At 32.2% G+C, this 57,671-nt stretch carries 65 protein-coding genes, 2 pseudogenes, 1 riboswitch and 1 other annotated feature (2 of these 69 cut by a window edge); of the genes and pseudogenes, 10 read left to right on the forward strand and 57 right to left on the reverse strand.

Annotated features, from left to right (window positions below; translation table 11 throughout):
* From pyrH to trmFO, 8 genes and pseudogenes are all read right to left on the reverse strand, one after another.
* On the reverse strand, positions 1-687 hold the 5' portion of the coding sequence (gene pyrH, locus ACL_RS05715) for a UMP kinase (protein ID WP_012243085.1). Its footprint begins 33 nt before the window's first position; 687 of the gene's 720 nt are visible here — the first part of the coding sequence; the start codon lies at positions 685-687; its stop codon lies off the left edge, out of view.
* A gap of 27 nt (positions 688-714) precedes the next feature.
* A complete protein-coding gene (gene tsf / locus ACL_RS05720; RefSeq protein WP_012243086.1) occupies positions 715-1,605 on the reverse strand; it encodes a translation elongation factor Ts in 891 nt (296 codons plus the stop codon).
* A gap of 99 nt (positions 1,606-1,704) precedes the next feature.
* A complete protein-coding gene (locus tag ACL_RS07535) occupies positions 1,705-1,803 on the reverse strand; it encodes a Rho termination factor N-terminal domain-containing protein (RefSeq protein ID WP_230852608.1) in 99 nt (32 codons plus the stop codon).
* 168 nt (positions 1,804-1,971) lie between these two features.
* Positions 1,972-2,733 (reverse strand): annotated as a pseudogene (gene rpsB / locus ACL_RS05725) (30S ribosomal protein S2); the annotation flags it as partial.
* A gap of 208 nt (positions 2,734-2,941) precedes the next feature.
* On the reverse strand, positions 2,942-3,382 hold the full coding sequence (gene dut, locus ACL_RS05730) for a dUTP diphosphatase (protein ID WP_012243088.1): 441 nt from the start codon (positions 3,380-3,382) through the stop codon (positions 2,942-2,944).
* An 11-nt stretch (positions 3,383-3,393) separates the two neighbouring features.
* Complete coding sequence (locus ACL_RS05735) at positions 3,394-3,909, reverse strand: NUDIX domain-containing protein (protein WP_012243089.1); 516 nt, start codon at positions 3,907-3,909, stop codon at positions 3,394-3,396.
* Positions 3,893-4,813 (reverse strand): tyrosine-type recombinase/integrase, encoded by a 921-nt coding sequence (locus tag ACL_RS05740; RefSeq protein ID WP_012243090.1) that lies wholly within the window; start codon positions 4,811-4,813, stop codon positions 3,893-3,895. Before ACL_RS05740 ends, ACL_RS05735 begins: the two co-directional genes overlap by 17 nt.
* Position 4,814: 1 nt before the next feature.
* Positions 4,815-6,098 carry a methylenetetrahydrofolate--tRNA-(uracil(54)-C(5))-methyltransferase (FADH(2)-oxidizing) TrmFO gene (gene trmFO / locus ACL_RS05745; protein WP_012243091.1) on the reverse strand — a complete coding sequence of 428 codons (1,284 nt, stop codon included), beginning with the start codon at positions 6,096-6,098 and terminating at the stop codon, positions 4,815-4,817.
* Positions 6,099-6,194: 96 nt separating this feature from the next.
* On the opposite strand from trmFO, the gene ACL_RS05750 reads away from it, so the two are divergent.
* Both ACL_RS05750 and ACL_RS05755 read left to right on the forward strand, forming a co-directional pair.
* On the forward strand, positions 6,195-6,869 hold the full coding sequence (locus ACL_RS05750; RefSeq protein WP_041634261.1) for an MIP/aquaporin family protein: 675 nt from the start codon (positions 6,195-6,197) through the stop codon (positions 6,867-6,869).
* A 6-nt stretch (positions 6,870-6,875) separates the two neighbouring features.
* Positions 6,876-7,253, forward strand: a complete 378-nt coding sequence (locus tag ACL_RS05755; protein WP_012243093.1) for a hypothetical protein — start codon at positions 6,876-6,878, stop codon at positions 7,251-7,253.
* A gap of 59 nt (positions 7,254-7,312) precedes the next feature.
* On the opposite strand, the gene ACL_RS07325 is transcribed toward ACL_RS05755, so the two are convergent.
* The 13 genes from ACL_RS07325 to gap form a co-directional block, all read right to left on the reverse strand.
* Entirely contained in the window at positions 7,313-7,879 is a 567-nt protein-coding gene (locus ACL_RS07325) for a folate family ECF transporter S component (protein ID WP_012243094.1), read from the reverse strand.
* Between the two features lie 43 nt (positions 7,880-7,922).
* Positions 7,923-8,010, reverse strand: a riboswitch (THF riboswitch).
* Between the two features lie 23 nt (positions 8,011-8,033).
* Complete coding sequence (locus tag ACL_RS05765; protein ID WP_012243095.1) at positions 8,034-8,699, reverse strand: uracil-DNA glycosylase; 666 nt, start codon at positions 8,697-8,699, stop codon at positions 8,034-8,036.
* The gene (locus tag ACL_RS05770; RefSeq protein ID WP_012243096.1) at positions 8,659-9,324 is read right to left on the reverse strand and encodes a S26 family signal peptidase; all 666 of its coding nucleotides are present in this window, start codon (positions 9,322-9,324) and stop codon (positions 8,659-8,661) included. Before ACL_RS05770 ends, ACL_RS05765 begins: the two co-directional genes overlap by 41 nt.
* Positions 9,308-9,940: a V-type ATP synthase subunit D gene (locus ACL_RS05775; protein WP_012243097.1), complete on the reverse strand. Its 633-nt coding sequence runs from the start codon at positions 9,938-9,940 to the stop codon at positions 9,308-9,310. The genes ACL_RS05770 and ACL_RS05775 overlap by 17 nt, the downstream gene beginning before the upstream one ends.
* A 6-nt stretch (positions 9,941-9,946) precedes the next feature.
* Positions 9,947-11,383: a V-type ATP synthase subunit B gene (locus ACL_RS05780; protein ID WP_012243098.1), complete on the reverse strand. Its 1,437-nt coding sequence runs from the start codon at positions 11,381-11,383 to the stop codon at positions 9,947-9,949.
* A 17-nt stretch (positions 11,384-11,400) separates the two neighbouring features.
* The gene (locus tag ACL_RS05785; protein ID WP_012243099.1) at positions 11,401-13,152 is read right to left on the reverse strand and encodes a V-type ATP synthase subunit A; all 1,752 of its coding nucleotides are present in this window, start codon (positions 13,150-13,152) and stop codon (positions 11,401-11,403) included.
* Positions 13,153-13,722 (reverse strand): hypothetical protein, encoded by a 570-nt coding sequence (locus ACL_RS05790; RefSeq protein ID WP_012243100.1) that lies wholly within the window; start codon positions 13,720-13,722, stop codon positions 13,153-13,155. It abuts the gene before it with no gap.
* A 7-nt stretch (positions 13,723-13,729) separates the two neighbouring features.
* The gene (locus tag ACL_RS05795) at positions 13,730-14,044 is read right to left on the reverse strand and encodes a V-type ATP synthase subunit F (RefSeq protein WP_012243101.1); all 315 of its coding nucleotides are present in this window, start codon (positions 14,042-14,044) and stop codon (positions 13,730-13,732) included.
* A gap of 16 nt (positions 14,045-14,060) precedes the next feature.
* The gene (locus ACL_RS05800; RefSeq protein ID WP_012243102.1) at positions 14,061-14,513 is read right to left on the reverse strand and encodes an ATP synthase subunit C; all 453 of its coding nucleotides are present in this window, start codon (positions 14,511-14,513) and stop codon (positions 14,061-14,063) included.
* Positions 14,514-14,525: 12 nt separating this feature from the next.
* Positions 14,526-16,439 (reverse strand): V-type ATP synthase subunit I, encoded by a 1,914-nt coding sequence (locus ACL_RS05805; protein WP_012243103.1) that lies wholly within the window; start codon positions 16,437-16,439, stop codon positions 14,526-14,528.
* 8 nt (positions 16,440-16,447) lie between these two features.
* Positions 16,448-17,479, reverse strand: coding sequence for a V-type ATPase subunit (locus tag ACL_RS05810; protein WP_012243104.1), 1,032 nt, complete (start codon positions 17,477-17,479; stop codon positions 16,448-16,450).
* On the reverse strand, positions 17,476-17,793 hold the full coding sequence (locus ACL_RS05815; RefSeq protein WP_012243105.1) for a hypothetical protein: 318 nt from the start codon (positions 17,791-17,793) through the stop codon (positions 17,476-17,478). Before ACL_RS05815 ends, ACL_RS05810 begins: the two co-directional genes overlap by 4 nt.
* Before the next feature lie 178 nt (positions 17,794-17,971).
* Positions 17,972-18,985 carry a type I glyceraldehyde-3-phosphate dehydrogenase gene (gap, locus tag ACL_RS05820; RefSeq protein ID WP_012243106.1) on the reverse strand — a complete coding sequence of 338 codons (1,014 nt, stop codon included), beginning with the start codon at positions 18,983-18,985 and terminating at the stop codon, positions 17,972-17,974.
* 170 nt (positions 18,986-19,155) lie between these two features.
* On the opposite strand from gap, the gene ACL_RS05825 reads away from it, so the two are divergent.
* Positions 19,156-19,713 (forward strand): CYTH domain-containing protein, encoded by a 558-nt coding sequence (locus ACL_RS05825; RefSeq protein WP_012243107.1) that lies wholly within the window; start codon positions 19,156-19,158, stop codon positions 19,711-19,713.
* A 117-nt stretch (positions 19,714-19,830) separates the two neighbouring features.
* Here ACL_RS05825 and ACL_RS05830 read toward each other — a convergent pair whose 3' ends face one another.
* The 3 genes from ACL_RS05830 to spx form a co-directional block, all read right to left on the reverse strand.
* Complete coding sequence (locus ACL_RS05830) at positions 19,831-20,586, reverse strand: nuclease-related domain-containing protein (RefSeq protein WP_012243108.1); 756 nt, start codon at positions 20,584-20,586, stop codon at positions 19,831-19,833.
* 122 nt (positions 20,587-20,708) lie between these two features.
* The gene (locus tag ACL_RS05835) at positions 20,709-21,689 is read right to left on the reverse strand and encodes a helix-turn-helix domain-containing protein (RefSeq protein WP_012243109.1); all 981 of its coding nucleotides are present in this window, start codon (positions 21,687-21,689) and stop codon (positions 20,709-20,711) included.
* A gap of 71 nt (positions 21,690-21,760) precedes the next feature.
* Positions 21,761-22,222, reverse strand: a complete 462-nt coding sequence (gene spx, locus ACL_RS05840; protein WP_012243110.1) for a transcriptional regulator Spx — start codon at positions 22,220-22,222, stop codon at positions 21,761-21,763.
* A gap of 235 nt (positions 22,223-22,457) precedes the next feature.
* On the opposite strand from spx, the gene pepF reads away from it, so the two are divergent.
* Together pepF and trpS are read left to right on the forward strand one after the other, a co-directional pair.
* On the forward strand, positions 22,458-24,221 hold the full coding sequence (gene pepF, locus ACL_RS05845) for an oligoendopeptidase F (protein WP_012243111.1): 1,764 nt from the start codon (positions 22,458-22,460) through the stop codon (positions 24,219-24,221).
* A 40-nt stretch (positions 24,222-24,261) separates the two neighbouring features.
* Positions 24,262-24,438 (forward strand) — a binding site (T-box leader).
* 49 nt (positions 24,439-24,487) lie between these two features.
* On the forward strand, positions 24,488-25,492 hold the full coding sequence (trpS, locus tag ACL_RS05850; RefSeq protein WP_012243112.1) for a tryptophan--tRNA ligase: 1,005 nt from the start codon (positions 24,488-24,490) through the stop codon (positions 25,490-25,492).
* 18 nt (positions 25,493-25,510) lie between these two features.
* On the opposite strand, the gene ACL_RS05855 is transcribed toward trpS, so the two are convergent.
* The 11 genes from ACL_RS05855 to ACL_RS05905 all read right to left on the reverse strand — a co-directional run bounded on the left by ACL_RS05855 (position 25,511) and on the right by ACL_RS05905 (position 33,971).
* The gene (locus tag ACL_RS05855) at positions 25,511-27,136 is read right to left on the reverse strand and encodes a putative bifunctional diguanylate cyclase/phosphodiesterase (RefSeq protein ID WP_012243113.1); all 1,626 of its coding nucleotides are present in this window, start codon (positions 27,134-27,136) and stop codon (positions 25,511-25,513) included.
* A 147-nt stretch (positions 27,137-27,283) separates the two neighbouring features.
* Positions 27,284-28,126, reverse strand: coding sequence for a diacylglycerol/lipid kinase family protein (locus ACL_RS05860; protein ID WP_012243114.1), 843 nt, complete (start codon positions 28,124-28,126; stop codon positions 27,284-27,286).
* Positions 28,127-28,134: 8 nt separating this feature from the next.
* Positions 28,135-29,367, reverse strand: a complete 1,233-nt coding sequence (gene tyrS, locus ACL_RS05865) for a tyrosine--tRNA ligase (RefSeq protein ID WP_012243115.1) — start codon at positions 29,365-29,367, stop codon at positions 28,135-28,137.
* 254 nt (positions 29,368-29,621) lie between these two features.
* The gene (locus ACL_RS05870; protein WP_012243116.1) at positions 29,622-30,614 is read right to left on the reverse strand and encodes a LacI family DNA-binding transcriptional regulator; all 993 of its coding nucleotides are present in this window, start codon (positions 30,612-30,614) and stop codon (positions 29,622-29,624) included.
* Positions 30,615-30,785: 171 nt separating this feature from the next.
* Positions 30,786-31,148 (reverse strand): 50S ribosomal protein L19, encoded by a 363-nt coding sequence (gene rplS / locus ACL_RS05875; RefSeq protein WP_012243117.1) that lies wholly within the window; start codon positions 31,146-31,148, stop codon positions 30,786-30,788.
* A gap of 84 nt (positions 31,149-31,232) precedes the next feature.
* Positions 31,233-31,964 carry a tRNA (guanosine(37)-N1)-methyltransferase TrmD gene (gene trmD / locus ACL_RS05880; RefSeq protein WP_012243118.1) on the reverse strand — a complete coding sequence of 244 codons (732 nt, stop codon included), beginning with the start codon at positions 31,962-31,964 and terminating at the stop codon, positions 31,233-31,235.
* Entirely contained in the window at positions 31,961-32,440 is a 480-nt protein-coding gene (gene rimM / locus ACL_RS05885; protein WP_012243119.1) for a ribosome maturation factor RimM, read from the reverse strand. The genes trmD and rimM overlap by 4 nt, the downstream gene beginning before the upstream one ends.
* Positions 32,441-32,443: 3 nt before the next feature.
* On the reverse strand, positions 32,444-32,692 hold the full coding sequence (locus ACL_RS05890) for a KH domain-containing protein (protein WP_012243120.1): 249 nt from the start codon (positions 32,690-32,692) through the stop codon (positions 32,444-32,446).
* Positions 32,693-32,713: 21 nt separating this feature from the next.
* Complete coding sequence (rpsP, locus tag ACL_RS05895) at positions 32,714-32,956, reverse strand: 30S ribosomal protein S16 (protein WP_012243121.1); 243 nt, start codon at positions 32,954-32,956, stop codon at positions 32,714-32,716.
* 84 nt (positions 32,957-33,040) lie between these two features.
* Complete coding sequence (locus tag ACL_RS05900; protein ID WP_012243122.1) at positions 33,041-33,271, reverse strand: YlbG family protein; 231 nt, start codon at positions 33,269-33,271, stop codon at positions 33,041-33,043.
* Positions 33,272-33,275: 4 nt separating this feature from the next.
* Positions 33,276-33,971: a pseudouridine synthase gene (locus tag ACL_RS05905; protein ID WP_012243123.1), complete on the reverse strand. Its 696-nt coding sequence runs from the start codon at positions 33,969-33,971 to the stop codon at positions 33,276-33,278.
* 43 nt (positions 33,972-34,014) lie between these two features.
* Here ACL_RS05905 and def point away from each other — a divergent pair, with 43 nt between their 5' ends.
* The gene (def, locus tag ACL_RS05910; RefSeq protein WP_041634280.1) at positions 34,015-34,602 is read left to right on the forward strand and encodes a peptide deformylase; all 588 of its coding nucleotides are present in this window, start codon (positions 34,015-34,017) and stop codon (positions 34,600-34,602) included.
* 65 nt (positions 34,603-34,667) lie between these two features.
* Here def and ACL_RS05915 read toward each other — a convergent pair whose 3' ends face one another.
* The 4 genes from ACL_RS05915 to thiI are packed head-to-tail and all read right to left on the reverse strand — an operon-like array spanning position 34,668 to position 39,386.
* Complete coding sequence (locus ACL_RS05915) at positions 34,668-36,527, reverse strand: beta-N-acetylhexosaminidase (protein WP_012243125.1); 1,860 nt, start codon at positions 36,525-36,527, stop codon at positions 34,668-34,670.
* Positions 36,528-36,541: 14 nt separating this feature from the next.
* Complete coding sequence (locus ACL_RS05920; RefSeq protein ID WP_012243126.1) at positions 36,542-37,438, reverse strand: TIM barrel protein; 897 nt, start codon at positions 37,436-37,438, stop codon at positions 36,542-36,544.
* Positions 37,438-38,139, reverse strand: a complete 702-nt coding sequence (locus ACL_RS05925) for a TrmH family RNA methyltransferase (protein WP_012243127.1) — start codon at positions 38,137-38,139, stop codon at positions 37,438-37,440. The genes ACL_RS05920 and ACL_RS05925 overlap by 1 nt, the downstream gene beginning before the upstream one ends.
* 8 nt (positions 38,140-38,147) lie before the next feature.
* Positions 38,148-39,386 (reverse strand): tRNA uracil 4-sulfurtransferase ThiI, encoded by a 1,239-nt coding sequence (gene thiI, locus ACL_RS05930; protein WP_012243128.1) that lies wholly within the window; start codon positions 39,384-39,386, stop codon positions 38,148-38,150.
* A 128-nt stretch (positions 39,387-39,514) separates the two neighbouring features.
* Between thiI and ACL_RS05935 the strand changes: the two genes are divergently transcribed.
* Positions 39,515-39,979: a GAF domain-containing protein gene (locus ACL_RS05935; protein WP_012243129.1), complete on the forward strand. Its 465-nt coding sequence runs from the start codon at positions 39,515-39,517 to the stop codon at positions 39,977-39,979.
* Positions 39,980-40,143: 164 nt separating this feature from the next.
* On the forward strand, positions 40,144-40,740 hold the full coding sequence (rpsD, locus tag ACL_RS05940; protein WP_012243130.1) for a 30S ribosomal protein S4: 597 nt from the start codon (positions 40,144-40,146) through the stop codon (positions 40,738-40,740).
* 54 nt (positions 40,741-40,794) lie between these two features.
* On the opposite strand, the gene ACL_RS05945 is transcribed toward rpsD, so the two are convergent.
* The 10 genes from ACL_RS05945 to ACL_RS05990 all read right to left on the reverse strand — a co-directional run bounded on the left by ACL_RS05945 (position 40,795) and on the right by ACL_RS05990 (position 48,220).
* The gene (locus tag ACL_RS05945) at positions 40,795-41,487 is read right to left on the reverse strand and encodes a PIG-L deacetylase family protein (RefSeq protein WP_012243131.1); all 693 of its coding nucleotides are present in this window, start codon (positions 41,485-41,487) and stop codon (positions 40,795-40,797) included.
* Positions 41,488-42,465, reverse strand: a complete 978-nt coding sequence (locus tag ACL_RS05950) for a GNAT family N-acetyltransferase (protein ID WP_012243132.1) — start codon at positions 42,463-42,465, stop codon at positions 41,488-41,490. It abuts the gene before it with no gap.
* Between the two features lie 135 nt (positions 42,466-42,600).
* Positions 42,601-43,242 carry a protein disulfide oxidoreductase gene (pdo, locus tag ACL_RS05955; RefSeq protein ID WP_012243133.1) on the reverse strand — a complete coding sequence of 214 codons (642 nt, stop codon included), beginning with the start codon at positions 43,240-43,242 and terminating at the stop codon, positions 42,601-42,603.
* A 4-nt stretch (positions 43,243-43,246) separates the two neighbouring features.
* Positions 43,247-44,215 carry an NAD(P)/FAD-dependent oxidoreductase gene (locus ACL_RS05960; RefSeq protein ID WP_012243134.1) on the reverse strand — a complete coding sequence of 323 codons (969 nt, stop codon included), beginning with the start codon at positions 44,213-44,215 and terminating at the stop codon, positions 43,247-43,249.
* Between the two features lie 22 nt (positions 44,216-44,237).
* Positions 44,238-44,714, reverse strand: coding sequence for a hypothetical protein (locus ACL_RS05965; RefSeq protein ID WP_012243135.1), 477 nt, complete (start codon positions 44,712-44,714; stop codon positions 44,238-44,240).
* 230 nt (positions 44,715-44,944) lie between these two features.
* Positions 44,945-45,709 (reverse strand): triose-phosphate isomerase, encoded by a 765-nt coding sequence (gene tpiA / locus ACL_RS05970; protein ID WP_012243136.1) that lies wholly within the window; start codon positions 45,707-45,709, stop codon positions 44,945-44,947.
* 5 nt (positions 45,710-45,714) lie between these two features.
* Positions 45,715-45,960, reverse strand: coding sequence for an HPr family phosphocarrier protein (locus tag ACL_RS05975; protein ID WP_012243137.1), 246 nt, complete (start codon positions 45,958-45,960; stop codon positions 45,715-45,717).
* Between the two features lie 20 nt (positions 45,961-45,980).
* Entirely contained in the window at positions 45,981-46,529 is a 549-nt protein-coding gene (locus ACL_RS05980) for a helix-turn-helix domain-containing protein (RefSeq protein ID WP_012243138.1), read from the reverse strand.
* Positions 46,529-47,728 carry a phosphoglycerate kinase gene (locus ACL_RS05985; protein ID WP_012243139.1) on the reverse strand — a complete coding sequence of 400 codons (1,200 nt, stop codon included), beginning with the start codon at positions 47,726-47,728 and terminating at the stop codon, positions 46,529-46,531. Before ACL_RS05985 ends, ACL_RS05980 begins: the two co-directional genes overlap by 1 nt.
* A 90-nt stretch (positions 47,729-47,818) precedes the next feature.
* Positions 47,819-48,220, reverse strand: coding sequence for a competence protein ComK (locus ACL_RS05990; RefSeq protein WP_041634292.1), 402 nt, complete (start codon positions 48,218-48,220; stop codon positions 47,819-47,821).
* 76 nt (positions 48,221-48,296) lie between these two features.
* Here ACL_RS05990 and ACL_RS05995 point away from each other — a divergent pair, with 76 nt between their 5' ends.
* On the forward strand, positions 48,297-49,007 hold the full coding sequence (locus tag ACL_RS05995) for a hypothetical protein (protein ID WP_012243141.1): 711 nt from the start codon (positions 48,297-48,299) through the stop codon (positions 49,005-49,007).
* Between the two features lie 36 nt (positions 49,008-49,043).
* Here ACL_RS05995 and ACL_RS06000 read toward each other — a convergent pair whose 3' ends face one another.
* The 6 genes from ACL_RS06000 to sufC all read right to left on the reverse strand — a co-directional run bounded on the left by ACL_RS06000 (position 49,044) and on the right by sufC (position 55,078).
* On the reverse strand, positions 49,044-50,270 hold the full coding sequence (locus tag ACL_RS06000; RefSeq protein WP_041634295.1) for an Ig-like domain-containing protein: 1,227 nt from the start codon (positions 50,268-50,270) through the stop codon (positions 49,044-49,046).
* A 96-nt stretch (positions 50,271-50,366) separates the two neighbouring features.
* Positions 50,367-51,776 (reverse strand): Fe-S cluster assembly protein SufB, encoded by a 1,410-nt coding sequence (sufB, locus tag ACL_RS06005; protein ID WP_012243143.1) that lies wholly within the window; start codon positions 51,774-51,776, stop codon positions 50,367-50,369.
* Positions 51,769-52,215, reverse strand: coding sequence for a Fe-S cluster assembly sulfur transfer protein SufU (gene sufU, locus ACL_RS06010; protein ID WP_012243144.1), 447 nt, complete (start codon positions 52,213-52,215; stop codon positions 51,769-51,771). The genes sufB and sufU overlap by 8 nt, the downstream gene beginning before the upstream one ends.
* Positions 52,216-52,228: 13 nt before the next feature.
* Positions 52,229-53,431: an aminotransferase class V-fold PLP-dependent enzyme gene (locus tag ACL_RS06015; RefSeq protein ID WP_012243145.1), complete on the reverse strand. Its 1,203-nt coding sequence runs from the start codon at positions 53,429-53,431 to the stop codon at positions 52,229-52,231.
* Between the two features lie 4 nt (positions 53,432-53,435).
* On the reverse strand, positions 53,436-54,308 hold the full coding sequence (locus tag ACL_RS06020) for a SufD family Fe-S cluster assembly protein (RefSeq protein ID WP_012243146.1): 873 nt from the start codon (positions 54,306-54,308) through the stop codon (positions 53,436-53,438).
* Between the two features lie 2 nt (positions 54,309-54,310).
* Positions 54,311-55,078 carry a Fe-S cluster assembly ATPase SufC gene (gene sufC / locus ACL_RS06025; RefSeq protein ID WP_012243147.1) on the reverse strand — a complete coding sequence of 256 codons (768 nt, stop codon included), beginning with the start codon at positions 55,076-55,078 and terminating at the stop codon, positions 54,311-54,313.
* 247 nt (positions 55,079-55,325) lie between these two features.
* On the opposite strand from sufC, the gene ACL_RS06030 reads away from it, so the two are divergent.
* Positions 55,326-56,048, forward strand: a complete 723-nt coding sequence (locus ACL_RS06030; RefSeq protein WP_012243148.1) for a hypothetical protein — start codon at positions 55,326-55,328, stop codon at positions 56,046-56,048.
* A 238-nt stretch (positions 56,049-56,286) separates the two neighbouring features.
* Here the strand turns inward: ACL_RS06030 and ACL_RS06035 are convergent.
* Positions 56,287-57,405 (reverse strand): annotated as a pseudogene (locus ACL_RS06035) (ABC transporter ATP-binding protein); the annotation flags it as partial.
* Positions 57,402-57,671 carry the 3' end of an ABC transporter ATP-binding protein gene (locus ACL_RS06040; RefSeq protein WP_012243150.1) on the reverse strand. 840 nt of this gene lie beyond the right edge of the window, so 270 of the gene's 1,110 nt are visible here — the last part of the coding sequence; its start codon lies beyond the right edge, outside the window; its stop codon occupies positions 57,402-57,404. The pseudogene ACL_RS06035 and the gene ACL_RS06040, both read right to left, overlap by 4 nt.

The following is a 57,671-nucleotide window of genomic DNA, read 5'->3' on the forward strand; positions in this document are numbered from 1 at the left end:
GATGTCTTCTCCTTTAGCTGCCTTTAGAATGTTGCCAGGTTTATTCATATCAAATACAAGTATTTCAATATGGTTGTCCTTGCAAAGACTTGCTGCTGTAGAATCCATGATTTGTAAATTTTTTTCTAGGACTTGTTGATGTGATACTTCTCTTAAAAGTACAGCATCACTAAATTTATTAGGGTCTTTATCATAGACACCATCTACACCATTTTTGGCCATTAAGATAACATCGCTATCTAATTCAGCTGCACGGAGTGCTGCTGTTGTATCAGTTGAAAAATATGGGGATCCTGTGCCACCTGCTAATATGACTACACGCCCTTTTTCAAAGTGTCTTAATGCACGTCTTCGAATATAAGGTTCAGCTACAGCTGCAATTTGTAGTGCTGTCATTACACGGCTTGGGCTTTCAATAGCTTCAAGTGCGTCTTGTAGGGCTAAACTGTTCATGATCGTACCTAGCATACCCATGTAGTCTGCTTGGGCACGGTCCATACCAAGTTCTTCACCGGTCTTACCACGCCATAAATTACCTGCACCGACAACGACTGCAACTTCTATGCCAGCGTTACGGACAGTTTTAATTTCTTGAGCAATCTTTTTAACTGTTTTAGGATCAATGCCATATTGGCCATCTCCTTTTAAAGCTTCTCCAGATATTTTTAAAATGATTCGACGATACATTGGATTCAACCCCTTTTTAAAAGATTTTTATTTGTTTACTTGTGCCATTACTTCTGCTGCAAAATCGTCTACTTTCTTTTCAATACCTTCTCCAACTTCTAAACGTACATAACTTAAGATGTTGTTGTTAGCTGATTTTAAGTAGTTAGCAACTGTAATTGATGGGTCTTTTACAAATCCTTGGTCTAATAATACAATTTCTTGTAATACTTTGTTTAAGCGACCTTGTAAAATACCATTTAAAATCTTTTCTGGTTTTCCTTGTAGTGATTCATCATTTGCGATTTGTTCTGAAATTACTTTTGTTTCAACTTCAATAGTAGATTGGTTGACATCTTTTCTACTTAAGAATTGAGGGTTGAACACTGTAATGTGCATTGCTAAATCTTTAGCTAATTCTTCATTTGCTGATTCTAATACTGTTAATACTGAAATACGTCCGCCCATGTGTTTGTAAGCACCAAAGCCTTGAGCATCTGTTTTCTTAACACGTACGACACGTCTTAATGAAATTTTTTCTCCGATTGTTGCTGTTGCACCTAATATAACTTCTTCAACTGTTTTACCTGAAGCGCCTTTTAACGATAAAGCTTCTTCAACTGATGCTACATTAGATTCAATAAATAAGTTACCTAATTCTTCAATTAGATCTGTAAATTGTTTGTTTTTAGCAACAAAGTCTGTTTCTGAGTTTAACTCAAATAATACAGCCTCATTACCTTTAACTACAACTGAAGTTAAACCTTCTGCTGCAATTCTATCCGCTTTTTTAGCTGCTTTAGCAATCCCTTTTTCTCTTAAAAGTGTTGCTGCTGCTTCAATATCTCCATTAGTTTCTTCTAATGCTTTTTTGCAGTCTAACATACCTGCACCGGTTTTTTGTCTAAGCTCTTTAACCATAGCTGCTGTAATCGTCATTATTTAGTTCTCCTTAACTTGTTTATCAATAGTATTATACTATAATTTATTATATTTTTATAAAATAAAGGGATGATATATTCATCCCCTTTGTAAATATTACTTGCTTAAAGCTTCAACTAATTCAGCTTTTCTTAATTTTGAGTAATTTTCAATTCCCTTTGCTTTTGCTAGTTCTTTGAGTTCAGCAACTTTCAAAGTGGATAAGTCTTCAGTTGGTTTTACTTCTGCTACTACTTTTGGAGCAACTTTAGCTTCTACTTTAACTTCTGGTTTTACTTCTGGTTTTACTTCAGCCTTAACTTCTGGTTTAGCTGCTGCTCTAGGTGCTTGTTTATCAAATCTTGGTTTGTTTTCAGGACGGTTTTGTTTTGGTTTTTGTGATGGTTTTCTTGGTTCATCTTGTTCAAATGGTGCATTTTCTTCGTCTTCATATTTTTCAACAACACCACCATTAGCTTCAACAACAGCATTTGCCATGACCCAAGTTAAAAGTTTAACTGCACGGATTGCATCATCGTTAGCTGGAATAATGTAGTCTACTAAATCTGGGTCACAGTTTGTATCTACAATACCAAATACAGGAATACCTAATTTACGAGCTTCTTTAACTGCGATTTCTTCAGTTCTTGGATCTACTACGAATAATGCTTGTGGTATACGTTGCATATCTTTAATACCACCTAAGAATCTTTCAAGTTTAATACGTTGTCTTGATAGACCTAACACTTCTTTTTTAGGTAATTTAGCCCATGTACCATCAGCTTCTGCTGCGTAAAGGCTATGTAATAATTTAATACGTTGTCTAATTGTTTTGAAGTTTGTTAAAGTTCCACCTAACCATCTGTGATCAACATAGAATTGACCAGCACGGATTGCTTCTTCTTTAATTGCTTCTGATGCTTGTTTCTTTGTACCTACAAATAGTACTGTACCGCCATCTTTAGCGATGTCATATAAAGCTGCATAAGCTTTTTCGATTTCTAAAGCTGTACGCTTTAAATCGATAATGTGAATGTCTTTACGTGATGTAAAGATGTAAGGAGCCATTTTAGGGTTCCATCTTCTAGTTTGGTGACCAAAATGTACACCAGACTCTAAGAGTTGTTTCATTGATACTACTGCCATTTAATATACTTCCTTTCGATTTTTAGTTTTTTCCTCTGCAACACTTTTACACTTATGCCACTATACGACGTATAGCACCTGACATAAGAAACATGTTACATGTGTATTTAACAGCCTACTTAATATACCATATTCATATATGTTTTGCAACAAATTATTGCATCTTTTTACCGAAAAATGCCAAATAACATATTTATACGAATTTTAATTATTGACCAGAACTACCAAACCCACCGGTACGTTCATTAGAACTCTCATCATCACTGGTAATAAGATATTTTTGGAAAACACCTTGAGCAACACGTTCACCTTTTTGAATGATTGCATCTTGTTGACCAAAATTGAATAATGGAATCATAATATGTCCTTCATTATTTGGGTTATTATAATAATCTTTATCAATAATACCAACTGCATTCGACATAATTAAACCCTTTTTAATACCTAATGAAGATCTCGGATAAATCATGAGTGCTTCGTTTTCTAACATATCTACTTTTAACCCGGTATCGATTAATTGAATCGTACCTGGTTTGATGACGTAAGCGTCTGCACTTTCAATATCATAACCTGCACTATATTTAGTTGCTCTTTTAGGTAGGTTAATAGATTTATCTTTAAAACCTGTTACTACTTCAAATTTTCTCATATATTGACCTCTTATTTTTTTTTAAGTGACTCTAATACCTTAATTTCTCTAGGTAGTACAGTCTTCATACCTCTTTTTTGATTTAGCTTACTTATAGATAGTTGATTGATATGTATGGCTTCATCAATTGAAACCCAAACGGGTTCTACACCATGTTCTTTTTCTCTATCTGCTAAATCTTGTTCACCAAAGTTTGATACATCAACAACATAGTAATACGATGTTTGAAGATACACAGTTGGTCTATTTGAAATACCATACCTTTTTTCTTCAATATAACCGTAAGGTTTTATATTAAAGACTTCGCTTGCACCAATTTCTTCTTTAACTTCTCTTTTAAGTGCGGTGATGTGATCTTCATCTTTTTTCATACCACCACCTGGAAAGGTATAATCTTTAAAGGTGGGTGAATAGACCATTAGTAACTTATCGTTCTTACAAATTATCGCCCTAATGGTTGTTCTAGTTTTGTCTATACCTAAATCTTTGGTACCCTCTTCAATTATAATGTCACTTAGTTTTCTCATTATGTTGATTCCTTGGATGCGTCTGCATGTATTTTTCTTTTAATTGTTCTTTTGAAACATGTGTATAAATTTGAGTGGATTTTAAATGCTCATGACCTAAGAGTTCTTGTACAACTCTTAAATCTGCGCCATGATTTAGCATCGTAGTTGCGAAAGCATGTCTTAACATATGCGGATGTATCGCATAGGTTTCACCACTATCTTTAATCATTTGATTTAAGATAACTCTTAAACCTCTTACAGTAAGTGGTCCACCTTTATAATTAATAAACAGTTTTTGTTGATTGGTATCATCACCCTTAGAAAGTAGGGTGACTCTTACAAACGATAGATAATGTCTAATTTCTTCAATTAACTTCTCATGTAATATGATATATCTATCTTTCTTACCCTTACCATGGATAAGTATTTGACCACTCGATAAATAAATATCTTTAATTTCTAAATTGATGAGTTCACTTGCACGAACACCACAACTATATAGTAAATCTAAAATGACTAGATTTCTATAGCCTAAGGGCTTGGATGTGTCAATGGAATCAAATAGATAATTAATTGCCTCTTCATCAATAATATGGGGTAGTGTTTTAGCTACTTTAGGCGCTTTGATGTCACTAAAGATATTTTCTTCTATAAGTTCTTTAAATATTAAATAATTATAAAAGTTCTTTAAACTAGATAGTTTTCTAGCGATTGTTTTTTTCTTAAAGTCTTGGTTATCTAAATAAGATATATAGTTACGTGCTAAACGAGGTCGTCTAGCACCTAATAAATCTTTGGCTAGTCCCTCTTTAATTAAAAAGTCTTCAAACCCTTTGACATCGTTGATGTAACTTATAGCTGTGTGTTCACTAAAGTTCTTTTCAATGATGAGGTAATCTTTGTAATCAGAGATAATATCCATATTAGATACCTCCTTCGATATATTCCTTTAGTGCATGCATTGAACGATCATAATACATTTGTTTTCTTACAGTTTTATGTGCTTCTATTTGATCAAATAAACCAAAGTTTGCATTCATAGGTACAAAGTATTGATGGTAGTTTGAAATATAACGTGCCATAGCACCCATCATTGTATCTACTGGTAAAGGTCTAATTTCACCTTTGGTTAATAAATTATGTAAGTTGATTGCAACATTTAATCCAGATGCAGCAGATTCAATATAACCTTCTACACCAGAAATTTGTCCAGCAAAGAACCATTTTGGAATATCTCTTACTTGGAATGCGTTATTTAAATGTTTTGGAGATTCTAAATACGTATTTTTATGAATGACACCATATCTTAATATTTCAGCATTTTCTAAACCAGGTATCATTTGAATCACTCGTTTTTGATCGCCCCACTTCATGTGGGTTTGAAAACCAACCATATTATACATTGTCTTATTGACGTCATCTTGTCTTAATTGAACAACTGCATAAGGTTTTTCACCATTGGGTTTCGTTAAACCAACTGGTTTAAGTGGACCAAAGCGTAGTGTATCAATACCACGTTTACCCATGTCTTCTACGGGCATACAACCTTCAAATACATTATTTTCAAAGTCTTTAGGTGCGACTGATTCTGCAGTCATTAAAGCCTTATAGAACTCTAAATATTCTTGTTTGTTCATTGGACAGTTAATATATGCAGCTTCATCTTTATCATATCTAGATTTTAGATATGCAATATCCATGTTGATGGATTTTGCATCAATAATTGGTGCAACCGCATCAAAGAAGTTTAAACTCTCTAAATGTAGATGATCTTGGATTTGTTTTGAGAGTAAATCAGATGCTAGAGGTCCTGCTGCAATAATGGTATATTCATTTGGATCTAGTGATGTAACTTCCTCATGAATGACTTCAATATTTTCATGGCTTTTAATCTTTTCAGTTACATATTCAGAAAACAAGTTTCTGTCTACTGCAAGACTACTACCTGCAGGTACTTTATGAATATTTGCTGCTTCTAAAATAAGTGAGTTAAAATGTGTCATTTCAACTTTTAAAAGACCCACAGCATTCAGTGGATCGTTTGATCGAAATGAGTTTGAACATACTAGTTCTGCAAAGTTTTTAGTCACATGAGCAGGTGTATTCTTTTTAGGTCTCATTTCATATAGTTTTACTTTGTAGCCTTTATTTGCTAAATAATAGGCTGCTTCACTACCGGCAAGTCCGGCTCCTATAATTTTTATCATATTTTCACCACCTTGATTATAACATGAAACTTTTGTTTATATTTTGGTATAATTGTAATAAAGAAAAAATACTTTAGAATCAAGGAGATGAAATATATGAAGTTAAAAGCCTATATGGCAGAGTTTATTGGAGCGTTCGCTCTAGTTTTAGTGGGTTCAACCGCTGCAGTATTAAACTTAGAATTATCTAGTATTGCCTTAGCATTTGGACTTATTCTTATGGCTATGATTTATGCAGTAGGTTCCACATCAGGAGGTCACTTTAATCCTGCAGTATCGTTTGCGATGGCACTGACTAAAAGATTATCTTGGAAAGATTTTGGAATGTATAGTTTCTTCCAATTACTTGGTTCCTTAATCGCAGTGTTATGTTTAGTACCATTTGTTGGTGACTTATCTAATTTAGGTGCTAACCAAATATTTGGTGACTTTGGTGGTCAAACAGGCATCTTAATTTTATTATTAGGTGTCTTAGTTGAAGTGATTGGTACATTCTTATTTGTCTTTGTGATCTTGCGTGTTACAAAAGAACCAAATCTAAAGAGTCTTGCAGGTTTAATCATTGGTTTAACACTTGCAGCACTTATTTATTTTACAGGTCCTCTTACAAATGCAAGTTTAAACCCAGTGCGTTCGATCTTCTCAGGACTATTTCAAGGTGGTAAAGCATTAGAACAAGTTTGGATATTTATTGTAGGACCTATGATTGGTGCATTTCTAGCTGCTGTTGCTGCACCGTATTTTGATCAAGTGCCTGAAGAAAAGGCTTAACATATTATGTATAGAAAACATCTATACTTAATCAGTTTAATTCTACAAAGCATTCTACTTCTATTATTTATTATTTTTTTAGTGGATACCTTAGTTAGATATCCAAATGGTGTAAGAGTGAGTGACTTTATATTTGCATTCCTATACTTAATTGTTTTACTACTTTTTACAATCTACCACTATAGAAGTCCATATCACGAAATGAAGTCTGCTATCTATCTAGCCATCTACTACATTTCACCCATCATCATTATCGGTTTGTTTTATTTATTAGACCCTACTTCATCAGTGGGTACATATGATACCCTTGATATGTTTATCTTTAGTGTTTATGCACTTAACGGACTTATTCATTTACTCACCATTGTTGGTAAAGAATTCTAATTCTAACAAAAAAAGCATTTGACTTAAAACTTTAATTAGTTTATCAAATGCTTTTTATTTTATGTGTTTTTAGTTCGCTTTTGTTCGAAAAACTCCATATATAGTGGTTCTAATCTGGTATTCACAGTAAATGTCACATAACTGATAATGATAATGTTAACCGGCATCATAATGAGTCTTAGTGGTAGATTTGCTGTTGCATAAGCAATTGCACTATCTAAATTATTAGAATACGCATAGCTACTTAAGAAACTTGCGAGTGTAGAAAAACTAGTTGCCATGATATGTGATGCAATGACAGCAATCAAAATACGAACCCAGCCTGACTTTCTTCTTGCGATGAGATAAGGAATCACACCCCAACTAATAGCTTGTAGTGCAAACATAAAGTCATATGCAAATTGAGAGCCCCCTGCAAAAAAACCTACTGCATCTGAAATAAAGCCCATCATACCACCATAGATTGGGCCTAGTACAATCGAACCTACTACAAGTGGGATTGCATAAAAGGGAAACCCAAAGCTTTGATTTGCTGGAACAATCGATTTAAATAATATATCTAGCACAATCGATAGTGCTGTTAAAACTGCAGCAAGTGTCAGTTTCCTTAAATTTTGTTTAACCATTAAAAAAGACCTCCTTAGTCGAGATCCACTTAAAATATAAAAGCGGATCAGAAATATACACCGCCATAAATACTTATGTTCGTTCAACTAATCATCCACTAACCAGTTGACACTTGACGCATATACCTCTAAATGAAATTATATCTATTATACATTATTTAATATGCCAGTCAACTGGATTGACATGATGCATCATTAAATAATGGTTTGCTTTTGAAAAAGGTTTAGAACCAAAGAATCCTAATCTTGCTGAAAAAGGTGATGGGTGTACACTTTCTATCACCATGTGTTTGGGGTTCGTTAAAAGTGGTTTAATGTCTTTTGCTTGATTCCCCCAAAGGATAAAGACAATCGGTTGATTTAATAAATTGATATGTCTAATCATTTGGTGTGTAAAGATTTCCCACCCTTTATTCTTATGAGAAAGTGGTTTAGATGCTTCAACAGTTAAGACCGTATTAAGCAACAAAACACCCTGCCTAGCCCAGGATGTTAAATCACCTTTTGTTGATATATCGATATTTAAATCATCTTTTAATTCTTTATATATGTTTTTTAAGCTTGGTGGTAGTTTTTCATTTAATGTTGAAAAACTTAAACCATGCGCTTGGTTTGGTCCATGATATGGATCTTGACCAAGGATAACAACTTTAAGATTATTTACAGAAGTATATAAAAACGCATTAAACCAATCCTTTTTTGGTGGATATATCGTTTCAGTTAAAGAACGCTCATCCAAAAAAGACATGAGATTTTTAAAATACGGCTTTATTAGTTCTTCATTCATCCAGTTTGTCCACATTGGTATTTGTATCTCCATTTAGGTTTTCATCAGGTGTGTTTGTTTCACCTAATTTTTCTTGTTTTTTATGTTTGTCATATTGATAAAGGACAATGAGTCCGATCACTAATCCAATATTGATAATAATCACTGCAACACCATAAGGGGATGTAATAAATGCAGAAACCATAGACATTTTTATGGTTGACTGGTGACGTCCAATAATATCTTCTGGTTTTAATCTATAAATTTCCGTTGAAGATCTTCGCCACTCATCTAATCTACGAAGTTCTGGTGCTAGATTATATTGTGAGTGTGGGTAGGTAAGAATATAACCTTCATCGTCAATATCATAAAAGTGATGTGTTACAACATCCCTTATATACATACCTACTCTACTGTTATAAAAGTATGTTTCAAAGATAATGATGTCACCATCTTCGAAACTTTCAACATCGGTATCTTTTACAACAACAATATAATCCCCCGTCATAATTAACGGTTCCATAGATTCTGATACAACACGGTACCAACCAATGCCAAATACTTTAACCAAGCCGTTTGGAATAAATAAGGATACTGCAATGACAATCAGTAAAAAGAATGTAATACCGTAATATAAGATATTCTTGATTAAACGGATATACTTAGATTTGTTTTCCATTCACTTTAGCCTTTTCTTGTTTATTTTTGATGGTTTTTAAGCGAATAAACTCTTCTTGGTCTTCAGCTTCTAGTCTTTCTTTAATCCAATGGATATCTTTATCGAGGTTTGGTAGTATGACATTTTTTAATGCATTATGTCTTTTTTTAGTTTGGCGGATTGCATTGGCTAATCTATAGAGTGTAGACTCTAATTTTGCAAGTTCTACGGTTAAATCTCTAGCATCTTGAAATGTTTTGTATGCATAGTCAAATTTAGAGTTTGTAGCACGTAATCCATAACTTAAACGTATATTAGGTTTTTCATATAATATCACTGGTAAGTCCACACCCATTAAAGAACGGTAAGTGACTTGTAGGTTTTGGTCAATTGGAATTGCTTTAGCAATCTCACTGACAATACCTAGTGTGATATTTGCATCTTGTAATGCTTGATATGCCTTTTTATAAGTTTGTTGTAGTTTGGCACGTACCTCTGTAATATCCGTGACTAAAGTTAATACTTCTTGTATTAAAATATTTTTCTTTCTATCTAATAAAACCTCTCCATTTTTAGCGAGGGCTTCTTTAGCTTTAAGATGTATTAGGTTACCTTTAGTTGGAATTACTTGGCTCATAAATTATTAGTTCTTTCCAAGCATGCGCTCAATTGTGTCATTGTCATTTAATTCAAATCTTGCATATGCTTTTTCTTTGTTAATATATTGACTAATTTGATCTCTGCTTAGTCGGTTTAATTGATCTTCTGGTAATAGACTTAATAAATCCCATCCTAAATCTAATGAATCACCTAAACGTCTAGATTCTTCACCTTGATTAATAAAGTGGGTTTCAAATAATTTACCAAACATCATAAAGTGTTGATCACTTGTACTAAGTTCATCTTCACCAATTACTTGGCTAAGTGCTGTAACTTCATTATATTTTGCATACGCAGCAAGTAATTGGTCTGCTACGATTGCATGGTCTTTTCTCGTATAATCTGCACCAATACCATCTTTCATTAAGCGTGATAGTGATGGTAGTACACTAATCGGAGGGAAAATACCTCTTTGTTTTAATTGTCCATCTAATACAATTTGACCTTCTGTAATATATCCAGTTAAGTCAGGAATTGGATGTGTAATATCATTATTAGGCATTGTTAAGATTGGAATTTGAGTCACTGAACCAGATTTACCTTCAATCATACCAGCACGTTCATATAGGGATGAAAGGTCTGAATACATATATCCAGGATATCCTTTACGTCCAGGAATTTCACCTTTAGAAGATGAAAATTCTCTTAGGGCTTCACAGTAGCTTGTCATGTCCGTCATAATAACTAATACATGATAGTCTTCATGGAATGCTAAATATTCTGCAGTTGTTAATGCTGCACGAGGTGCTAAGATACGTTCAACAATTGGTTCAGATGCTGTGTTTAAAAACATAGCAACTCTATCCATAACATGTGCTTGTTCAAATTGTGATTTAAAGTATTGTGCTACGTCGTGTTTAACACCCATAGCTGCGAATACGATACAGAACTTTTCATGTTCTTTTTCAGCAATTTTAGCATGTTTAACAATTTCTACAGCAAGTTCATTATGTGTTAAACCTGTTGCTGAAAAGATTGGAAGTTTTTGACCTCTAATTAAAGTAGCTAATGTATCAATAGATGAAATACCTGTTTGAATGAAGTTTTTAGGATATCTTCTAGATACTGGATTCATGGATTCACCATTGACATCCATACTTACATTGGAAAAGATTGGTCCTAAACCATCAATTGGTAGACCTGCACCGTTAAATGTGCGTCCTAACACTTCTTTAGATAAACCCATTCTTAATGGATGACCTAAAAATTTAGTGTATACATCTTTTAACATCATACCGTCAGTACCTTCAAATACTTCAACAGCTACGATATCACCCGATATTTCAATGACACGACCATGACGTACTTCATTGTTACCAATACGGATTTCAACGACTTCTTCATAACCAATATCTTTTGATCCTTCTAAAAAGATAATTGGACCCTTAATCGCTTTTAGACCTACATATTCTAAACTCATATTTAATTATCCTCTCTTTAGAAAATTGAATCAATCGTTTGATCAATTAGATGTTTTAACGTGTCAAATTGATCAGTTGGTTCATTTCCGATTTCATATTTCATTTGAATGACTTGATCAAATATACCTGATTTTAAGATTAGTGATAAAGCTTTACCTTTTTCAATAAATCTTAATGAACTATCATATAGGTATAAAATGGTTTCAATCATGTTTAATTGTTTATGTAGTGGTACGAATGTATCCACTGCATTAAATGCATTTTGTTGGAGGAATCCAGTACGGATAACGCGTCCAATTTCAATTGTAAGTTTTTGATTATCTGGTAAAACATCACTACCCATTAAACTTGCAATTTCATTTAATTTATATTCTTCAGCTAGTATACTTAAAATTCTACTTCTATATTTTAAGAATTTAGGATCAAGTGTATTGTCATACCAACTTGATAAATCATAAATATATTCAGAATAACTTAAGTTCCAGTTAATTGCAGCAAAGTGTCTTTGATGCGCTAGTGATTTATCAAGTGCCCAAAATGCTCTAACAAAGCGTTTAGTATTTTGAGTAACTGGTTCACTAAAGTCTGCTCCTTGTGGAGAAACTGCACCAATAATTGAAACTGATCCCGTAGATCTGTTTTGATTAATCATCATACCAGCACGTTCGTAGAATTTAGAGATACGGCTTGGTAAGTAAGATGGATAACCTTCTTCAGCAGGAATTTCTTCAAGTCTTGCTGAAATTTCACGAAGTGCTTCTGCCCAACGTGATGTAGAGTCGGCCATAATCGCAACATGATAACCCATATCACGGTAGTATTCAGCAACCGTAAGACCAGTATAAATACTAGCTTCTCTGGCTGCAACTGGCATGTTGGATGTGTTTGCAATTAAAATGGTTCTATCCATTAAAGTTTGATTGGTTCTTGGATCGACTAACTTCGTAAATTCTTCCAAGACTTGTGTCATTTCATTTCCACGTTCCCCACAACCTACATAAACGATAATGTCTGCATCAGACCATTTAGCGAGTTGATGTTGTAACATGGTTTTACCTGTACCAAATCCACCAGGAATTGCAGCTGTACCACCTTTTGCAATTGGAAATAAAGTGTCAATGACACGTTGTCCAGTAATCAGTGGTGTAGATAATTCAAGTCTTTCTGTAACAGGTCTTGCTTTTTTAATTGGCCATGTTTGGTATAGTTTTAATTCCACATCGCCTGCTTTAGTTTCTAATACTAAAACAGTATCTTTAACTTTATACGTTCCAGAAGGTTTCACTGATTTTGCAATACCTTCTATATGTGGTGGCACCATTAAACGATGTTCAATCGCACTGGTCTCTTTAATCACTGCATATACCATACCGCAACCTAAATAGTTACCTTCTTGAACTTTAACTTCGACATCAAATGTTTGTTCAAAATCCAAACTTGGAATATTAGAACCAGCTTTAATAAATGGACCATCAGAGTCTTTTATTTTTTGAAGTGGTCTTAAAACCCCATCAAAAATATTACCCATTAAGCCAGGTCCAAGCATGACTGAAACAAGTTCACCTGTAGGGTAAACTAAGTCACCAACTTTTAAACCTTGTGTGGTTTCATAAACTTGGATAACTGTTTCAGTATCAGAAATGGAAATGACTTCTCCAATTAATCTTTTTGGTCCAACATAGACCATTTCTAACATCTTAAATTCGTCTGTAGAACCTAGTTTAACAACTGGTCCGTTAATTACTTTAATTGTATTTTTCATAAACATCTACTCACTAAACCATTTCGCGTTTTCATAGAAGTATTTACGTGCTTCTTCTAAATTTGAAGATACAGTTTCAACAACTAAACGGTTTAAATTTTCATTATAAAGAATAAAGCCTGCACGTATATTAGGATTTAACTTCACCTTCAAGTGGCTTGGTGCAATATCTTTATCTAATGGGTTTAACTCTATCGTATCAAAAGATTTAAGATCATACTTAGATAGTTTCTTCTTAAACCACTTAACGCTTTCTGGTGTTTTTCTAAACTCTTTTATATTTTCTTCAAGCGTATCAAATAATTCATCAATCAGATGCATTCTTTTTTCCATAACTAAAAGATCAAGCGTACGTTGCTTAACTGATAGTTCTTCTTGGTATTGTTTGTAAATATCTCTAGCACGACTTGATAAGATATCTAACATTTCTTCTTCAAGTTCTTTTTTGAATTTTTGGCGTGCTTCTGACTTCATGCCTTCAATTTCAGATCTTAAAGTTTCAATCTCAAGACTAGATTCCTTTTCAATGGCTGTCTTGAAATATTTACTTAGTTCTTCGTTATTGTTAAATTTCATGATACACCTACTTTGTTAGTTTTACACCGATTGCTTTAGATACATAATCATCGACACTCTCACCCATATTTGATTGTCCGTGTCTATCTGGTATTTCTATAAATAATGGGTTTTGATTTCTAAGTTTTAATTCAGATATTAATTCAGGTGCCAGTAAAACGACCTTGGTAGTGAGTAAAACAATCGCAATCGATTCATCTTGCGTAATAGTTTTTAATCTCTCAACAAGGTGTGTTTTCTCATGGATGACTTCACCTTCGATGCCTACTAATCTTAACCCGACTAATGTGTCTACGTTGTCACTTAAAAGATAAAACCTCATGATAATTTCCCTTTAATTAAGCGATTGCTGGAATCGTATTTAAAATCAAGATAGAAATTAACATACCGTAAATCGCAACCCCTTCGCCTAAAGCAACGAAGATTAATGATTTACCTAAGTTTTTTGGATTTTCAGAAATAGCACCAATCGCTGCTGGCGCTGCTGCTGCAACGGCAATACCCGCACCAAGTGCTGATGCACCAGTTGAGATCGCTGCACCTAGATAACCAAATGCTGCTGCTTGATAGAAAAATCCTGATTCAGCTACACCTGGCGTTGCAAACTCAGCTGCAAATGCAAAAGGTGCAATGATTGCTACTGTAAAGAAGAATGTTGCGAATAAACCAATGTGTAACATAATTCTTTTTTTAGCTGATAAAGCTGATACTGAACCCTTAAAAACTTTAACTAAAGGTAATGCGATAAAGATTACCCCTAACACGATGATACTTAATAAAATCCATTCCATAATTCTTTCCTCCTAAGATATTGGATTAAACACAATTCCGTCACCATCATAGTAACGTGAAAACATTTCATAAAACTCTAATCTTAATACTTGAATACTTACTAGTAAACCTTCAAGACCCATAACAAATAAGTTACCTAATACTAAGACAACAAGGTTTGTACCACCATTTGCTAAAGTATTAACTACCATCATTAACCCCGCATGCACTAAAACGAATCCGGCAACACGTAAGAATGATAAGGTGTTTGTTACATAACTTAATATAATTTCAAACATTTCAAATACTGCTTCTGTTAAGAATCCACCAACACCATCAGGAAACATTGCTTCCCCATGGAATTTACGTTCAATTGGTTCTTGTAAGAACATCAGTACGACTGGTATACCAATGAATAATAGGATAGGTATAATTGAGAACAATCCAGGAATTTGTAACAACATACCACCTGCGATACCAAATAAGATATAACCATAAAATATGAGACCAGCTAGACCATTAGGGGAAGCGATTGCTTTTGCATATTCTTTAAGTTTAAACTTATAGAATGTGCTTACAAAGATTGACATTAAGAGTAACATCGCACCAAAGCTTACACTGAGTAACACGAGTGTCATCGTATTACTAGATGACATCGCGTGAAATGGTAGGAAATCTAAGCCTAACCAATCATAAAGTGGCATTAAGAATTCTTGGTTACCAAAGAATTCACCATAAATAAGACCGAAGAATGCGCCACTTAAGCCGATTCTAGCAATAATTGGGCCTAAACTCCAATTTTTAAACTTACCTAGTAAGAATCCTATGAGTGATAATAATAACCCTTGACCTAAGTCACCAAACATCATACCAAATAATAAGGTATAAGTGATTGCCATAAGGTTTGTAGGATCAATACTACCATAGGTTGGCGTACCATACATTTCAACATAAGTTTCAAATGGTTTACTAAACCAATTGTTTTTAAGTTTAGTAGGTGGTGTAAAGCGTCTATCACTTTGAGCTTCTGATGCATCGACACTTAAGTTGCCTAAACCATCAAATAACTTTTCAAATTGAGACACTTTGTTAGCTTCAACAAATCCAGAAATTGACATTCTGTCACCAAGTAACACAACGTGACGTCTTGATTTGTACATGAGATCAATAAACTCTAATTCACCTTTAATGATACCTAGACGTTCTTGATATTTTAGTACTAAATCAATTAAGATTTGTCTAAACTCTTTAATCTCTTGTTCGTTTTTCTTAATCACTTCTCTTAATGCTTCTTGAGCATTTTCTGGTGTACCATGTACAAAGTCAGGAATGTAAACACGCTCAAAGTATAGTGATGTAAATAAGTTATCAATTTCGCGTTTATATTCATTAGACGTTAAATATAGACACCATAACTCTTTAGTTTCTTTTTCTTCCGTAAAAGGAATAAAGATAAATGGTTTATGACTATAATAACTAATACGTTCGATACTATCAAATGGTAGTTTACCAATACGTACAGTAACAAATTTAGTAGAGAATAAATCATCAAATGATAATTCTAAATCCGCTAAATTTTCTAATTGCTTTAAAGCAATCAATATATTAGAGTTTTCTTGCTCTAATGCTTTAATATCATCAAATTCTATTTTAAATTCTTGGTGAGATTTTAAAATATATTGATGCATATCATCTAAAGTTGTCTTTAATTTTCTTGTTTTAACAGGCAGTAAGGTTAAGTTAAGCTCTTCTTCAATCTCATGGATTTGTTCAAGTAACTCTGTTGCAGGGTTTGTACCCTCAAAAGTAGTTGAACCATGCACAGTACTTAAAATCTTTTGATTATCTACTGGATGGAATCCTGAAAAATCAATGAATCTTCTTAAGACCTCATCGACCATACTTTTATCCGCTGTTAAGTTGACTAATTTCATTTTTGTTATCATAAGGACCTCTAAAATACCATCATGGTTCTGATTTCACTTTCTGGTACACTGTATCTTATACCTTCTATTAAGTGAATTAAATTACTTACTTCTAAATCTGATAAGATCATATAACCTAAGAAGACCATCGATGGATGTGTACCATAATACATCAGTTTATTTGCGATCTTATATTGCATATGATCTGTAAAATATTCTAAATATATTTGGTCATGTTCACCCACAAATGCTTTATCGCCCATTTCAATGATGCGATTTAAGATTTGATTTGGATCTTCTACTTTTAGGATTTGATCTAACTTTTCTTCTCCAATGCGATTGGTTGGAATCAGTGTAGATTTAATCTCTAAATTACTTACTTTATAATATTTCTTTAAACGATAAATCTTAGTGATGTTTTCAATTTCAATTTTGGATTTGAAAACATCTTCTAATTCTTTTTTACGATTACCTTTGTAATGTTTTTGAATATGTGTGAAGGCGTAATCGTAATAATCATTTTCAAATAAAGCTTCAAACTCATAATACTTAATATCTTCGTTTTTAATGTTTCTAAAACTCTTTAACATCTCTTGATATTTAGTACCTTTTAATGCCTCAACAAATTCTGCTAAATTCTTTGTGAGTGCAATAGCTTCAAAATCAATTTTGGAATACTGGTTAAAGTAGACCGGTAAATCTTTAACAACATCATATACTTCACTAGAAATAAAACTACGTATCATCGATAAGAGTACTTCATGTTCTTGATGTAGAAGACTCAGCAAATAAAAAGATTGATCTTTCATCTTTAAGAATTTAATGATACGCATTAAATCATTAAATTTTTGACGACGAATGAGACCTTCAAGTCGACTTCTATTAATTGTATTTTCTGAAACCTTACTTAAAATATCTTGATAACCTGGATGTTTCTTCAAGAATGAAGATACATCAGAAAGTGATCTTTTTTTAAGTAGTTCATCATAATCACTAGATTTTAAGGCATTCGCACGAATGGTCTTAATCTTAGTAATTAGTGCATTATGTGCGCCAATCAATTATCTTCACCTAATATAAAATCCATTAGTTCTTTTAACCAAACATCTTTATTAGCTTCATATTGCTTAACGATGTTTGCTTCCCTAATGGCATTTTTTTCTTGATATTGAACAAGACGTTGTTCAAATAATATTTGAGCATCAACCTCTAATTGTTTGGTTTGTTTCTCAAGTTCAAGTAGTTGTTGATTCTTTAAATCAGCCTTCATTTCTTTAAAGGAATTGAAGAGTTCTTCTTTTTCTCTTTTTAATTCTTCAATTTCTAATCTGGCTTGTTGATCGAGTTGAATAACCTCACGAATTAATGTTTTCATAGTCTTTTATTCGCCTTCTTTGCTTACTTTTATTTCTATCATTTATGTTTATGCATCGTTATGTATATGATAGCATAATTTTGTACCTTTTTCATTATAGTCCTATGCTTTTTAAATTACAAGGGTAAAAAAGATAAAACCCCGCAACCTAGGCTACGGGGTAAGATCGATTGCTATTTTACTTAGTTAAATTAGCGATTTTTGCCATTACTCTGATTAGTTGAGCAGTATATGACATTTCATTGTCATACCAACCCATAACTTTAACAAATTTAGCATCTGTCTTTAAGATTTGAGTTGTGTTTGCATCATAAACTGATCCAAAATGAGAACCAATTACGTCAGCAGAAACGATTGGATCTGGTTGATATTGTAATGATTCGTTAGCAGCAGCTTTGAAAGCAGCATCAATTTCAGCTAATGTTACTTCTTTACCTAATTCAACTGTTAAGTCAACGATTGAACCAGTAATTGTAGGTACACGTAAAGCTGTTCCGTCTAATTTACCTTTTAATTGAGGTAATACTAAACCGATTGCAGCAGCAGCTCCTGTTGAAGATGGAATAATGCTAGCAGCAGCAGCACGTCCACGTCTTGACATGAAACCTTTTTTGTGTGGTTGATCCATTAATGATTGGTCATTAGTGTAAGCATGAACAGTAGTCATGAAACCTTTAACGATACCAAAGTTGTCATCTAAAACTTTTGCTAAAGGAGCTAAAGCATTAGTTGTACATGATGCAGCTGAAACGATTGTTTCAGTTCCATCTAAGATGTCATCGTTTACGTTGTAAACAACAGTTTTAACGCCTTCACCTGTTGCTGGTGCAGAAACTACAACTTTCTTAGCACCCGCTTTGATGTGTAAACCAGCTTTTTCAGCTGATGTGAATAATCCTGTTGACTCTAATACTACGTCAACACCAAGTGTACCCCATGGTAACTCAGATGGATCTTTTTGAGCGTAAACAGTGATTGATTTACCATCAACTACTAATTTATCTCCGTTTGTTGATACTTCATGACCTTTGAAAGGACCTTGAGCTGTATCATACTTTAAAAGGTAAGCAAGAGTTTCTGTATCAGTTAAATCGTTGATTGCCACAACATCAAATGCTGGGTTATCTACCATTAAACGAAACGCAAGTCTACCAATACGACCAAATCCGTTAATTGCTACTTTGATAGCCATATGTAATTCCTCCTAATATTTTGATTTTTATTCACTACTATTTTATCATAATAATTTTATTATGCTCATATTTTAGGATATTTTCGAATTGTAAACGTTTACTTACCATAATCCCCATTATTTAAAATTTATTGCAACTATGATATAATTATTACAAGAGGTATATTATAATGCACATGAATGTAGAAATTGAATTTAAAACACGCATCACTAAAGAAAAATATGATGAACTTATTGATATATTTGAATTAGACCAAAATGTTTTCAAACAAACTAACTACTATTTTGATACACCTGACCTTGATTTAAACAAACGCTCTATGGTCCTTAGAATCAGACATAAAAGAGACGCTTTTAAATTAACGTTAAAGTCTCAAAGTGAAACAGGTTCATTCGAGTATCATGTCTTAATTGATGCTGAACAAGCTGAAAAGATGAAAAAGGATGGATTCCATACAAAAGAATTCTTCGAACAAATTGATTATCATGTATATTTTCAGACATCATTAGACAACTTTAGAGCATCTACACCTTACATGGGTGGTATTCTATTCTTAGATTATAATGAGTATTGCGGTAGAACCGATTACGAACTTGAATATGAAGCAGATCATTTTGAAACTGGTTTAGAAATCTTTAACAAGATGTTACACAAATTCAATATTGAATTTGAACAAACCAAGAGAAAAAGCGAACGTGCACTACTTTGTATTGTACCAACTAAATAAACACTTAACAAACGTTTAAACTTCTAAGTTTAGACGTTTTTTTATCATAAAAACACCTACTGATATCAAGTAGGTGTTTTTACATGGTGCTACTTAAGGTTCCCCGCCCTTAAACCATCACTTTTGAATCAACTGGCTAACCTCACTTACGTGATTAGTCTTCGTTGATTGATCTTTCAATATGGCCGAATTTAATCTAGACTTTATTTCATTTAACATGTCATCACTAAATATATCTGGTCCATGGGATAATATATCTTTTGTATATTTTATAGTATTTTTTGTCTGCATCACAGGTGATGTGCTATCCACTTGGATTTTACTTAACTTACTTCGATTTGAAAAGCTAACCACTGGATAGACTGATTCAAATGGAATGGTTAAATAGTTTTCTAGTGCTTTATGGTGTGCATAGTTTTGCCTTAACGGATTATAAAACTTATGTTTACTAAAATAATTTAAAACTTGTGTCCAATAGGTATCTAGTTTAGAACCATAAATATAGCCCCCATAGTTTTTAACTTCGTATACAATTAAACCTTTTTTGCTGACAACTAATAGATCTAATTCTGTATGTGTTGTATTTAAACCTGGTAAATAAATATTTGTATATATTTCATCTTCTTTAACAAGTCTTTTAAGTTTACGGTATAACCTAAACTCACCCATATGACCTTTGTTAAAATAAGTTTTGAAAAAGCCATTACCTGACTTCTTCTTATAGCCACTTTGGTAGATAGTTATCACATCATAGATAAAACAAATGATTTTAATTAATAGGTTGATCGTAAATATTGTCAGTGTTACAAGTAATGAGGCTACCCCTACAAACACATCTACAATATCTGCTTGTTTCTTTTTTCTTCGTGCCATCTTTTATGCCCTCTTTTCAAGTTATCTTTAATCGGTATGCTCATTATAGCGACATAAAAAATAAAAAAAAGATGTTGTGACAATACAGCAACATCTTCTATATGATTGTGACAATTATTCAACTATTTGTCTTGATAAAGCTTTTGAGGTGGTTTACCGTGGGCATCAAATATAATCTCATATTGATTATAGTACTTGGAGATATTGATAAAATCTATAATGTTTAAACTATATAATAAACAGCTTAATATAAGTATAGGAATATTTAATGTAGTTGCAAACAACGTAAACAATATATAAACAAATTGAAACGAACTAAAACTTAAAAGTAATAGACTTAAATCATAGCCATCTAACTGATTATCATAGCGAACCACTTTAAATCTAAACGGTATGTGTGCGACAGATACTATTAAGAGCATCATTTGAAGCAGCATAACTACTATATAAAGACTCATGATATAAGCTATCGATGCCTCTAATTGAGTGAATAACAAGATACAAAATACTAACAGTAGAATCATCAGTATGAACATGATAATTCTACTGTAAATATTTAGTTTAACTGAAACTTGCTTAAGTGGTTTAGCTTCATAATATATATCATCAGTATAATTGATAATAAACTGTTCTCTTCTTTTTAGATATCTAATAAGTATATATAAAGAAACAGTCAACATACCAAACACTACAATCATAAAATAATCACTATTTAATTTAATAATCTGTGCAACAAAAGATACTATTACAGATATAACTACGAATAAAAATATTAATATAACAGGTTTTCTTAAGAAAGGTTTATAGTTTAAAAATAGTTTTATTTTTTGTGGTATTTGAGGTTCAAATCCGGCTTCTACTGCACCGATTCTTAAAAGTTCATTTTTAGTGTAGTAAAGTTCATTAACACTTATATTAAAATATGAAGCCGCTTGATAAATATGTTCCGGACTCATGTTAGAAACACCACTTTTCCATTTAGATAAAAGTGTCCTATCTAAATCGTTTGCTAGTGCGTAAGCTGACATCGTAATACCTTTGGACTTCAAATGCTTAAAGAAGTTATCCTGAATAATTTCTTGTCTTCTTGTAATTTGATCCATTTAAAACCTCTCCACATAGTATCATTATAAAGTCATTGTACCATGAATAAAAAAAGAATAACTCGTAAAAGTTATTCTTTATCAGTTTCATTTGTATCAATTGTTGCAAAATATCTGCTTAATGTGTCTTCGTAATGTGTAAAATCCTCCTCAGAGTTTTCTCTCATGATCATTTCACGTAATTTCTTAGGAATAAACACACGAATTTCTTCATCATTATAACCTACTTGCATGCGTTTAGCATCCACGATAATTGGTCGTTTTAAAACAGATGGATGGTTAATAATGAAATTTTTAAGTTCAGATACAGACATATCTTCTACTTCTAATTCTTGTTCTTTAAATACTTTAGAACGTGTTGAAATAATGTCATCAAATCCGTTTTCAGCGTGATGTAACATCATCTCAATGTCGGTATCATCTATGCGGTGGTTGAATAAATTCTTTTCCTCATATGCTACCTTATGCTCATCGAGCCACTTTTTTGCCTTACGACATGATGAGCAACTTGGAGTCGTATAAATTGTAATCATCTTTAGTCTCCTCCTATCATGCTACTCTAATTATATAGGGCTAACGCCTTCAAGAGTGTCTACTGTTATTATATAGTTTTGTCAAACAATTTACAATAGTAAACCCGGAATTTATTTTTAACCTCAAACTGAAAACGTATTCATTAAACAAATGTGCATATAATAACTTGTTTTCTTTATATTTTTGTATTTTATTGATATAATTACTATAATTTATTTAAGGAGCGTGGACCATATGTCAAAATGGGATTTATCAGTCTTTTATCCAAATGATGAAGCATGGGAAAAAGATTTTAATTTATTAAAAACAGAGGTTGCTAAATTCAGTAATTTCAAAGGGAAACTAGGGAATTTTGATGATTTCTTAGCTTATCATAAATTCGATGAAGAAGTCACTAAACTCTTATACAAAGTATATGCATATGCACATTTAGCATCAGATTTAAACTTAAAAGATACTAAGAAAATGCAAATGAATCAACAAGTTGGTTTAGTGTTATCCGAGTTAAATCAATTAACTTCATTCATCTCACCAGAGATTATTGACCTAGGAAAAGATACTGTGCTAGCATTTGTTGAAAAGGATGAATTCTTAAAACCATTTAAGTTTCCTTATGAAAAGTTATTTAGAGGTCAAGAACATATTCTAGATGCGAAGAGTGAACAGTTAATGTCTAACTTCTCACCAATTAAGAATATCCCTACTTCTTTATACCAAGCATTATCTACAATTGATCGTAAAGATGAAACAATTAAGTTATCAGATGGAAGTGATGTATTAGTTACTCAAGCTCAATTTAGAGCATTAATTGAAGATGCTAAAACACCTGAAGATAGAAAAGCAATTTTTGAATCTTTATATAGAAAATATGTAGATAATAAAACAGCATTTGCTGCAACATACAACTTAGTTTTACAATCTCTATCAGCAAATAATAAAAATAGAGGTTATGCATCCAGTTTAGATGCAGCACTCTTTAACAATAATATTCCTACTTCAGTATTCCATAACTTAAAAGATACTGCATATGAAAATACACATACATTAAAACGTTATATTGAAATTAGAAAAAAAGCTTTAGGTATGGACGAGTACTTCACATATGATCGTTTCTTACCACTTGCAAAATCCGGTAAAAAATATCCATATGATGAAGCCAAAGCACTATTCCTAGAATCTATTAAAAACTTCCCTAAAGAATTCGTTGATAACCAAAAAGATGCAATCAAAGATGGCTTTGTAGATGCACAACCTCAAGATGGTAAACGTAGTGGTGCTTATTCTTCTGGTATGTATGGTCATCATCCATTTATCTTATTAAATCATAATGATACATTAGATGCAGTCTTTACCCTAGCACACGAAGCAGGACACTCAGCACACTCAATTTTCTCTGATGCTGCACAACCAATGGCTATTTCTAACTACACAATCTTTGTTGCAGAAATTGCATCAACATTTAATGAGCATGCTCTATTAGATTACCTATTAGAAAAATCTAGTTCTAAACAAGAAAAGATTGAATTACTATCTTTAGCAATCGATAACATTCATTCAACCTTCTACCGTCAAACTTTATTTGCTACTTATGAATATGAAGCCAATAAACTTGTAAGTGAAGGGAAACCAGTCAATGAAAAAGCATTAAGCCAAATCATGATTGATTTATACCAACATTACTATGGTTTAGATATTACTAAAGAACCTGGTAAACAATATGTTTGGGCATATATCCCTCACTTATTCTACACACCGTTTTACGTATACCAATATGCAACAGCATTTAGTGCTTCATTAAAGATTTATGATAATGTTAAATCCAATGAACCTAAAGCATTTGATAACTATATTGCGATGTTAAAAACTGGTGGATCTATGTATCCAGTAGATGAAGCAAAAATTGCTGGTGCAGATTTAACTAAGAAAGAATCTTTCCAAGCAGTCGTTAAACGTATGGAATCTTTATTAGATCAACTAGAAGCTTTATTAAACGAATAATCTTTATAATTGACTATTCAAACATAAAATTATACAATATGAATAAGCAATGATAAGAACAAGTAACTACTAACTTTTTATTTAGAGACCTATAGCTTGGTGAAATATAGGAAAAACTTAGTCGTGAATGGACCTTGGAGCTTATACAACTACATATAAGTGCTAGATTTTTATCTAGAACTAAGGTGGTACCGCGAAATTACATTTCGTCCTTAGAAGTTTTATACTTTTAAGGACGATTTTTATTTATAGAAAGGAATTATATGATGAAAAGACTTGTATCAGGCATTAAACCAACCGGTGAGTTAACACTTGGTAACTACATTGGTGCAATCAAACAATTTGTTAAACTACAAAATGAATTACCAGATACCGAATTCTTTATTTTTATTGCTGACCTACATGCAATAACAACCCCACAAGATAAGCAATTATTAAAAAAGAGAGTACGCGATATTGCAGCATACTATATCGCATGTGGACTGGATCCAAACAGAGTGAACTTATTTGTTCAATCTGAGGTGATGGAACACGCTATGCTTGGTTACATTATGGAATCTACTGCTTATATTAATGAAATGGAGCGTATGATTCAGTTTAAAGAAAAGCGTACCTCACAAACTGAAGGCGTTCGAACTTCCCTTTTAACTTATCCAGCACTCATGGCTGCAGATATTTTACTATATGATGCAAGTATCGTACCAGTTGGGGAAGACCAAACTCAGCACTTAGAACTTACAAGAACACTAGCTCAAAGATTTAATCACTTATATGGTGATACATTCGTCATACCTGAAGGTCATGTTACTAAAGTTGGTGCTAAGATTAAAGACCTTCAAGAACCAACCAAAAAAATGAGTAAGTCTGAGGGCTTATCTCAAAAATCTTATATTTTATTAGAAGATAATTTAAATCAAATTAAAAATAAGATCAAGTCTGCTGTAACAGATTCAGATACTAAGATATATTTTGATGAAGTCAATAAACCAGGTATCTCTAACTTGCTTACAATTTATTCAGCAATTACAGATACACCAATGAGTGATATCGTGGATAAATACAAAGATGAAACATCTTATGCCGGCTTTAAATCTGATTTAGCTGAAATCGTTGCAGAACATATTGGTCAAATCCAAGAAAATTATAAAACTTTAATGGCTTCAAATACCTTAGACGATATATTAGATACGGGTGCTCAAAAAGCGTCCATGTATGCTCAAAGAAAAATTTTGAAAATCCTCTCGAAAATGGGCTTGAAAAGAAAAAAGTGATTTTATAATCACTTTTTTTTATACCATATTTTTATAAAACGCTTCAAGGTCTTCTCTTTCTAGAGGTTTAGATAGGTAATAGCCTTGTACAATGTCACAGTTCATACTTTTAAGTATATTGAGTTGTTCTTTCGTTTCAACCCCTTCTGCAATAACTTTAATATTCAAATCATGTGCTAAGCTTATTAATTTTTCTATCATTTTTTGGTAATTTGGCTTTGTTATATTTGTGATAAATGATCTATCCAGTTTAACAAAATCCATTGGTACATTGACTAGGTGTATTAATGAATTGTACCCAGTACCAAAATCATCTAATGATATTTTAATGCCCATCTGTCTAAATTCTTTAAAAAGCTCTATGACTCTTTGACTTTTATCAAGTACACTTCTTTCAGTAACTTCTAGTTCTATTAAAGAAGGGTCAATCTCACAATCAGTTAATATATGCTTAATGAATGAAGTAAAACCATCATGATTAAAATCTCTCGGGGATATATTGATGGATGCTTTAATTTCAAGTCCTACGGATTTTAGGTACTTTAATTCTTCGATTACTCTCCTTATAACGATTCTTGTTATTTCCGTCATAAGCCCTGCTTCTTCAGCAACTGGTATGAACACTAAAGGACTAATTGTACCCTTAAATGGGTGGTGCCATCTTAATAGCGCTTCTACACTTTTATGTCCCTCACCCTTTAGACATATTTTAGGTTGATATACTAAGTGAAATTGATCATTTTTTATTGCATGAAGTAATTCAGGTATAAGCTCACCATGCAATTTACTTCTTCTTTCCATTTCATCATCAAATTCATGAATACCAAAGTCATTAGTTGTTTGATCTAAAATCATAGCTGATTTTTTTAATGCATCATGGGCATCTTTTATGTGTACTGGATATTGAACAATACTTCCATTTAATAAGATTCCTATTCTATATTTGTCTATTTGGATGGAATCAGCAGTCTGATTAATTAGATCATTTCCTATCCCAAGCGCGTAGCTATAATCCGAGGATGGGATAATTGCTGTAATTTCATTAGAACTTATAGAATAAACCATGTTTTTATGATTATCCGAAAGCATTTCAGATATTTTAATTAAAACCTTAGTCCCAATTTCATAGGTCATATTTTGTCTAATACTATTCATATTAACAATTCTAAATCCTAATAATGAAAACGGTGTTTTAGATTCAATAAATTCATCTAAATCATATTTTAATTTATTCATGTTAGGGTAGTTTGTTATACTACTAACATATAATCTTTCAAGTTCCAATTTTTGATATGCCTTTATTTGTTTATTTAATAAGGCGTTGATAGCACCAATTGCTATAAATATAACCACTCTAAATACCCAAGTCGTAGCCGGTTGCATAATCTCTGCCTGAACATCTTGTGGCATAAAGGGACCAAGGATTAAGCCTGAAATAAGCGCAATCACAATGGTTTGCCAAAAGCCTAATGCATATCCTGCAATTAGAATTGGTATATACATCAGGTGGGTATAAGAATATCTTGAACCACCAAAAATATAGACAATTAAAGCAACAACTACAACCATTAATAAGATTATCAGCCATTTTGTAAAGGAACTATATGTAAACTTTGAATTCTTGTTTAAAAAGTTATTAAGCATACAATCACCTGTTATTTTCTATAATAAAAAAATATGTCTGTTGCCCTCTTGATTATGTTTATTATACTACATATTTTAAAACCTTAGATATATTTGAAAAAAATCTAGACTGAAATGGTATTCAATCTAGACTGATTTTTCTATATTCTATTTATTTTTAAATACTTCAAACTCTCTTACAGGATATTCATGTTCACCATCTCTTTGAAGATAGCTATCTGTTAACATCGATACTTTGATGTGTTGTCCTTTGTAAAATCTTACAAAATTTCTAAATATTTTATGCCATCCTAAATAGATAGTTGGAAATATCATAAAAATCAACCATCTAGGTACCTTTTTTATGACTACCAATTCTAAATGATTAAGTTTCCGTAATTTTTTAGGTGCGAGTTTCATACCGCCACCAAAATAAGGTGCGTTCATTGCTGTGACAAACCAAACTTTATTTTCTTCCCATACCTTACCATCGACATCAATTAACACCGATACTGGTTTATAAGACATAAATGATTTAAAAGCATTCTTAAAATAGTTTGATTTATTCTTAGATTCCTTAGAAGTGTTCACATTATAACAAACAAGTCCATCAAGACCAACACCAGCACCATTTAAAAATAATTCTTCTTTACCATTTACTTTTAAGATTGGTAGATTTTGAATGTATGGTTTAATGTCAACCAAGTGCTTTTTGGATTTAATGCTGCGCATAAAATCATTACCGGTACCTGCTTTATACATATAGATCTGTGGTTTTATTTCAATACCTTTAATTTGGTTTACAACACGGTTTAAAGTACCATCACCACCAATTAAGATCATACGATCCTCTTCATTATAACCATTTAAAAACTTTTCAACATCCCCTATTTCAAGTAGGTTAACAATTTTAGATGATCTCTCTTCTTTGATTGCTTTTTTATGAAGTTTTTCTGCAATTTTTATATTTTTGCCCTTGTTTGATAATGGGTTATATAAGATTATCTCCATCGCTATATTTAAAATACGATGAGTGCGTATTTTTTCTTCCCTCTTCTAATGATTGCATATGTATCAAATGCTTTTGATGTTTCTCCTACATTATACATGGAATCTGTTATCTTTTCACCTTGAATACTTATAGCACCATTTGAAATAAACTCTCTTGCTTCTCTGTTAGAGGAAGCAAGTTTTGATTTTACTACAAGCTCAATTAAACTTTCACCATTAAAACGCACCACGTCAATAACGCTTTCTAGTGTCTTATAAGCTGATTTTGTTAAACCATTAAACTCACCACTAAATAATGCTTCTGTTACTTGGAGTGCAGTTTCTAATTCTTCTTTACCATGTACTAATTCTACAACCGCTTTAGCTAATACTTTTTGAGCGTGGCGTAGCTCTGGTTTTTCACGGTGTGTTTCTAAAATGGCTTCAATCTCATCTTGTTCAATTAATGTTAGAAGTTTTAAGAATTGTTCAATATCTGTATCACTACTATTTAAAAAGTATTGGTATAACTCATAAGGTGATGTAAGTTCTTTATCTAGCCATAATGCACCAGATTCTGATTTACCAAATTTTGTACCATCCGCTTTTAATAATAGTGGGCTAGATAATCCAACTGCATCATTTTTACCTAATACACGGCGAATCAGTTCTAATCCAGATGTTAAGTTACCCCATTGGTCTGATCCACCAAATTGAATTTTAACATCACGGTTTTGGTATAGATTTAACCAGTCAATGGACTGTAAAATCATATAAGAAAACTCTGTATAAGAAATACCTGATTCTAATCTTTTTTGAACCGTATCTTTATGTAACATATAAGATACACTAAAATGTTTTCCATAATCTCTTAAGAAACTAATTAAATCGATTTTAGATAACCATTCATAGTTATTTACAAACTCTACATTACCTTTAATAAGTCCTTTGATTTGGTTTTCAATTTTCTGAGCATTTTCAAGTGATTTTTCAAGTGTTAATAAAGAACGTTCACTTGTTTCTCTTGGATCTCCAATCAAACCTGTACCACCACCAATTAATACAACCGGTGTATGTCCATGTTTTTGTAGGTATAACATACGTACAATTTGGACTAAGTGTCCGACTGTTAAAGATTCACCTGTTGGGTCATAACCCACATAAAATTTAATTTTTTGTTCATTTAATAATTGTTTAGCAAGTTCAAGATCACTAACATCTTTGACCATGCCTCTATATTCTAGTTGTTTAAATAAGTCCATTTTCTTCACTATCCTTCTTTATACTTTCATATCTTATCATAATTTATTAAAAAATAAGTCCCTAGGTTGAAAAATCAACCTAAGGACGCATTATATCGTGGTACCACCTTAGTTCACATTGCTGTGCACTCATTTATTTCATTTAATCTCATTAGTTGTACTTCATACATATCATTAACTTCTAGTCTTCCACCATATACTAGATCTCTTTTTATAAGTTGATATATATTACTTAAGTCTAAATCATCGATCGATTAAATTGATTCTCTGTTAATAATTCTGTGAGGTAAGATGATTCTTGTATTTTCAACATCTTGAGATTGCATTAACTTGGTTAATAATCTCATAGAAACAGCACCAATATCATATACTGGAATATCAATAGATGTTAATTCAGGTCTTGATAATGTTGCATACTTGGTATTTTGGAAACCAGCAATTTTTAAGTTCTCTGGCACTTTTTTACCGTTATTGATTGCTGTGTTTAAAAATGATACTGCAATAGAGTCTCTAACTGCAATTGCCCCATCTACATTAATATCTGCAAAGAATGTCTCAAAGTGCGGTTTATTAATCGATGTGTCACCACTGGTTCTAAAAATCATTGGTTCAAGTTTAGCTTCAACCATAGCCTTTGTATAACCTTCTTCTTTTTTATCATTCACACTATATCTTCTAGCTGTTGATAGTAAGTAAATGTCTTTACAGTTCTTTTCAATTAATTTTTTAGTAATTTCATATCCTGCTTTAACATAGTCAATCGATACAGTAGGTACGATTGGATCTGATGTTGCAACATTAGCAAACACATAAGGAATCTTGTTTTCATTAAACATACGTTTAATTAATTCAACATCTTTATCGCTTAATTCATCATTTAAATAAAGAATGCCATCCACTTGTTCTGCAACAATATTTTGTAAGGTATCTAGTACATCAGCTTCATCATGTATGGTAAAAAGTTTAATAGAATATTTATACTTTTCAGCAATATCAGCAATACCGCCTAACATTTCAGAAACAGATGCTCTAGTAATATCTGAAATGACAACACCGACTGTTGTTGTTTTTCTACTCGCTAGACCTCTAGCGATAACGTTTGGTCTATAACCTAACTCTTTAATTACTTTTAAAACACGTAAACGCGTTTCTTCTTTAACCTTCTCTGGTGAATTTAAAACTCTGGAAACTGTAGCTAATGAAACACCTGCAGCCCCAGCAACGTCATAAATAGTTGCATTACTCATAGATATCACTCCTTTAATATTACAAATTATATCATATATTGTAAGCACTTACAATATGTAATGTAACAAAATGTAAAAACTTTCATAAACCGAACATATTATACATAAAAATTGTATTTATAAAAAGAAGAGCACTCAAGTACTAGGCTTGAGTGCTCCACTATCAACAAATTAGTTTTGTTTTCTTTCTTTAATACGTGCAGCTTTTTTACTTAAAGTACGGATGTAATTTAATTTAGCTCTACGTACCACACCGTAACGAATGACTTCAATACGATCTACTGCAGGTGAGTGTACTGGGAATGTTCTTTCAACACCAATACCACTTGATAATTTACGTACTGTAAATGTTTCACCAATGCCAGCGCCTTGACGTTTAATTACTAAACCTTCAAATAACTGGATTCTTTCTTTCGCGCCTTCTTTAATTTTAACGTAAACACCAACAGTGTCTCCTGCGTTAAAACTTGGGCGTTCCATTAAGTGCTTTTTTGTGATTTCAGCGATTAACGCTTGACCTTTTAGTTTTGCCATATAACGATTCTCCTTATTCTACGTCTGTTCTTGAGTAGATAAAACTCAGCGGACCAGCGTGCTTTTTAAATTATACATGAAACCCTATTGGGATTCAAGATTTTTTTTTATTTTACTTAATATCTTACTTTCTTCCTTGGTAAGATCTCTATTCACTAATAAATCAGGTCTTTTGAGATATGTTTTCTCTAAACTCTTCTCTAAGCGCCATAATCTAATTTTTTCATGATGTCCAGATTTTAATATATCTGGAACGCTCATGCCTAAATATTCATCAGGTTTAGTATATTGTGGGTATTTAAGTAACCCTTGTTGATGGGTATCTTCCATGTAAGATGCTTCATTAATCACACCAGGAATTAACCTTGTAATACTGTCTGTAATCACCATTGCAGGTATCTCACCGCCAGTTAATACATAATCACCAATACTTATTTCTTCATCGATTAAGTTTTGAATACGATCATCAATACCTTCATAATGCCCACAAATTAAAATTAAGTGTTTAATTTCATCACGCCACTTGGTTGCTACTTGTTGATTGAAGACATTACCTTGTGGTGATAATAAAACTGTATACGTATCTTTAGTTTTTAATTTGTTAATAAGTTTATGAAAAGGTGGATAGATCATTAACATACCCGCACCACCACCATAGGGTGTATCATCAATTTTTCCACCTTTTAAATCGGTATACAATCTTAAGTCGTGGATATTGATTTCCACACGCTTATCTTCGATTGCATGCTTGATTTTAGATGTTGTTAAAAATTGATCAAAGAAGTTTGGGAAGATTGTAATAATATCAATAATCATATTAAACCTTCTATCGTTTCAATGTGAATAGATGTTTCATCAACTGATTTAATGAATTTATCTATAAACGGTATAAGCACTGTCTTACCGTTATCATCTCTAAGAATTCTTAGGAGATAACCTTGTGGTACATCCACTAATTCTAAGACTGTTCCAATCAAATAATTATGTTGATCATATACTTTAAGACCAATTAATTTGGGCAGATGAAATGCATCTGATTCTAAATCAAGAGGCTCTTCATCCGTATAAATTTCTTGTTGTTTTAAGTGTTCCACGTCAGTTAAAGTTGGATAGCCTACAAATGAGACTAATAATAAATCCTTTTGCTCTCTAACAGTTTGAATTTTGTATTTAGTGTCTTTAATGATAACATCAAAACCTTTTACAAAACGATCAAAATCTGTATGGGGTTTAATTTTAACTTCACCCTTGATGCCGTGGGTTTGCACCACTTTACCAATAGAATACAACATTGATTAATACGTATCGATGTGTAAATGGACACGTTTACCAACTTTAGATGCACCTGCATAAACGATGGTACGGATTGCAGTTGCAATCTTTCCACCTTTACCAATTACACGACCTAAATCTTGTTCATTTACAAGTAATTGAATATGAACGATTTGATCATCTTCTGATAATACTTTTACAGAAACATCATCTGGGGAAACCACTAATGGCGTAACTATTTGTTTGATTAACTTTGCAAAATCTACTGCCATATGTTTGACCCCCTTTTATAATTATTTGTTTAAAACATTAAACTTTTTGAATAAACTCTTTACTGTGTCTGTAGGTTGTGCACCGTTATTCATCCAAGCTTGAACTTTTTCGCTATCAACTGCTACAGCGCCTTTGATTGGTTCATAAGTTCCAACTATTTCTAAGAATTTTCCATCTCTTGGTGCTTTAGCATCAGCTGCTACAATTCTGTAGAATGGACGTTTATGATTACCAAAACGTTGTAAACGTAATTTAACTGCCATATTATTTTCTCCTTATATCTAAATTTAATTCCATACTATTTTAACACAATAATAACATCTGTCAAGTAGTTTTGGTTGACAATGTTATATATTGGCATTTTCGTCATAAAATAGTGAAGGAGTTACCCCAATAAACCCTTTAACATTCTTTAGATGATTGACTAAAAGCTTTTCACCCTTAGCTTCATCAAGGTATACAATCGCGTAATTAAATTTTTTAGAGATGTAAGTTAGATTCACATCCATCTTACTTAATCTTTTAGGTACTTCTTTACCTTTAAAGTCGACTATAAATGCACATCTTTTTATTTCCATAGTATTACCTTCCAAATATATCGTTTTCTTCAATTTCTTTATATGTTCCCGGTTCTAGATCAAGTGTTAGAGCACCAATTTGAATTCTCTTTAAATTAGTCACCAAAAACCCAACTTCTAAAAACATCTTTTTAACTTGATGAAATTTACCTTCATCAATGGTTATATATGCAACATCTTCCTTATAATGTAGGTCTAGTGCTATACCGATATAAGGCATGCCATCTTCACCCATAATTTCAACACCTTGAAGTAGTTTTAACTTGGATGACTCGTTAAAGTGTTTATCGAGTTTAGCTTCATATACTTTTCTGATTTTCTTCTTAGGGTGTGTGATTTGGTGAACCAAATCACCACTCGTTGTAAGAATGACTAACCCTTCAGAATCATAATCTAATCTACCTGCGATCTTTAAATCATATTGATTATAAGGTGCACCGATTAGTTCAAATAATGATGGGTAAATTTCTGCTTTATGACTTGATAAATAGCCTGCAGGTTTATAAAAGGAAAGTATGACATTTTCTTTATAAATGACTTCGGTGCCATTAACGAATATTTTATCATAATTTGGGTCAATTTTAACATCGGATGATTTAACGGTTAAATTACCCACTTTAACAAGCCCGTTTTTAACCATTAATTTAATTTCTTTTCTACTCCCATAATTTAAGTTAGAGAGGAATTTGTCTAGTCTCATCATAATCTCCTTATGATATAATATGTCTTAGAGGTGAATACATATGATTAAAATGAACCATATCATTAGGGAAGGACACCCTAGTTTAACAACCCCATCAAAACCCGTCCTATTACCATTATCTCAAAAAGATATAGATTTAGGTAAATCTCTAATAGAATATGTGAAAAATAGTCAAGATGATGCAATGGTTAAAAAACATCGCCTTCGCCCATCTGTTGGACTAGCTGCACCACAAATTAACGAATTAAAAAGAATGTTTGCTATGCATGTAGAAGATATGGACGGTACCCTTTATTCTTACGTGATGATTAACCCTGAAATTGTTGGTCATACTCACGAAGAAACCTACCTACCTGGTGGTGAAGGATGTCTTTCAGTAGACCGTGCAACAAGTGGTTTAACACCAAGATACTACGGTATCATGGTAAGAGGCTATCATCTTGATTTTGAAAGCTTAACGGCTAAACCAATTGAGTTAACCTTAGAAGGTTATCCTGCAATTGTATTCCAACACGAATATGATCATTTAGACGGTATTATGTTTACATCTAAATTATATCCTAACTTACCAAATGCATTCCCGTTATTCGAAACATCTGAGGAAGAATCAGAACCGATTGCTGAATAAACTTAAGGCTTAGAACCCAAATTGATATGAGTTCTAAGCCTTTTATTTTTATTGATTATTTTAAATTAAACTGTAACACCAACAGAGACAACTGGTTTATATCTAAACTCTGCAATGTTGTGTGATTTTTGTACCACATCTTTATTTCCATAGTAATCAAGTACTTCAACTTCAAGTTCTTCAATACGTGTGATTTGACCATTTAGATATTGGTTTAATTTAAGTATGGCTGTATCTATTCTTTGTAAGATACCACCAATTCTTAAATCTTGAATCTCATAACCAAATGCTTTATTTTCTAGATACCATTGTTTCATAAAGGCGTCTTTAAATTCAACAATTAGTTTTTTAGTTTGTTTTAGATCGCGTAAGGATTTTAATAAACCATCTTTATCTTTTCGTTGATACGAACCTCTAAGTTCAACACCTAATAACACTTTTTTCTTTAAGACTTTGAGCAGGGCAAATTGAGTTTCAAATATATATCTATATTCACCATAGTTATCCATTTGTTTTTTCATCTTATTGACATGTTTTGTATAGATTTTAGGATAGTGTGCTTCTGTCGTTGAATCTAGTAGTCCTAGTAAGATGTCATTATATAGGAAGTGTTTATTTGCAGTTGATTTGTGTGCTAAGTTATTTGTGAGTTGGTTCGCACTATCAATTAGCATGAAGGCATCAAAGTCTACTTTGGTAACCACTTTAAATGTATGTTTAAATGCATCATCAATCTCTTGGTGTCCATATTTCAATACACCATTATAAGCAAGTGAAGGTAGAATTGAAAACGGTGATGCTTCTGCTCCATTATCGCCCCATGAGGTGATAATGACATTATCTACACCTTTATTTGCACAAGCAATCATACTTGCTTTATTTGCTGCTAAACTAAAACGGTTATCCGGTGTGAATCCAATCCATTTCCATGCACCACCTGCAAAATAAATTGGGTTATTAAATGCTTGATGTTTTTCAATCATTTTTTCATAATGATCGACATCCGTATGATAATAGTCCCAATAAACTAAACTAACTTCTTTAGGTACTTGATCAATGGTTGATTGAGGAATTTGTTTTTCCTTGTTGTAGTAATCTCCCCAACCTTGAGCAAAGAACATATCTGACCACATCATAGGTTCTAACCCGTATTTTTTACAAATATCTAGTACTCTTCTTAAGTGTTTAACCATGATTTCAAATCTATTTTGATAACCATTTTTATCTAGGTATTTACCACGACCTAACATGTAAGCCTCATCCATACCAATGTTAATCTTTTTAGATTTAAAGGTAGTTGCAACTGTTTGAATCATCTTTTCGATGAACTCATAGGTTTTTTCTTCACCTACTAATAAAATATCTAAGGTATCAAATAAATGACCGTATTGACGATATCTTGTAATGGCATTTAAATGAGCTAGTGTTTGGATACAAGGTACTAACTCCATACCTAACTCTTCAGCAAACTCTTCAATTTCTTGAAGTTCTACTTTGGTATATGCACCGCGCATATAGCCAAAGAAAGGTTCACCTTCCATTTCAAATGTATCTTCTGTATAAAGTTGAAGTGCATCATAACCAAAGATAACTAAGTTTAATAGATAGTCTTTCACTGTTTCTGTGGTTGCTACTGCATTTCTTGATGCATCTAACATGAACGTTAAGTTCTTAATCTTTTTTGGATAGTCTATTTTAAATGTTGCCTTATCTTCGTTTTCTTTAAATACTCTTAAAGCTACGTAGAGTTCATTGTGTGAGCTGATTTGAATATTTAAGTGTGTCGATGTTTTTTCCACACTTAAATGTGGTGCTAATGCTACATGAACCACAAGTCCATTATCACCAAGCTCTATACCTAACTTTTCTGCTACAAGACTAAATCCATTTTGGTATTTTAAATCTAAGTTTTTGATACTTAACATATTTACGCCCTTCCTTATCCTAGTGCTATTTTTTTATTTAAAAACATGAGTGAGAGTACTGCCATTTGTACAAGTAAAACTCTGTACGTATCTGCAGATGTGTAACGTTCTATGAAATCATTATAGATTTTTAATTCGTGTTTAGTCTTTTTAGAAACAAGCTTTGAAAACCAGCCTTGGCCGTTTGCAGTGCCTAGAAGTTCCACTAAACTTGAATCTAAAACGATATAACCATCAAATGATTTTTTAATAAATCTTTTAGCAATCCTGGCAACCGGTATATGTTCACCACTACCAATTACACGGCCAGCCCCAGTTTTATCAATATCTTCCATAATGAGCATGCCAATATAATCTCTTAAGATACGGTATGCTGTGACTTCTGCTTCATTTATCTTATACAGATAAGTGTAATCAAATATAATTTCTACATGTTTATGTTTAAGTTCATCTAAAATGTATCTGTACATTTTAGGTGTATGTTTATCACTAAACTTAATCAATATTTTAAGTTTATATTTTCTAATGATTTTAATGTGTTCAGTTATTACTTCAACAATATGATTATAGTCATTTACAGTTTCATCAAATACTGGAATGGTATATACATAATATGAAGCGTTAAACTTTTTAACACGTGTGACCGTTTCTTCTAGTAACTGATTATAAGGATCCAATCCATCCATTTGATCCATATGAAAGGATGGTAAGAGTGGATCTACTGCTAAAACACGTATCTTTTCAAATTGTGGGTATATTAAATCTAGTTTATCTAAAGGCATTTCATAAATGGCTTTGCCACCAATACGTCTTAGCATATAGTGAGTTAATTTTAGTTTTTTAAATAAGTCTATTTGAGTTTCTATATCGGCTTGTTTATAATCTAGGAATGTGGATAGAATAGCTTTCATCACTGTTTACTCCATTCATACATAAGTATGGAACCTGCAACTGTGACATTCAAACTTTCAACATGGTGTGTTTCAATATTTAATCTACCATCCAATAGTTCAATGGTTTTACTTCTTAAACCTTGTCCCTCATTACCTAATACTAAAATAAATGGTTTAGTTTTATCTGGTTCTAACTCCGATTTATGCGCATCTGCACCAAATACTTGATAGCCATTTTGTTTTTTTAGCGTGATGAATTCATGAATATCCAGTCTTTCAATATATAAGTCAAAAAGTGCACCACCAGATGCACGAATTGTTTTGTCATTATATAAGTCTGCAGTGTGATTTGAAAACACCACATGCATAAAGTTAAATGCAAGTGCACTTCTTAATATAGCACCGACATTATCTGGATTTTGAACATCATCTAAGACTAAGATTTGATTTGAAACAATAGGTGTTGAAACTTTTTTGCATACTGCAAAAACATCATACGATGTTTCAGTCACTTTCAGTTCTTTCATGAGCACTTCACTAATTAGGGTTCCCTCAATATTTGGGTTTGTTGTAACAATCTCTTCTACAACACCTTTTTTAAGTGCTAAATCAACAAAGGTTTGGCCATAAACTATATATTGATCCATTTGATCTCTATATTTTTTAGTTTTAAGCTTCATCCATGATTTAAATTTCTTATTGTCTTTAGATTCTATCATGTAATAAACTACTCCTGTGTATATGAACTTAATGCATCTTTCACATCAAAGCCGTGTAATGCGATTTCAAAATCAGTGGTAGGGGTAATAATCATTGTTTGAACATTCTTAAGTGCATCTTCTAAGAGTTCTTTAAACTCAAATCTAGATTCTTCTTTCAATGCTTGGTCAATGGTTGGTTTAGTAACTGGGTTTCTTGGTACATAAATTGAGCAGCAATCATTAAACGGTAAAATAGATATATCATATGTATCTATTTTCTTAGATATATTAATAATATCATTTTTGTCATAAGTAATAACCGGTCTTAAAATAGGTATAGAGGTTACATTTTCAATAACTTTAATACTACTTAAGGTTTGACTTGCTACCTGGCCAACGGATTCACCATTAATTAAGGTATCTAAACCATGTTGATTTGCATAGATTTCACCTAATCTGTAGAACATACGACGCATGATCGTAATAATGTACGGATCTGCTACATAACTTAGTATCGCTTCATGTATTTTAGTAAACGGTACAAGATGTAGTTTAATCTTATTATATGGTGTATAGTATGCTAATTTTTTTGCAATTTCTATAACCTTTTGAACAGATTCTAATGGTGTAAGTGGTGTGGATTCAAAGTGGAATAATTCCACATCAATGCCTTGCTTCATCATAAGATGTGCCGCCACTGGGGAATCAATACCACCAGATAACATCACTAAGCCTTTACCACCTAAACCTATTGGAAAACCACCTAGTGCAGGTATTTTACCAACATAGATATAAGTGCCTTCGCTTCTTAGTTCAATATCTAAAACTGTTTCAGGATTTCTCACTTCTACTTTTAACCCGTCAAATGATGGAAGTACGAGTGATGCCACTTTTTGTGAGATTTCTAAAGATTTTAGTGGATAGTTTTTATCCGTTCTCTTCGTCTCTATTTTAAATGTTGTAGGAAGTTTAACTTCCTTTTGAATCACTTCTTTTGCAAGCTGTGCAATAGATTCAATATCTTTTGTTGTTTTGTAGATGTAACTAAATGAGTGTATACCGGATACATATCCTAGTTGTTTAATCACTTCATCACTATCTACTTCATTAAAATGAACATATATACGATCATGTTGGAAAGTATACTCTACATTTACGTTTTTTAACTTACTTCTTATATTTTTTTTAATCTGGCCGATGAATTTAGGTTTGTTCTTACCTTTTAGTACTAAATCACCAAAGCGAATTAAAATTGCCTTTTCCATAATATCACCATGTATTATTATATCATTTAAAGTAGATAAACATTATGTCATAATTTGGATATTTGTTTCACTTAACATAAAAACTGATATAATATTTCATATTATAGACAAGAAGAGGTGTTTTAAAAATGGATTATAAAGTATTGTTAGAAAGTGCTGAAGGCTTACTTTCAACCGAACCAACAAATCTTTCAATTTTAAGTAATGCATCAGCATTCTTAAATGATGCTATCCCTGATTTGAATTGGGTTGGCTTTTATATGTATAAAAATGGTATTTTAACACTTGGACCCTTCCAAGGTAAAGTTGCATGTAATTTAATTATGCCTGGTAAAGGTGTAGTCGGTACAAGTTACTCTAAAAATGAAGTGATTGTTGTTAAAAATGTGCATGAAATTGAAAATCATATCACTTGTGATCCAATCTCTATGTCGGAAACTGTCATCCCAATTAGACATAACGGTGCTATTTGGGCTATACTAGATTTAGATAGTCCAGTTGAAAATAGATTTGATAAAGATCTCGTCGACTTTTTACAACAATTCGGTCTATTAATTGAAAATTATATTGACTTTAGTAAGGGTTTAATATAAAATAAGTAAGCGGTCAAAAGCAGGCCAAAAATAGGTTTATAAATATCCCTTCATTATATGGATGCACTAAGTAATTTTCTTCTGCTAGAAAGTGAAAAGGAATTTGCGGATTATATAGATTTATGATGGTGTGTTTACCCAAAAATAAAAAGGAGGTAAATTCTATGTCACGTTTTACAGGATCAACTTGGAAAGTTTCTAGACGCTTAGGTTATTCAATATCTGAAACAGGTAAAGAATTAAAGAAAAGACCTTATGCACCTGGACAACACGGTCAAAGACGTTCCAAATTATCTAACTACGGCATTCAGTTACAAGAAAAACAAAAAGTACGTTTTGTTTATGGAGTAAGTGAAAAACAATTTAAGAAAACTTTCCTTGAATCTGCAAAGATGCAAGGTAAACAAGGTGAGAACTTCTTAAAACTTTTAGAATCTAGATTAGATAACGTTGTGTATCGTTTAGGTTTTACAAAGACTCGTGCTCAAGCTAGACAATTAGTGAACCATGGTCATATCTTAGTTGATGGAAAGAAAGTTGATATTCCATCATACAGATTAGCACCAGGACAAACAGTACAATTGAAAGAAAAGAGCAAGAACTTAACAATCGTTAAAGAAGCTTTAGAAGCTCAATTCGCACATGTTGACTATGTTGCATTAGATGCTAATGGTGTTGGAACATTCTCAAGACTACCAGAGAGAAACGAATTCTTATTCGATATTAACGAACAATTAATCGTTGAATTCTACAACAGATAATAGGTTTACAAAAGTAAAGGACATTTTATTAAATGTCCTTTTTTCTTTTTCTATTTAAAATGATTGTTTGATAACCTTTTTAGTAAGTTCTTCTACGTTGAATGCTTCTGCATATTGTGTTCTAGCTTCACAACCTCTGACAATCATTAATGCTTCATAGTATCTCTTATATTCGAATGACTTAGAGTGAATCGCAAACCAGTGACTGTCGATTGCTTTTTGCCATAACTTATAACCAGCCTCAGATACATTTACATAGACATAAGGTTTAAAGTCAATTGGGTCTTCCCAGTTTTCTGCATAGTATGGTCCACTTGCATAGTGTGGTGGTAGGTCCGTTTCAAAACCTTTAATGCCTGCATAAAATTGAGCATCTTTAACAATATGATACGTTGCTTCATGATCTTTATGCATCGAATTTTTCCAGTGTGTAATTAAAACATCAGGCTTGTGTTCTCTAATCAGTTTTGCGACTTCAAATTTTACTTTATCATTGGTAAGTAGTTCACCATCACTATAAGGTAATACAACACTTATACCACCAAGCATGTCAGCAAAACTAACCGCTTCACTTTCTTTTTGCTTTCTATATTCTTTAACACTTAAGTGTGGTGGGTTTCCTTTTTCTCCACCAGTAAGTGCAACAATAACTATCTTATGTCCTTCTAAACTCATTGTTGCAAGTGTGCCACCACAGGTGAGTTCCATATCCCCTATGTGGCCACCAATTGCCATAATCGTTTTCATCTAAAAATCCACCTTTCTCATATCTATAAATGTTCTAACAATCTTAAAACCTTCTTTTTCATACATACGTCTAGCAGGATTGTTCTCACCTGTAAATAACGTCATGTAAGATGCGCCTAAATTCTTTAAGCCCATGACCAGTTTTGCAAATAAGGCTTTACCAAGGCCAAATCCCCTAAATTCAGAATGTGTTCCTATACCTGCAAAATACCCTCTCTTATTAGCCTCAACAATTAACGGTCCTGTAAATCCTATCACTCTATGATTAAATGTTGGTACTAGTAAAGTATTCTTATCTTTCATTTTCTCAACATGTATGGTGACTGTTTTTTTCCATACAGGACTTCCTAAATCGTCTAATAATTCTACTAACCCATGATCTTTTTCAATATCATAGTAAGCAAACTTAACACCCTTTTCTTCTACACTTGAAATGACCTCACTTGTTTGATTACTAAATTCATAGTCTCTAATATCCATATAGTATGCATTTTGAACAGCAAAATCTATATAGTTCTTAGATTTAAAGAATAGGTAAGCAACTGAGTTTTGATCAATACCTGGAGCATTTGGATGTATTGCATCTGTGTTAGGGACAATCCAACTAAAGCCTACTGGATTAAAAAATACAATTTCAATTTTTTTCACCATAAGATCTTGTTTGATCAAAGTATCTTCTAGTGTTTTTAGCAACATTGAGCCTATGCCTTTTCTCATATGTTTTTCATCAACAATAATCATTGAAATATAAGATTTTTTAGTGTCTTTATCATAGGTACCACTAATAAATCCGGTAACTTGATCATTTTCTACTGCAACAAAAGAATGAATATCATAGATTGAAGTGGATTCTAGGAACTTCATTCTAAACTGATCGATGTTTAGTTTTTCATATAGAAAGTCACCTCTATTTGTAGTTTTGTTAAATAGATTGAGTGCTTCACTTAAGTGTTTATCTTCCAACTTGGTAATATGCATGTGTATCTCCTTATGAAGTTATGTATTGATTGATTCCTATATTTATTTTATCATGTTATCTTAATAACACTACATAAACAAAAAAACTATAACTAGCAAATCATTTATGGACTAGTTATAGTTTTTTTTATATGATTAAATTTTTTCTATTTCGTTTAAGAATGCTTCAATTGGTTGATTACCTAAGAATTCATACTTATCGTTAATAATAATCTTTGGTACACTGCTTACATTATATTTCATGGATAAATCACTAAAAGTTTGAGCTTCATAAGCATCTGCTGTAATATTAGGATTTGTCATTGCAAGTCTAAATGCACTTGATACTGCACCAGGACAATGTGGACAACTTAATGTTACAAACACTTTAATGTTCACATCTTTGTCAATTTTGCTTAATCTTGCAAGTGTCTTTTCATCAAAGAATGGCTTAGTTGAAGCACTATCAATTAATGCTGAAATAAGTGAATTGATTTCATGACCTGCAGGTATACCATTGAATCTAAAGTTTCTAAAGTTATTGTTTTGATCTAGTATAACAAATGTAGGTGCTAAGGTTACATTGTACTTTTCAGCTTCTACTTTATCGTCTTCTAGTGTTCTTTCAACAAAAGTAATCTTATCATTTAAAGCACTTACTTCTTCTAGTAATTGTAAAGTTGGTTCACATGTTTCACAATCATGTGATGTGAATAAAATGACTTTGATTGGATTATCCATCATTTTTAATACTTCTTTAATTTGTCCAGCTACATCTGGTGTTAATAAACTTTTCATTTTGTTATTCTCCTTTGAATTTTAAATATTGGTTTGCATGTATAGCTGCTTTTGCACCTTCTGCTGCAGCTATGATAATTTGTTTGTGGGGTTGATCTACCATATCACCTGCTGCATATAGCCCAGGTATATTAGTTTCTTGTTTACTATTTACGATGACCTCATGATAGTCATTTAGTGTTACGAAGTCTTTAATAAACTTCGTGTTTGGTTTCATACCAATGGCAACAAATAAGCCATCTGCTTTAAAGTTTGAAGTTTGATTGGTCTTCTTATCTAAAATGGTTAAACTATCTACTTGATTCCTACCATGTACTTCAAGTATTTGAGTTTCTAACATATAATCAATCTTGTCGTTTTTATACATATTTTCGAGTAGTATTTTATCTGCTCTAAACTTTGATCTTTGAATAACTGTAACTTTTTTAGCCCATTTAGCTAAATCGAGTGCAGATTCTATTGCAGAGTTTCCACCACCTGCAACAACAACGTGTTTGTCCTTGTAAAATGGTGCATCACAGATCGCACAATAAGATATACCTTTCGCATCAAAGATATCTTCTCCTGGAATACCTAACTTTTTAGGTGTGCTTCCTGTTGAGAGTAAAACTGTTTTTGATTGAATGATATCACCATTGTTTAAATATATTTGAAATAAATTATTATCTTTTGTGATTTTATCGACATAAATTTTATCTAAAACTGGAATTTCGAACTGTTTTACATGTGAGATAAACTTTTCAGTTAATCCACTACCTGTATCATTTGGTAAACCTAAGTAGTTATCTACATCATTGGTATTTAGTAATTGACCACCTATATCATAAGTAATGATACCGGTTGTCATACCAAGACGATGTGCATAAATGCTTGCATTTAATCCAGATGGACCACCACCAATAACAAGAAAGTCGTATATTAATTGTGTGTTGAATGTGTTATGAAGTTGTGTGTCTAAATTAAAGTTAAACATAAATAATTCTCCTTAATCTGCTCTAAAGTTTAATTTTACAAACACCTGAGTGTATTTGTCTAATCACTATACCTAAGCCTATGACAATAAGTACAAGTGACATGATTTTATATGGGAATCCTGCAAGTGGTAATGCAATGACACTAAAGCTAATGCCGATTGCTGCAAAAAATGCTATCACACAACTTGTACAACCATAGGTTAGTATACCAAATAATACCGATACAAACCCTAAATTTGATGCTTTAGATTCTCTACCCTTAATCTCTACCATTGCTGTGGATAAATTCATTAAAAGCGTTGATAGAATTGCCATGATAACATTCATGAAGATGTTAATCACTACAAGATACGTACCGAATTGGTTTGCCATGGCTTCATAGGACATATTTAAGTAATCTACGATAAAATATATAAACAAGAACAACAATAGAAATATCATACCTTGAATCACATATTTTTTAGTTTTTAAAAGATCAAATGCTAGTTTTACCATCATATTCACTCCTTATTTGCAATTATAATTATACCATGTGGGGTATATTGATAAATTAATATGCTTTAAAGTGTTAAATATTAGGATTTTACCCACATTTATACTTTTTAATGCATTATTTGACCATTTATACCTATAAGGGTATACAGAATGTTAACCAGGTACATATGTTTCCTTTATTTTAGCATAATAAAAGGGTCATGGCGTTCATCCATGACCCACTTTAAGTTCATTTATTTGTTTTTTGCTGCTTTTGTAAATGTTAAGAAGTTTTTATGATCTAATGCTGCGCCACCGATTAAAGCACCATCGATGTCTGATTCTTGTAATAGACTTTCGATGTTATCTGGTTTAACAGAACCACCATATAAGATACGTACTTGAGCTGCAACTTCAGCACCATATAGGTCACTTAGTTTAGCACGTACATCTTTGATTGTATCGTTTGCCATTTGTGGTGTAGCAGTTTTACCTGTTCCGATTGCCCACACTGGTTCATAAGCCACAATTGTTTTTAATGCTTGTTCTTTAGAAACACCTTCGAATGCTTTGTCTAATTGAACATCTAATACTTCTTTAGTCTTATTTGCTTCTCTTGTATCTAATTGTTCACCGATACATAAAATTGGAGCTAAGTCATATTTAAATGCAGCATGCATTTTTAAATTTACGTCTTTGTCTGTTTCATTAAATAAACTACGACGTTCTGAGTGTCCAATTAAGATATATTCAGCACCAGCAGTTTTTACTTGTGCAGGTGAGTTTTCTCCAGTAAATGCGCCTTCATCAGCATAGTGCATATTTTGTGCACCAATACGGATATGTTCGCCTTCACGTTTTACTAATAAGTTTAATAAGATTGCTGGTGCACAAATAATAGACTCAACTTCGTCTCTACTTGGTACTGCAGCATTTACAGCAAAAATGAATTCTAAAGCCTCATCTTTAGTTTTAAACATTTTCCAGTTTGCTGCAATTACAGGTATTCTTTTTGCCATCAATATTAACCTAAGATTGAAGAGATGTCTTTAATTGCTTCTTCGGCATGAGGTCCTGATGCAACAATTTTAACGTTCTCACCTTTAGGTACTGCTAAACTCATTAATCCTAAAATTGATTTGAGATCAACAACTTTGTCTTTATAGTATAATTTGATATCTACAGCATATTTAGATGCTGTTTGGACAACTTTAGCAGCTAGAGTTGCATGAAGTCCAGCGGTAGATCCGATGATAATTTCTTTTTCCATAATCATTCTCCTTTATTTTTTTAAAACATTGGTGGTGTGGAGATCCATAGGATTCTTGCCACACTATTTCCTAAATTTTGTAAGTAGTGTTCTTTATTAGCCATGTAATAAAAGGTTTCGCCTTTTTTTACGATGTGTCTAGTTTTATTTAATACTAAGGTCACTTGACCTTCTAATACATATCCAAACTCTTCCCCAGGGTGTGAATCATCAATTGTTGATTGACCGCCCGGCATGATTTCAATAATAATTGGTTCCATTTCATACTTTAAAGCATTTGGAACAATCCATGAAATTGTAGACCCTAAATCAGGGTTTTCCTTTTCGTAAAAGTCTTCCTTGGTAAATACGATTTTTGCGTCTTCGCCTTCTGGTTTAGAAAAGAACTCATGTGTTTCAACACCTAGTACTTCAAGCAATGAGAATAATGTTTGAATGGAAGGTGAAGTTAAATTGTTTTCTAATTGTGAAATATAGCCTTTAGTCAATTCTAAGCGGTTAGCAAGTTCTTCTTGAGTCAGGTTGTTACCAAGTCTGAGTGCTCTGATTTTCTTGCCGATATCTATCATTAGATTACATCTACCAATTCTACACCTGGTAGTACTTTACCTTCTAGATATTCTAAAGATGCACCACCACCGGTTGAGATGTGACTAAATTTATCTTCAAGACCAAATTTTGCAACCGCTGCTGCAGAGTCTCCACCACCAACGATTGTAATTGCTTTACCATGTAAGTCAGCTAACGCTTTAGTTACTTCTAATGTACCATTAGCGAATTTTTCCATTTCAAATACGCCTTGAGGTCCATTCCATACAACTGTTTTAGCACTTGCAATAATTTCTTTAAATCTTGCTACTGTCTTAGGTCCAATATCTAAGCCCATTTCATCTGCTGGAATTGCATCAAATGATCTTACATTCGTTTCAGTATCTTTATCAAATGCTTTACCTGTAACAACATCAAAACCTAATTCAATTTTACCCTTAGATAACTCAAGTAATTCTTTAGCTAAATCTAATTTATCTAATTCTACTAAGGATTTACCTACTTCAAAGCCTTGAGCTTTTAAGAATGTAAATGCCATACCGCCACCGATTAATACTTTATCAGCAACTTTTAATAAGTTTTTAATCACTTCAATTTTATCAGATACTTTAGCACCACCTAAAATCGCAACGAATGGTCTTTCAGGATTTTCTAAAGCACCACCAATAAAGTTAATTTCTTTTTCAAGTAATAAACCTGCAACAGAAACTTCCATATTGTTTGCAATACCAACGTTAGAAGCATGTGCTCTATGTGCTGTACCAAATGCATCATTTACAAATACATCCCCTAATGATGCCCAGTATTTACCTAACTCTGGATTGTTTTTAGATTCTTTGTTTCCATCTAAATCTTCAAAGCGTGTGTTTTCAAACATTAACACATCACCTGATTTTAGATTCTTAACTGCAGCCTCTAAAGCTTCACCTCTAGTTTCAGGAATAAATACAACAGGTCTGCCAATTAATTCTGATAATCTAGCAGCAACTGGTTTCAGTGAGTTTGTTGCTTTATCTTCAGCTGTTTTAATACGCCCTAAGTGTGAGAATAATATTAACTTAGCACCCTTTTCAATTGCATATTCAATTGTAGGTAAAGCAGCTGTAATACGTGTATCATCTGAGATAGATCCGTCTTTATTCAAAGGAACATTGAAGTCTACGCGCATTAATACACTCTTGTTTTTTAATTCGATGTCTCTAATAGTTTTTTTAGCCATTTTATTTCTCCTTATGTTAAACGTTTTTCCATGTCATATTATACCATGAACATAAAATTGTTGCCAATAACTTATTAATTGAAAGTGTATTCATTCTAAACTTACTTTATAATTAAGTACTTTAAATATTAGACTGACTAATCTTTGGTAGCTTTTAGTTGATAAACTGACCTTTATTCGGTAAGTTTCATCAAATATAAATTCTATATATTTATCCATATAAATAATTTCTTTTATCTGCATATAATTTATCCAAATACTATCGATATGATGATACGACTTTGTCGCAAAAAAAGCATACTTACTACTTAACACAATCGGTATTTTATATTGCTCCTTTGTAATATGACGCACTGATTTTTGATAACTTTCAAAACTTGTTAAATGCTTTACACATAGTTTTTTAACCACCGCTAATGCAGAGGTTCCAGATTTTCTTCTATTCGGATAAATGATGCCACCATCTGATTCATTTTTAATAAAGTAAATCACACTTATCACCCTTTTTTAAATCTATTATAAAGTGTTATAATGTTACTTGATAGTTATTACGAGAGGGTTTCCAATTATGCTTCAAGATAAAGATTTTAAACTAATTAAAGATAAAAAGATACGCAATTTATATCAAACTATCTATAGTCACCTAAAACATATTGATCAACTACAGACAGTCGATGAACTTAAAGCGCATGAAACGCTTTTTAAAGCATATAAGAATGGCTATACATCAAACCATAAGATGTTTAAAGCATTTCTTAAAGAACACTTATCAAATCCTTATATTTATATTGATTGGTTCCAAGTATTTATAACCTCTAAAATAGATTATTTAAATAGACCAAAATTAAAACACTTAGATGAACTTTTAAAGTACTGTGAACTTCAATCCACATTTGGTTATCTATTTTTAATAACAGACACACTTGCTAAACATCATGTGGGATTTATCAATTTAATTTCTAGAATAGATATCTTAAGTTATATACTTATACATGACCTAGATTTGGATAAAACACATCTACCGTATTATCCTCAAAACCTTATTCAAGATTTCGGTATAGAATATGCCATGGATGGTCGTTTAATGAAGAATGAAAAGTATATTGCCCTTTGGGAGTATATACACTTTAAAATCCAAGGATTTATTAAAGAACTAGATACTGCTTTAATTCAATTTCAAGCGCACGAGGTCACATTAATTACATTTTATATAGAACATATTGGCTTAAAACTTAAACAAAAAAGAACATATTTAATGGACTATATAAAAACACTTTAAACTAAATTTTAAGTTTAAAGTGTTTTATTTTTATGTTTATGAAGTAAATACAGTATCGTGAGCTGCTTGTTTAAGTATTGTCATAATCGTTTCATCTAAATCAGGATGAATCCAAGTATTTTCAAGTGGTGATCTATTTGTTAGTACTGCATAATGTGTATATGCAGAAAGTAGTGCACCATATAAACTTGGATGGTTTAAGTCTTGATATAAATTAATCTCTGGATGATTTTGACTTACCCTTTTGAAAGCATAACCTACTGGGGATAGTGTTGCATCTATCTTTGTAGCTACTTGCTCGTATAACTCACCTAATTGATTAGTCATATTATCACGTGCTAATGTGTCTTCATAGTTATAGCCCCACGTTTGATAAAGTACTGTTTTAGCGCCTTGTGCTTTGATTTTTTCATCAAACAAGACTACAGCATCTTCAAATTTTTCATAATCTAAGATGGGTCCATTACTATACTCTTGTAAGAATACATGTGTATATTGGTCTTTATTTATAAGAAAATTAAAGTTTATTTCATGATCTATAATCCATTGTGGTGTTGTACTATCTAATAAGAAGTTTACAACCACATCATCAGCTCTTAACATTTCATAAATAAAGGTTGGAATGTTATAGGTATATTTTGTTAAACTATTACCAATAAATAAGAGGTTATAAGCTTCAACTTCATCACTGTAAACTACTTCAAATTCTATTGTTGTTTGAGTTTGCCAGTCACTAGCAAGATATGCAGTTAAGTTAAAGGTGCCTGCTTTTGAAAATTTGATTTGACCAGTTTTATCATCAAAGTCGACAAAACTTGCAGTATAACTATAACGCACATCAGAATCATATGATCTTTCAGGTAAAAAATCCAAGGTCACTTCATATACCTTACCTACATAAAATAAGTCATCAGACTCACTTACAGCACTAAGAACAATACCTTCAACACCTGGTATAGGTAACACATTAAGTTCTTTTTCATAGGTATCTTTTGTAGAATTAGTTATCTTTATTGTTGTAGTGCCAATACTTAATGCATGAATATTACCAAATTTATCAATGGTTGCTACATCTAAATTACTAGAACTATAAGTAAATCTATCTGATAAGTTCTCACTGATTGGATAAATTTGTAATTTATCTCCTTTATATATATAATCCGGTATCTCTACTATAATTTCATAAGAAGTTGAAGGTTCCTGACAAGACATCAAAAAAAACGATACACTTAGTATGCATATAGCCAGAATAATTTTTTTCATAAATCCCCCTAAATAATTTGTTATACTCATTATACTATATAAAAAGAAAACCACCTTATAGATTATAAATTCTATAAGGTGGTTAGTATGTATCTATTAACCAATAGAGCCTTCCATTTCAAGTTTAATCAACTGATTTAACTCGACAGCATATTCCATTGGTAGTTCTTTTGAAAATGGTTCAATAAAGCCCATTACAATCATTTCGGTCGCTTCTTCTTCAGTTAGACCACGACTCATTAAGTAGAATAGTTGTTCTTCTGAGATTTTTGATACTGTTGCTTCATGTTGTAAGAATACATCAGAGTTTTTAATGACATTAATTGGAATTGTATCGGATGTTGAGATACCATCTAAGATGATCGTATCACATTCAATATTAGATTTAGAACCTTTAGCGTTTTTACCAAAGGATACTTTACCACGGTAATTGACCTTACCACCACCACGAGCAATCGATTTTGAAATAATGTTTGAAGTGGTATTTGGCGCAACGTGAATCATACGCGCACCAGCATCTTGCCATTGGTCTTTACCTGCAAAAGCAATCGAAATTGTTGTACCTTTTGCATGTTCACCTAATAGGATACAAGAAGGGTATTTCATATTTACGTTAGAACCAATGTTACCATCAATCCATTCCATATGTCCATTTTCATAAACAAATGCACGTTTAGTTACTAAGTTAATAACGTTTGTTGACCAGTTTTGAATGGTTGTATAACGGCATGTTGCATTCTTTTTAACAATCACTTCAACTGTTGCAACGTGTAGTGAATCTTTTTGATAAATTGGTGCTGTACAACCTTCTACATAGTTTACATAAGCACCTTCATCAACGATGATAAGTGTTCTTTCAAATTGACCCATTTGATCAGAGTTAATTCTAAAGTATGATTGTAGTGGTTTTTCTACACGTACACCTTTGGGTACGTATATAAATGAACCACCTGACCATACAGCAGCATTTAGTGCTGCATATTTGTTATCTTTGTTACTTACAACTGTACCAAAGTATTCTTTAACTAATTCAGGATACTCTCTAATTGCAGTATCTGTATCTACATAGATAACACCTAGTTTTTCCAACTCTTCTTTTGAACTGTGGTATACGACCTCGGATTCAAATTGTGTAGATACACCTGCTAAGTAATTTCTTTCAGCTTGAGGAATACCTAAACGTTCAAAAGTTTCTTTAATCTTTTCAGGTACATCATCCCAAGAGTTCATTGCTTTATCAGTAGATTTGATATAGTAAGTAAATTCTTGAAAATCAATAAAACTTAAATCAGGACCCCAAGTTGGGTTTGGTGTATTTATAAAATTGTTATAGGATTCTAAACGGTAGTCTGTCATCCATTGTGGTTCTTTTTTAATTTCAGATATTTGTCTAACTATTGCTTCATTAATACCTTTACCAGTATCCATGATGGGTTTAGAGTCCGTTATGAATCCAAACTGATAGTCACCAACAATATTATCTATTTTTGTTTTTGTGTCACTCATTATTTTGTTCTCCTTCCAAAGGATTTAAACCCTTCTCATATGCTTTCCACGCAAGTGTTGCACATTTGATTCTTGCTGGAAATTGACCAACACCTTCAAATGCTAAGGCATCTTCTAATACGGATTTATCTTTTATTTCTTCACCAGTTAACATATCATAAAATGTTTGAATAAGTTCCTTGGCTTCAAAAATGTCTTTATTTTTTAATAGTTCAGAGGCTACAGATGCAGATGCACAGCATATACTACACCCTTTACCTTGTTGTTTTAAGTCGATAATTTTACTATCCTTGATGAGTAATTGAACAATTAAGTCATCCCCACAAGTCGGATTATTTAAGTGGACCGTTAAGTAACTGTCATCATTGATTAATCCCTTGTTTTTAGGGTTTTTATAATGATCCATGATTACTGAGCGATACAATGTTTTTAAGTCCATAAATAGTTCCTTTCTATATGCTGTGGAAGAAATCTCTTGTTTCAAGGATTGCTTTAATTAATATGTCACAGTCTTCAATACTATTGTATATTGCAAATGATGCACGCACGGTTGCATCTTGATTTAAATACTTCATTGTAAGTTGATTACAATGATGTCCTGCTCTTACAGCAACACCGTGTTGATCTAAGAAGCTTGATGTGTCATGAGGATGTACCTCATCAATGTTAAATGATAAAAGTGTAGACTCGCCATGTTTATTAAAAACGGTAATACCTGGTTCATCTTTTAATTTATCTACGACATAATTTCTTAAGTGAAGTTCATGTTGATGGATGTTTTCAATGCCAATAGAATCTATAAATTCAAATGCTTTAGCAAGTCCTATCGCTTCTGCAATTGCAGGGGTACCTGCTTCAAATTTATAAGCACCACTTTTCCAAGTTGAACCATCTAAATGAACTTTATCCACCATTTCTCCACCAAATTCTGTTGGAGATAGTTTAGACATCAGCCCTGATTTGATGTATAAAACACCAATACCATTTGGTCCATAGACCTTATGACCACTAAAGGCTAACATATCTACATCAAGTGCTTTCACATCTGTTTTAATGTGGACAATCGATTGTGCAGCATCTACGATAATTTTAGCACCAACTTCATGTGTGAATTTCGCCATCTCTTGAAGTGGTGTTTCATAACCCATCACATTGGACATGTGATGCGTAATGACTAGTTTTGTTTTATTTGTTAAGACAGTTTTAAAGTTATCTATCGTGATCATACCATCCATTAAAGGAATAAACTTAACTACCAAATTTAATCTAGATGCTAGTTCTAACCAAGGTAGTAAGTTGGAATGATGTTCTAATTCGGATAAAATGATTTCATCTCCACTTTGAAGTGTTAAACCTAAACTGTTTGCTGCTAAGTTAATACTATGTGTTGTAGACTTTGTAAAGATCACTTCTTCAGCGGATGCATTAATAAATTTAGCAATCACACTTCTTGCATGTTCATACTTTGTAGTAGATTCTGCTGCAAGTTGATATACACCACGGTGAACGTTAGTTCCATTAAAGGATAAATAGTCCATCATAGCCTCTATCACTGATTGATGTTTAAAAGCACTGGCTGCAGAGTCAAAAAACCTCATTTCAGGGTATTTTGAATAAACTGGAAATTGTGCTCTTATTTTCTTTACATCGATCATTTATCTATATTCTTTCGTTTACGATTTTTGCTACATTTTCTTTGATGAGTTCATCATCAATTTCATCAATAATTGGTTGTAGATAACCATTAATAATTAATCTTTGGGCATCTTCTAATGTAATACCTCTACTTCTTAAATAAAAGATAACTTCATCTTCCATTTTACCAACTGTAGCGGCATGTCCAGCCGTGACATCGTGTTCGTCAATAATTAATATTGGATTCACATCGATTTGGGCTTTATCATTTGTAATAATACCTTTAAGTGTTTGGAATGCTGATGAACCATTCATACCTTGTTCAATTTGTCCAACACCATTGATTTTAATAATACCATTTTGACCAGCTATACCAACGTTAGTCATTTCTGCTGAACTAAATGGTGCATAATGTGTCATATGAATATCTAACTTTTGACTATGATTTGTACTAGATACTGTAATTGTTCTTACTCTTAAGTTAGCACCTTTACCATCAAGGTCTAAAAAAAGTTTAGCATCCATCACATTATTCACAAAACCACCAATAAACTCCATATTAGAATCTGCTAAACTTGATGATTTAAAATTTAACTTAGCATTGTTTGATTGAACTTCTGAAATAAGTAGAAACTTAACTTGAGAATTCTCCATAAGTTTCATGTCAATATCATAAGTAACATCACTTGAATCAGTGTCATTAAGTTCTAAAATAAGTTTAGCTTCAACACTCGGTTCAACAACGATATTTAAATTTGTTAGTTCTCTATGGTTAAGTTTAATTGTTAAAGTGTCTTTAAAGATTGTTTTTTTCAATAATTTTAATGTATTGTCACTAAATGTAACACCACTTGGTAGTGATTGGTTATTTACATTTGTTAATTGGATAATACTCATAATTATTCTTTACCAACTTCAAAATCTATGCCTAGTTCTTCTTTAACCCATTCATAACCAGATTGATCGATTTTTTCTATTAAGTCACTACCACCTGATAATACAATCTTACCATTTATCATAATATGAACGTGAGTCGGTTTAATGTAATCTAAAATTCTTTGATAGTGGGTAATTAATATACACCCAAAATCAGGTGAAACCATGTCATTGACATTCTCGCCTACAATACGTAATGCGTCAATGTCTAAACCTGAGTCAATTTCATCTAAAATAGCAAATTTAGGTTTTAAAGTTTTAAGTTGAAGTATTTCATTACGTTTTCTTTCCCCACCTGAAAAACCTTCGTTTAAGTAACGGTGTGGTAAGTCTTCACGCATCTTTAATTCACTTGCGTATCGTTCATAATCCATGATGAACTTAATAAGTGGTACATCTTTACCCGAAACAGCTTTTAATGCTTGACGCATAAAATCTGAGTTAGTTACACCACTGACCTCTTGTGGGTATTGCATAGCTAAAAAAAGCCCCGCACGAGCGCGCTCATCTACTTCTAATTCTAATAAGTCTGCATCATCTAATAATGCACTTCCTTGTGTCACTTCATATTTAGGATGACCCATTAATGCTGAAGCTAAAGTGGACTTACCTGTACCATTTGGACCCATGATTGCGTGTACTTCGCCTGTTTTTACAGTTAAGTTAACACCTTTCAAGATTTCTTTGTCTTCAATGGATACGTGTAAATCATTGATTGTTAATGTTGACATTTTATTCTCCTTCTACAAATTAATATTTACCTAAATTATTATAACATTAATTAGCTTAGATATCTAAACATAGGTTTTATATTTAAGTAATTTTTAAGAATCTATTATGATACTTCATTTCTTTATATAAATATGATGTATAAAATACATAATTTAGATTAATTGTGGTAAAAATCCATGAAATAGACTTAGAAATTTATGATATAAGGTCTTAATATGATAGAATATCACTAAAGGAAATGATGAGATGAATACATATAATAAATTACAAAAAAAGTTTTTAATTTGGATCTTAGTTGAGGTTATTATCACCTTTGTGCTTTTAGTTGTTTTACTGTTTTTACCGCTTGATTTTAATGTTTTAATGCCAATTTTATTTGTCCTATTACTGATTGGTTTAATCTTAAGTTTGGTTTTAAAATCTAAGTTTGATTACTATAACTTCCTATATAGACACAGTGCCTTATTTGAAAATTTAGCACCAGCTGTTGAAACAAACCAAATCATATTATCTCAAGCATGGTTTGAGATGTTAAAACAAGAAAAATATCAACAATATAAGTCTTATGGCGGCTACAGTATTCACTATAAGATTGCAGATGGACCAAATAGTAAACGTTCATTTAAGACCCTTTATATCGTGGTTGCTATTGCTGATAATACCTTAAGTTTTGAAAATGAAATCATTGAAAAATCAATAAATAAACTAGAAATGCATTTATATAAAAACGCAAAATATAGTCAAAGAATTATTTACCAATTTAAATCAGATAAAAAGTTTACTCAAGAACTTGCTAAATCTACTAACATGGTCTTATTTGCTAGAAACCATAAACAAAATATTGTTTTAATTAATGTATATCACTTTTCAGATGATCATGTAGCCTATTTTGTTCACAGTACAACAAACCCACCTACACCTTATTATGATTTTGCATCTAAGTATTTAATCGATTTACTAAATAAATAGGTATTAAAAGATAAAAGAGAATTTCCTAAGGAAACTCTCTTTTTTAAATCTTTTATTTAGTTACTTTTTTAGCAGCCGGCTTTTTAGCAGGTGCTTTTTTTGTTGTTGCATCAGCTTTTTTAGCTGGTGCTTTTGCTGCTGGTTTCTTAGCTGTTGGTTTTTTAGCAACTACTTTTTCTTCAGCTTTAGCTTCAGACACTACTTCAACAGGTGTTGAAGATGTTTTAGCTTTTGGTGCTTTTGAAACCTCTTTTTTATAGTTTTCAATTTCATCTGGTGAACCGTATACAAAATGATTTCCACCTACATCAACTAGTGATGGTTGATTTGTTTCACTGTAGTTATGAACTGATGCATCATAAGAAAATCTCTTACGTGTCTTTTCATAAATTGGGTTCGGGAATGGAATTGCTGATAAAAGTGATTTCGTATATGGATGCAGTGGATTATTGAATAAATCTTCCGATGAAGCTAATTCAACAATTTTACCGAAGTGCATAACCGCGATACGATCACTAAAGTATTTAACAACTGATAAGTCGTGAGCAATAAATAAGATAGTTAAGTTTAAAGTACTTTGCAGATCTTTTAGTAAGTTAATGACTTGAGCTTGAATAGATACGTCAAGTGCACTAATTGGTTCGTCTGCAATTAATAATTCAGGTTCAACAATTAACGCTCTAGCAATACCAATACGTTGACGTTGTCCACCTGAGAACTCATGTGGATAGCGGAATGCGTGTTCTGGTACAAGTCCAACAACTTTTAAGATTTCAAATACTTTTTCATCAATAATTTTAGAATCTCTTAAACCACCAATACGTAGACCTTCAGCAATAATTTCTTTAACGGTCATACGTGGATTTAAGGATGAAATTGGATCTTGGAAAATCATTTGAACTTGTTTCATGGTGTTTACTAATTCACCTTTGAAAGCATTGTCCTTTTTCATTCTTTTGATTTCTTGTTTTTGTGCTTTAACTAATAATTTTAAATCTTTTTTGATTTGTGCAATTTTTTCTTTGTTATCCGTAGTAGTATCGCTCTTTAATGCATTGATTTCAGCCTTAGCTTCTGCTTTAGCTTGTTTAATGCGCTTCACATAAGAAGCTACACCACCACCAATACGTTGCCCTTTAAATAAGATTTCTCCATTCGTAGCATCATATAATTTAACGATTGTACGACCAGTTGTAGTTTTACCACAGCCTGATTCACCTACAAGACCAAATACTTCACCTTTATAGATATCAAAGCTAATACCGTCAACAGCCTTAACGACCATTTTATTACGTCCTGAACCCACTTTAAAGTGTTGTTCTAGACCTTTAACTTCTAAGACTTTTTCTCTATTCATCGTGTTATACCTGCCTTATTCTTTTCAATTCTTCTCTTTAAAGATTCAGGTAAATCCACTTTAGGTGCATCTGGATGTAACAACCAAGTTGAAGCAAAATGCGTTTCACTGACCTTAAATAGAGGTGGTTCTTGCTCAAAATCGATTTGCATAGCAAATTTATTTCTTGGAGCAAAAGCATCACCAGCAGGTGGGAAATGCATATCTGGTGGTGTTCCAGGGATAGCAAATAGTTTATCTTTTGAATCTAAATCAGGCATTGCTGA

The organism is Acholeplasma laidlawii PG-8A (genome assembly GCF_000018785.1).
Lineage (GTDB): Bacteria > Bacillota_I > Bacilli_A > Acholeplasmatales > Acholeplasmataceae > Acholeplasma > Acholeplasma laidlawii.

Bases quoted from the DNA above. Each gene is read 5' to 3' on its own strand.
- tsf (WP_012243086.1), bottom strand. From the start codon at position 1,605: ATGACGATTACAGCAGCTATGGTTAAAGAGCTTAGACAAAAAACCGGT.
- dut (WP_012243088.1), bottom strand. From the start codon at position 3,382: ATGAGAAAATTTGAAGTAGTAACAGGTTTTAAAGATAAATCTATTAAC.
- ACL_RS05735 (WP_012243089.1), bottom strand. From the start codon at position 3,909: ATGAGAAAACTAAGTGACATTATAATTGAAGAGGGTACCAAAGATTTA.
- ACL_RS05740 (WP_012243090.1), bottom strand. From the start codon at position 4,813: ATGGATATTATCTCTGATTACAAAGATTACCTCATCATTGAAAAGAAC.
- trmFO (WP_012243091.1), bottom strand. From the start codon at position 6,098: ATGATAAAAATTATAGGAGCCGGACTTGCCGGTAGTGAAGCAGCCTAT.
- ACL_RS05750 (WP_041634261.1), top strand. From the start codon at position 6,195: ATGAAGTTAAAAGCCTATATGGCAGAGTTTATTGGAGCGTTCGCTCTA.
- ACL_RS05755 (WP_012243093.1), top strand. From the start codon at position 6,876: ATGTATAGAAAACATCTATACTTAATCAGTTTAATTCTACAAAGCATT.
- ACL_RS07325 (WP_012243094.1), bottom strand. From the start codon at position 7,879: ATGGTTAAACAAAATTTAAGGAAACTGACACTTGCTGCAGTTTTAACA.
- ACL_RS05765 (WP_012243095.1), bottom strand. From the start codon at position 8,699: ATGGAGATACAAATACCAATGTGGACAAACTGGATGAATGAAGAACTA.
- ACL_RS05770 (WP_012243096.1), bottom strand. From the start codon at position 9,324: ATGGAAAACAAATCTAAGTATATCCGTTTAATCAAGAATATCTTATAT.
- ACL_RS05775 (WP_012243097.1), bottom strand. From the start codon at position 9,940: ATGAGCCAAGTAATTCCAACTAAAGGTAACCTAATACATCTTAAAGCT.
- ACL_RS05780 (WP_012243098.1), bottom strand. From the start codon at position 11,383: ATGAGTTTAGAATATGTAGGTCTAAAAGCGATTAAGGGTCCAATTATC.
- ACL_RS05785 (WP_012243099.1), bottom strand. From the start codon at position 13,152: ATGTTTATGAAAAATACAATTAAAGTAATTAACGGACCAGTTGTTAAA.
- ACL_RS05790 (WP_012243100.1), bottom strand. From the start codon at position 13,722: ATGAAATTTAACAATAACGAAGAACTAAGTAAATATTTCAAGACAGCC.
- ACL_RS05795 (WP_012243101.1), bottom strand. From the start codon at position 14,044: ATGAGGTTTTATCTTTTAAGTGACAACGTAGACACATTAGTCGGGTTA.
- ACL_RS05800 (WP_012243102.1), bottom strand. From the start codon at position 14,513: ATGGAATGGATTTTATTAAGTATCATCGTGTTAGGGGTAATCTTTATC.
- ACL_RS05805 (WP_012243103.1), bottom strand. From the start codon at position 16,439: ATGATAACAAAAATGAAATTAGTCAACTTAACAGCGGATAAAAGTATG.
- ACL_RS05815 (WP_012243105.1), bottom strand. From the start codon at position 17,793: ATGAAAACATTAATTCGTGAGGTTATTCAACTCGATCAACAAGCCAGA.
- gap (WP_012243106.1), bottom strand. From the start codon at position 18,985: ATGGCTATCAAAGTAGCAATTAACGGATTTGGTCGTATTGGTAGACTT.
- ACL_RS05825 (WP_012243107.1), top strand. From the start codon at position 19,156: ATGCACATGAATGTAGAAATTGAATTTAAAACACGCATCACTAAAGAA.
- ACL_RS05830 (WP_012243108.1), bottom strand. From the start codon at position 20,586: ATGGCACGAAGAAAAAAGAAACAAGCAGATATTGTAGATGTGTTTGTA.
- ACL_RS05835 (WP_012243109.1), bottom strand. From the start codon at position 21,689: ATGGATCAAATTACAAGAAGACAAGAAATTATTCAGGATAACTTCTTT.
- spx (WP_012243110.1), bottom strand. From the start codon at position 22,222: ATGATTACAATTTATACGACTCCAAGTTGCTCATCATGTCGTAAGGCA.
- pepF (WP_012243111.1), top strand. From the start codon at position 22,458: ATGTCAAAATGGGATTTATCAGTCTTTTATCCAAATGATGAAGCATGG.
- trpS (WP_012243112.1), top strand. From the start codon at position 24,488: ATGAAAAGACTTGTATCAGGCATTAAACCAACCGGTGAGTTAACACTT.
- ACL_RS05855 (WP_012243113.1), bottom strand. From the start codon at position 27,136: ATGCTTAATAACTTTTTAAACAAGAATTCAAAGTTTACATATAGTTCC.
- ACL_RS05860 (WP_012243114.1), bottom strand. From the start codon at position 28,126: ATGGAGATAATCTTATATAACCCATTATCAAACAAGGGCAAAAATATA.
- tyrS (WP_012243115.1), bottom strand. From the start codon at position 29,367: ATGGACTTATTTAAACAACTAGAATATAGAGGCATGGTCAAAGATGTT.
- ACL_RS05870 (WP_012243116.1), bottom strand. From the start codon at position 30,614: ATGAGTAATGCAACTATTTATGACGTTGCTGGGGCTGCAGGTGTTTCA.
- rplS (WP_012243117.1), bottom strand. From the start codon at position 31,148: ATGGCAAAACTAAAAGGTCAAGCGTTAATCGCTGAAATCACAAAAAAG.
- trmD (WP_012243118.1), bottom strand. From the start codon at position 31,964: ATGATTATTGATATTATTACAATCTTCCCAAACTTCTTTGATCAATTT.
- rimM (WP_012243119.1), bottom strand. From the start codon at position 32,440: ATGTTGTATTCTATTGGTAAAGTGGTGCAAACCCACGGCATCAAGGGT.
- ACL_RS05890 (WP_012243120.1), bottom strand. From the start codon at position 32,692: ATGGCAGTAGATTTTGCAAAGTTAATCAAACAAATAGTTACGCCATTA.
- rpsP (WP_012243121.1), bottom strand. From the start codon at position 32,956: ATGGCAGTTAAATTACGTTTACAACGTTTTGGTAATCATAAACGTCCA.
- ACL_RS05900 (WP_012243122.1), bottom strand. From the start codon at position 33,271: ATGGAAATAAAAAGATGTGCATTTATAGTCGACTTTAAAGGTAAAGAA.
- ACL_RS05905 (WP_012243123.1), bottom strand. From the start codon at position 33,971: ATGAGACTAGACAAATTCCTCTCTAACTTAAATTATGGGAGTAGAAAA.
- def (WP_041634280.1), top strand. From the start codon at position 34,015: ATGATTAAAATGAACCATATCATTAGGGAAGGACACCCTAGTTTAACA.
- ACL_RS05915 (WP_012243125.1), bottom strand. From the start codon at position 36,527: ATGTTAAGTATCAAAAACTTAGATTTAAAATACCAAAATGGATTTAGT.
- ACL_RS05920 (WP_012243126.1), bottom strand. From the start codon at position 37,438: ATGAAAGCTATTCTATCCACATTCCTAGATTATAAACAAGCCGATATA.
- ACL_RS05925 (WP_012243127.1), bottom strand. From the start codon at position 38,139: ATGATAGAATCTAAAGACAATAAGAAATTTAAATCATGGATGAAGCTT.
- thiI (WP_012243128.1), bottom strand. From the start codon at position 39,386: ATGGAAAAGGCAATTTTAATTCGCTTTGGTGATTTAGTACTAAAAGGT.
- ACL_RS05935 (WP_012243129.1), top strand. From the start codon at position 39,515: ATGGATTATAAAGTATTGTTAGAAAGTGCTGAAGGCTTACTTTCAACC.
- rpsD (WP_012243130.1), top strand. From the start codon at position 40,144: ATGTCACGTTTTACAGGATCAACTTGGAAAGTTTCTAGACGCTTAGGT.
- ACL_RS05945 (WP_012243131.1), bottom strand. From the start codon at position 41,487: ATGAAAACGATTATGGCAATTGGTGGCCACATAGGGGATATGGAACTC.
- ACL_RS05950 (WP_012243132.1), bottom strand. From the start codon at position 42,465: ATGCATATTACCAAGTTGGAAGATAAACACTTAAGTGAAGCACTCAAT.
- pdo (WP_012243133.1), bottom strand. From the start codon at position 43,242: ATGAAAAGTTTATTAACACCAGATGTAGCTGGACAAATTAAAGAAGTA.
- ACL_RS05960 (WP_012243134.1), bottom strand. From the start codon at position 44,215: ATGTTTAACTTTAATTTAGACACACAACTTCATAACACATTCAACACA.
- ACL_RS05965 (WP_012243135.1), bottom strand. From the start codon at position 44,714: ATGATGGTAAAACTAGCATTTGATCTTTTAAAAACTAAAAAATATGTG.
- tpiA (WP_012243136.1), bottom strand. From the start codon at position 45,709: ATGGCAAAAAGAATACCTGTAATTGCAGCAAACTGGAAAATGTTTAAA.
- ACL_RS05975 (WP_012243137.1), bottom strand. From the start codon at position 45,960: ATGGAAAAAGAAATTATCATCGGATCTACCGCTGGACTTCATGCAACT.
- ACL_RS05980 (WP_012243138.1), bottom strand. From the start codon at position 46,529: ATGATAGATATCGGCAAGAAAATCAGAGCACTCAGACTTGGTAACAAC.
- ACL_RS05985 (WP_012243139.1), bottom strand. From the start codon at position 47,728: ATGGCTAAAAAAACTATTAGAGACATCGAATTAAAAAACAAGAGTGTA.
- ACL_RS05995 (WP_012243141.1), top strand. From the start codon at position 48,297: ATGCTTCAAGATAAAGATTTTAAACTAATTAAAGATAAAAAGATACGC.
- ACL_RS06000 (WP_041634295.1), bottom strand. From the start codon at position 50,270: ATGAAAAAAATTATTCTGGCTATATGCATACTAAGTGTATCGTTTTTT.
- sufB (WP_012243143.1), bottom strand. From the start codon at position 51,776: ATGAGTGACACAAAAACAAAAATAGATAATATTGTTGGTGACTATCAG.
- sufU (WP_012243144.1), bottom strand. From the start codon at position 52,215: ATGGACTTAAAAACATTGTATCGCTCAGTAATCATGGATCATTATAAA.
- ACL_RS06015 (WP_012243145.1), bottom strand. From the start codon at position 53,431: ATGATCGATGTAAAGAAAATAAGAGCACAATTTCCAGTTTATTCAAAA.
- ACL_RS06020 (WP_012243146.1), bottom strand. From the start codon at position 54,308: ATGAGTATTATCCAATTAACAAATGTAAATAACCAATCACTACCAAGT.
- sufC (WP_012243147.1), bottom strand. From the start codon at position 55,078: ATGTCAACATTAACAATCAATGATTTACACGTATCCATTGAAGACAAA.
- ACL_RS06030 (WP_012243148.1), top strand. From the start codon at position 55,326: ATGAATACATATAATAAATTACAAAAAAAGTTTTTAATTTGGATCTTA.